The organism is Pseudosulfitobacter koreensis, from assembly GCF_024733015.1.
GTDB lineage: Bacteria > Pseudomonadota > Alphaproteobacteria > Rhodobacterales > Rhodobacteraceae > Pseudosulfitobacter > Pseudosulfitobacter koreensis.
This window is the reverse complement of sequence record NZ_JANKJG010000007.1, coordinates 1-56,392: the sequence shown is the minus strand read 5'-3', so window position 1 is coordinate 56,392 and position 56,392 is coordinate 1. Positions and strand designations below refer to the sequence as shown.

Annotated in this window: 55 protein-coding genes and 1 pseudogene (1 of these 56 cut by a window edge); 33 read left to right on the top strand and 23 right to left on the bottom strand. The window is 61.5% G+C overall.

Annotated features, from left to right (window positions below; all coding sequences use genetic code 11):
- A protein-coding gene (locus NTA49_RS10715) for a phosphogluconate dehydrogenase C-terminal domain-containing protein (RefSeq protein WP_258294755.1) crosses the window boundary here: on the bottom strand, positions 1-727 show its 5' portion. The gene continues 104 nt to the left of window position 1, outside the view; only the first 727 of its 831 coding nucleotides appear in the window; its start codon is at positions 725-727; the stop codon falls past the left edge of the window.
- 77 nt (positions 728-804) lie between these two features.
- Complete coding sequence (locus NTA49_RS10710) at positions 805-1,233, bottom strand: YqaA family protein (protein WP_258294754.1); 429 nt, start codon at positions 1,231-1,233, stop codon at positions 805-807.
- Positions 1,234-1,476: 243 nt separating this feature from the next.
- On the opposite strand from NTA49_RS10710, the gene NTA49_RS10705 reads away from it, so the two are divergent.
- The 9 genes from NTA49_RS10705 to NTA49_RS10665 all read left to right on the top strand — a co-directional run bounded on the left by NTA49_RS10705 (position 1,477) and on the right by NTA49_RS10665 (position 9,987).
- A complete protein-coding gene (locus NTA49_RS10705) occupies positions 1,477-2,496 on the top strand; it encodes an ABC transporter substrate-binding protein (protein ID WP_261368268.1) in 1,020 nt (339 codons plus the stop codon).
- A 55-nt stretch (positions 2,497-2,551) separates the two neighbouring features.
- Positions 2,552-3,319 (top strand): ABC transporter ATP-binding protein, encoded by a 768-nt coding sequence (locus NTA49_RS10700; protein WP_258294752.1) that lies wholly within the window; start codon positions 2,552-2,554, stop codon positions 3,317-3,319.
- A complete protein-coding gene (locus NTA49_RS10695; protein ID WP_258294751.1) occupies positions 3,312-4,136 on the top strand; it encodes an ABC transporter permease in 825 nt (274 codons plus the stop codon). Before NTA49_RS10700 ends, NTA49_RS10695 begins: the two co-directional genes overlap by 8 nt.
- Before the next feature lie 221 nt (positions 4,137-4,357).
- Positions 4,358-5,083: an O-methyltransferase gene (locus NTA49_RS10690; RefSeq protein ID WP_258294749.1), complete on the top strand. Its 726-nt coding sequence runs from the start codon at positions 4,358-4,360 to the stop codon at positions 5,081-5,083.
- Between the two features lie 258 nt (positions 5,084-5,341).
- The gene (phnC, locus tag NTA49_RS10685; RefSeq protein ID WP_258294748.1) at positions 5,342-6,136 is read left to right on the top strand and encodes a phosphonate ABC transporter ATP-binding protein; all 795 of its coding nucleotides are present in this window, start codon (positions 5,342-5,344) and stop codon (positions 6,134-6,136) included.
- 68 nt (positions 6,137-6,204) lie between these two features.
- Positions 6,205-7,116 (top strand): phosphonate ABC transporter substrate-binding protein, encoded by a 912-nt coding sequence (phnD, locus tag NTA49_RS10680; RefSeq protein ID WP_258294746.1) that lies wholly within the window; start codon positions 6,205-6,207, stop codon positions 7,114-7,116.
- Between the two features lie 71 nt (positions 7,117-7,187).
- A complete protein-coding gene (phnE, locus tag NTA49_RS10675; protein WP_258294745.1) occupies positions 7,188-8,078 on the top strand; it encodes a phosphonate ABC transporter, permease protein PhnE in 891 nt (296 codons plus the stop codon).
- Positions 8,075-9,367: a phosphonate ABC transporter, permease protein PhnE gene (gene phnE / locus NTA49_RS10670; protein ID WP_258294744.1), complete on the top strand. Its 1,293-nt coding sequence runs from the start codon at positions 8,075-8,077 to the stop codon at positions 9,365-9,367. Before phnE (NTA49_RS10675) ends, phnE (NTA49_RS10670) begins: the two co-directional genes overlap by 4 nt.
- Positions 9,367-9,987, top strand: coding sequence for an LbetaH domain-containing protein (locus tag NTA49_RS10665; protein WP_258294743.1), 621 nt, complete (start codon positions 9,367-9,369; stop codon positions 9,985-9,987). Before phnE (NTA49_RS10670) ends, NTA49_RS10665 begins: the two co-directional genes overlap by 1 nt.
- A 9-nt stretch (positions 9,988-9,996) precedes the next feature.
- Here NTA49_RS10665 and NTA49_RS10660 read toward each other — a convergent pair whose 3' ends face one another.
- From NTA49_RS10660 to phnF, 3 genes are all read right to left on the bottom strand, one after another.
- Positions 9,997-10,599, bottom strand: a complete 603-nt coding sequence (locus NTA49_RS10660) for a ferric reductase-like transmembrane domain-containing protein (RefSeq protein WP_258294742.1) — start codon at positions 10,597-10,599, stop codon at positions 9,997-9,999.
- A gap of 14 nt (positions 10,600-10,613) precedes the next feature.
- Positions 10,614-11,114 (bottom strand): peptidase associated/transthyretin-like domain-containing protein, encoded by a 501-nt coding sequence (locus NTA49_RS10655; RefSeq protein ID WP_258294740.1) that lies wholly within the window; start codon positions 11,112-11,114, stop codon positions 10,614-10,616.
- Positions 11,115-11,274: 160 nt separating this feature from the next.
- A complete protein-coding gene (gene phnF / locus NTA49_RS10650; RefSeq protein WP_258294739.1) occupies positions 11,275-11,985 on the bottom strand; it encodes a phosphonate metabolism transcriptional regulator PhnF in 711 nt (236 codons plus the stop codon).
- A gap of 107 nt (positions 11,986-12,092) precedes the next feature.
- Here phnF and phnG point away from each other — a divergent pair, with 107 nt between their 5' ends.
- From phnG to NTA49_RS10610, 8 genes are read left to right on the top strand one after another with little or no spacing between them, the layout of a single operon-like run.
- Positions 12,093-12,548 carry a phosphonate C-P lyase system protein PhnG gene (gene phnG / locus NTA49_RS10645; RefSeq protein ID WP_258294738.1) on the top strand — a complete coding sequence of 152 codons (456 nt, stop codon included), beginning with the start codon at positions 12,093-12,095 and terminating at the stop codon, positions 12,546-12,548.
- Positions 12,548-13,108: a phosphonate C-P lyase system protein PhnH gene (phnH, locus tag NTA49_RS10640; protein ID WP_258294737.1), complete on the top strand. Its 561-nt coding sequence runs from the start codon at positions 12,548-12,550 to the stop codon at positions 13,106-13,108. Before phnG ends, phnH begins: the two co-directional genes overlap by 1 nt.
- Positions 13,108-14,250, top strand: coding sequence for a carbon-phosphorus lyase complex subunit PhnI (locus NTA49_RS10635; RefSeq protein ID WP_258294736.1), 1,143 nt, complete (start codon positions 13,108-13,110; stop codon positions 14,248-14,250). The genes phnH and NTA49_RS10635 overlap by 1 nt, the downstream gene beginning before the upstream one ends.
- Positions 14,247-15,116: an alpha-D-ribose 1-methylphosphonate 5-phosphate C-P-lyase PhnJ gene (locus NTA49_RS10630; RefSeq protein ID WP_258294735.1), complete on the top strand. Its 870-nt coding sequence runs from the start codon at positions 14,247-14,249 to the stop codon at positions 15,114-15,116. The genes NTA49_RS10635 and NTA49_RS10630 overlap by 4 nt, the downstream gene beginning before the upstream one ends.
- A complete protein-coding gene (phnK, locus tag NTA49_RS10625) occupies positions 15,113-15,883 on the top strand; it encodes a phosphonate C-P lyase system protein PhnK (protein WP_258294734.1) in 771 nt (256 codons plus the stop codon). Before NTA49_RS10630 ends, phnK begins: the two co-directional genes overlap by 4 nt.
- A gap of 47 nt (positions 15,884-15,930) precedes the next feature.
- Entirely contained in the window at positions 15,931-16,614 is a 684-nt protein-coding gene (gene phnL, locus NTA49_RS10620; protein ID WP_258294733.1) for a phosphonate C-P lyase system protein PhnL, read from the top strand.
- Positions 16,611-17,165 (top strand): phosphonate metabolism protein/1,5-bisphosphokinase (PRPP-forming) PhnN, encoded by a 555-nt coding sequence (gene phnN / locus NTA49_RS10615; RefSeq protein ID WP_258294732.1) that lies wholly within the window; start codon positions 16,611-16,613, stop codon positions 17,163-17,165. The genes phnL and phnN overlap by 4 nt, the downstream gene beginning before the upstream one ends.
- Positions 17,162-18,307, top strand: a complete 1,146-nt coding sequence (locus tag NTA49_RS10610) for an alpha-D-ribose 1-methylphosphonate 5-triphosphate diphosphatase (RefSeq protein ID WP_258294730.1) — start codon at positions 17,162-17,164, stop codon at positions 18,305-18,307. Before phnN ends, NTA49_RS10610 begins: the two co-directional genes overlap by 4 nt.
- Before the next feature lie 139 nt (positions 18,308-18,446).
- On the opposite strand, the gene NTA49_RS10605 is transcribed toward NTA49_RS10610, so the two are convergent.
- From NTA49_RS10605 to NTA49_RS10595, 3 genes are all read right to left on the bottom strand, one after another.
- Positions 18,447-19,175: a CDP-alcohol phosphatidyltransferase family protein gene (locus NTA49_RS10605; protein ID WP_258294729.1), complete on the bottom strand. Its 729-nt coding sequence runs from the start codon at positions 19,173-19,175 to the stop codon at positions 18,447-18,449.
- Positions 19,172-19,864 (bottom strand): phosphatidylserine decarboxylase, encoded by a 693-nt coding sequence (locus tag NTA49_RS10600; protein WP_261368259.1) that lies wholly within the window; start codon positions 19,862-19,864, stop codon positions 19,172-19,174. The genes NTA49_RS10605 and NTA49_RS10600 overlap by 4 nt, the downstream gene beginning before the upstream one ends.
- A gap of 262 nt (positions 19,865-20,126) precedes the next feature.
- A complete protein-coding gene (locus NTA49_RS10595; RefSeq protein ID WP_258294727.1) occupies positions 20,127-20,948 on the bottom strand; it encodes an NAD-dependent epimerase/dehydratase family protein in 822 nt (273 codons plus the stop codon).
- 243 nt (positions 20,949-21,191) lie between these two features.
- Here NTA49_RS10595 and NTA49_RS10590 point away from each other — a divergent pair, with 243 nt between their 5' ends.
- The 5 genes from NTA49_RS10590 to NTA49_RS10570 all read left to right on the top strand — a co-directional run bounded on the left by NTA49_RS10590 (position 21,192) and on the right by NTA49_RS10570 (position 27,437).
- Positions 21,192-21,968, top strand: coding sequence for a transglutaminase-like domain-containing protein (locus tag NTA49_RS10590; RefSeq protein ID WP_258294726.1), 777 nt, complete (start codon positions 21,192-21,194; stop codon positions 21,966-21,968).
- A gap of 215 nt (positions 21,969-22,183) precedes the next feature.
- On the top strand, positions 22,184-25,315 hold the full coding sequence (locus tag NTA49_RS10585) for a PAS domain S-box protein (RefSeq protein ID WP_258294725.1): 3,132 nt from the start codon (positions 22,184-22,186) through the stop codon (positions 25,313-25,315).
- A gap of 55 nt (positions 25,316-25,370) precedes the next feature.
- On the top strand, positions 25,371-26,588 hold the full coding sequence (locus NTA49_RS10580) for a TetR/AcrR family transcriptional regulator (RefSeq protein ID WP_258294724.1): 1,218 nt from the start codon (positions 25,371-25,373) through the stop codon (positions 26,586-26,588).
- A 287-nt stretch (positions 26,589-26,875) separates the two neighbouring features.
- Positions 26,876-27,010 carry a hypothetical protein gene (locus NTA49_RS10575; protein WP_258294723.1) on the top strand — a complete coding sequence of 45 codons (135 nt, stop codon included), beginning with the start codon at positions 26,876-26,878 and terminating at the stop codon, positions 27,008-27,010.
- A 148-nt stretch (positions 27,011-27,158) separates the two neighbouring features.
- Positions 27,159-27,437 (top strand): hypothetical protein, encoded by a 279-nt coding sequence (locus NTA49_RS10570; RefSeq protein ID WP_258294722.1) that lies wholly within the window; start codon positions 27,159-27,161, stop codon positions 27,435-27,437.
- A 3-nt stretch (positions 27,438-27,440) separates the two neighbouring features.
- On the opposite strand, the gene NTA49_RS10565 is transcribed toward NTA49_RS10570, so the two are convergent.
- From NTA49_RS10565 to NTA49_RS10525, 9 genes are all read right to left on the bottom strand, one after another.
- Positions 27,441-29,699, bottom strand: a complete 2,259-nt coding sequence (locus NTA49_RS10565) for a xanthine dehydrogenase family protein molybdopterin-binding subunit (RefSeq protein WP_258294721.1) — start codon at positions 29,697-29,699, stop codon at positions 27,441-27,443.
- Positions 29,699-30,700 (bottom strand): FAD binding domain-containing protein, encoded by a 1,002-nt coding sequence (locus NTA49_RS10560; protein WP_258294720.1) that lies wholly within the window; start codon positions 30,698-30,700, stop codon positions 29,699-29,701. The genes NTA49_RS10565 and NTA49_RS10560 overlap by 1 nt, the downstream gene beginning before the upstream one ends.
- Positions 30,701-30,703: 3 nt before the next feature.
- Positions 30,704-31,315, bottom strand: coding sequence for a (2Fe-2S)-binding protein (locus NTA49_RS10555; protein ID WP_258294719.1), 612 nt, complete (start codon positions 31,313-31,315; stop codon positions 30,704-30,706).
- A gap of 316 nt (positions 31,316-31,631) precedes the next feature.
- Positions 31,632-32,096: a phosphatase domain-containing protein gene (locus NTA49_RS10550; protein ID WP_258294718.1), complete on the bottom strand. Its 465-nt coding sequence runs from the start codon at positions 32,094-32,096 to the stop codon at positions 31,632-31,634.
- The gene (locus tag NTA49_RS10545; protein WP_258294717.1) at positions 32,093-32,638 is read right to left on the bottom strand and encodes a histidine phosphatase family protein; all 546 of its coding nucleotides are present in this window, start codon (positions 32,636-32,638) and stop codon (positions 32,093-32,095) included. The genes NTA49_RS10550 and NTA49_RS10545 overlap by 4 nt, the downstream gene beginning before the upstream one ends.
- The gene (locus tag NTA49_RS10540) at positions 32,635-33,702 is read right to left on the bottom strand and encodes an MBL fold metallo-hydrolase (RefSeq protein WP_258294716.1); all 1,068 of its coding nucleotides are present in this window, start codon (positions 33,700-33,702) and stop codon (positions 32,635-32,637) included. Before NTA49_RS10540 ends, NTA49_RS10545 begins: the two co-directional genes overlap by 4 nt.
- The gene (locus NTA49_RS10535; RefSeq protein WP_258294715.1) at positions 33,703-34,752 is read right to left on the bottom strand and encodes an ABC transporter ATP-binding protein; all 1,050 of its coding nucleotides are present in this window, start codon (positions 34,750-34,752) and stop codon (positions 33,703-33,705) included.
- Entirely contained in the window at positions 34,740-36,431 is a 1,692-nt protein-coding gene (locus tag NTA49_RS10530; protein WP_258294714.1) for an ABC transporter permease, read from the bottom strand. The genes NTA49_RS10535 and NTA49_RS10530 overlap by 13 nt, the downstream gene beginning before the upstream one ends.
- Positions 36,432-36,442: 11 nt before the next feature.
- Positions 36,443-37,411 (bottom strand): ABC transporter substrate-binding protein, encoded by a 969-nt coding sequence (locus NTA49_RS10525; protein ID WP_258294713.1) that lies wholly within the window; start codon positions 37,409-37,411, stop codon positions 36,443-36,445.
- Between the two features lie 169 nt (positions 37,412-37,580).
- Here NTA49_RS10525 and NTA49_RS10520 point away from each other — a divergent pair, with 169 nt between their 5' ends.
- The 5 genes from NTA49_RS10520 (at position 37,581) to NTA49_RS10500 (ending at position 41,587) form a co-directional block, all read left to right on the top strand.
- Positions 37,581-38,348, top strand: a complete 768-nt coding sequence (locus tag NTA49_RS10520) for a DeoR/GlpR family DNA-binding transcription regulator (RefSeq protein WP_258294712.1) — start codon at positions 37,581-37,583, stop codon at positions 38,346-38,348.
- A 333-nt stretch (positions 38,349-38,681) separates the two neighbouring features.
- Complete coding sequence (locus tag NTA49_RS10515; RefSeq protein ID WP_258294711.1) at positions 38,682-38,828, top strand: hypothetical protein; 147 nt, start codon at positions 38,682-38,684, stop codon at positions 38,826-38,828.
- 716 nt (positions 38,829-39,544) lie between these two features.
- Positions 39,545-40,162, top strand: a complete 618-nt coding sequence (locus tag NTA49_RS10510) for a hypothetical protein (protein WP_258294710.1) — start codon at positions 39,545-39,547, stop codon at positions 40,160-40,162.
- Positions 40,155-41,054, top strand: a complete 900-nt coding sequence (locus NTA49_RS10505) for a hypothetical protein (RefSeq protein ID WP_258294709.1) — start codon at positions 40,155-40,157, stop codon at positions 41,052-41,054. The genes NTA49_RS10510 and NTA49_RS10505 overlap by 8 nt, the downstream gene beginning before the upstream one ends.
- Positions 41,051-41,587 carry a hypothetical protein gene (locus tag NTA49_RS10500; RefSeq protein ID WP_258294708.1) on the top strand — a complete coding sequence of 179 codons (537 nt, stop codon included), beginning with the start codon at positions 41,051-41,053 and terminating at the stop codon, positions 41,585-41,587. Before NTA49_RS10505 ends, NTA49_RS10500 begins: the two co-directional genes overlap by 4 nt.
- A gap of 98 nt (positions 41,588-41,685) precedes the next feature.
- Here NTA49_RS10500 and NTA49_RS10495 read toward each other — a convergent pair whose 3' ends face one another.
- On the bottom strand, positions 41,686-41,973 hold the full coding sequence (locus NTA49_RS10495) for a hypothetical protein (protein ID WP_258294707.1): 288 nt from the start codon (positions 41,971-41,973) through the stop codon (positions 41,686-41,688).
- A gap of 72 nt (positions 41,974-42,045) precedes the next feature.
- On the opposite strand from NTA49_RS10495, the gene NTA49_RS10490 reads away from it, so the two are divergent.
- A complete protein-coding gene (locus NTA49_RS10490; RefSeq protein ID WP_258294706.1) occupies positions 42,046-44,625 on the top strand; it encodes a hypothetical protein in 2,580 nt (859 codons plus the stop codon).
- Entirely contained in the window at positions 44,622-45,566 is a 945-nt protein-coding gene (locus NTA49_RS10485) for a zinc-dependent metalloprotease family protein (protein WP_258294705.1), read from the top strand. The genes NTA49_RS10490 and NTA49_RS10485 overlap by 4 nt, the downstream gene beginning before the upstream one ends.
- Here NTA49_RS10485 and NTA49_RS10480 read toward each other — a convergent pair.
- From NTA49_RS10480 to NTA49_RS10470, 3 genes are read right to left on the bottom strand one after another with little or no spacing between them, the layout of a single operon-like run.
- Positions 45,538-45,900 carry a hypothetical protein gene (locus NTA49_RS10480; RefSeq protein ID WP_258294704.1) on the bottom strand — a complete coding sequence of 121 codons (363 nt, stop codon included), beginning with the start codon at positions 45,898-45,900 and terminating at the stop codon, positions 45,538-45,540. The two genes, NTA49_RS10485 and NTA49_RS10480, sit on opposite strands and share 29 nt — an antisense overlap.
- Positions 45,901-45,939: 39 nt before the next feature.
- On the bottom strand, positions 45,940-46,500 hold the full coding sequence (locus tag NTA49_RS10475) for a hypothetical protein (protein ID WP_258294703.1): 561 nt from the start codon (positions 46,498-46,500) through the stop codon (positions 45,940-45,942).
- Complete coding sequence (locus NTA49_RS10470) at positions 46,497-46,853, bottom strand: hypothetical protein (RefSeq protein ID WP_258294702.1); 357 nt, start codon at positions 46,851-46,853, stop codon at positions 46,497-46,499. Before NTA49_RS10470 ends, NTA49_RS10475 begins: the two co-directional genes overlap by 4 nt.
- Positions 46,854-47,632: 779 nt before the next feature.
- On the opposite strand from NTA49_RS10470, the gene NTA49_RS10465 reads away from it, so the two are divergent.
- The 4 genes and pseudogenes from NTA49_RS10465 to NTA49_RS10455 all read left to right on the top strand — a co-directional run.
- A complete protein-coding gene (locus NTA49_RS10465; protein WP_258294701.1) occupies positions 47,633-51,121 on the top strand; it encodes an NACHT domain-containing protein in 3,489 nt (1,162 codons plus the stop codon).
- Positions 51,122-51,402: 281 nt separating this feature from the next.
- Positions 51,403-51,738, top strand: coding sequence for a helix-turn-helix domain-containing protein (locus tag NTA49_RS17295; RefSeq protein ID WP_408637139.1), 336 nt, complete (start codon positions 51,403-51,405; stop codon positions 51,736-51,738).
- The gene (locus tag NTA49_RS10460) at positions 51,735-53,063 is read left to right on the top strand and encodes a type II toxin-antitoxin system HipA family toxin (protein ID WP_258294700.1); all 1,329 of its coding nucleotides are present in this window, start codon (positions 51,735-51,737) and stop codon (positions 53,061-53,063) included. The genes NTA49_RS17295 and NTA49_RS10460 overlap by 4 nt, the downstream gene beginning before the upstream one ends.
- A gap of 150 nt (positions 53,064-53,213) precedes the next feature.
- Positions 53,214-54,109: pseudogene (locus tag NTA49_RS10455) on the top strand (IS3 family transposase); the annotation flags it as partial.
- 7 nt (positions 54,110-54,116) lie between these two features.
- Here NTA49_RS10455 and NTA49_RS10450 read toward each other — a convergent pair.
- Both NTA49_RS10450 and NTA49_RS10445 read right to left on the bottom strand, forming a co-directional pair.
- Positions 54,117-55,313, bottom strand: a complete 1,197-nt coding sequence (locus tag NTA49_RS10450; protein ID WP_258294699.1) for a phospholipase D family protein — start codon at positions 55,311-55,313, stop codon at positions 54,117-54,119.
- A 282-nt stretch (positions 55,314-55,595) separates the two neighbouring features.
- A complete protein-coding gene (locus tag NTA49_RS10445; protein WP_258294896.1) occupies positions 55,596-56,327 on the bottom strand; it encodes a PD-(D/E)XK motif protein in 732 nt (243 codons plus the stop codon).
- Positions 56,328-56,392: the final 65 nt, after the last annotated feature.

The following is a 56,392-nucleotide window of genomic DNA, read 5'->3' as shown; positions in this document are numbered from 1 at the left end:
AGGCGTCCGAGAACACGCCGTCGACCTCCTCGAAGATCACGGCACCCAGGATGTTCATGTGTCCCAGCAGGAAATCCCGCGCCGCTTCCTTTGGCACGCCGCGCCGCACCACTTCGTCCATCGCCTCGCGCATCACGTCCAGAAGCGACGCGCAGACCGTCTCGGACAACCCCGGCTCCAGCAGCGCCATCTGGTCCACCGTCACGCGGTGACTGCGCGCGACCGGCGCATAGATCGCGCGGCCCACCTTTTCGCCCAAGGCATAATGCTCTTCGGGCCCCTGCATCAGCGCGTTGACGATGCCCTGTTGCGCGGCGATCCCGCCAAAGTAGTCCTTGCGGCCTGCTTCGGTCTGCTCGTCGTTGTAGATCGGCGGATGGCAGGGGTGCGTGACGAAATATGTGACGTCTTCACGCTCGGGCAGATGCCCCGCAAACGGTCCCGCCGCATCCAGACAGATCACCATCGCGCCCGCAGGCACCATGTCGATGATCGACGCCGCCACCGCGCGGATCGCCGTATCGGGCACCGCCAGCAGCACCACATCAGCCCCTTTCAGCGCCTCCTCGACGGGCACGCAATCGACGCCGATGGCCTCTTTCAGCCGCGCGCGGCCTGCCTCCGATATCTCGACATGGGCCACCTCGAAATCCGATTGCAGCAGGTTCGTCGCACTGCGCACGCCCATCTTGCCGCCCGCACCCATCAACGCCAGTTTCTGTGCCATTTGCCGCGCTCCCCCGTTCAAATCCTCAACTGGTATGATGAGATGATCTATTCATCAGTGGGAGTCAAGCCTGCCTTCTAGATCCACGCCAACGTCAGCGCCGCCAGTGCCAGATAGCGCCCCGCCTTGGCGACAGTGACCAAGGCGAAAAACGTCCAGAACGGCTCGCGCATCACCCCCGCGACAACGGTCAGCGGATCACCGACCAGCGGCAGCCAACTGCCCAGCAGAGACCAACGGCCATAACGGTGATACCAGCCCTGCGCGCGCTCAAGCTGCCTGTCCGAGGCCGGAAACCAACGCCTGTCGCGGAACCGCAGCAGATAGCGCCCCAGAACCCAGTTGATCACGGAACCCAGCACATTGCCCACCGTCGCCACGAGGATGAGCGAAGCGACAGGATGGTCACCCGCCACCAGCAGCCCCACAAGAACCGCCTCGGATTGCATCGGCAGGATGGTCGCCGCCACCAGCGCCGACGCGAAAAGAAGAAGATACGCGGTCATATCGGGGGCAGCCTTTCATAGGGAACGTCGCCACCTGATAGCCCGGCACAGACATCGCGCGCCAGCGTAACAAAGGGCAGCGCCCGACCGCGGGGGGCGCTCATGAGCGGCACTTGTGACAGGCTGCAAACCTCCGCCATGTCCCAATGCCAGCCGCTTTTCCAGCCGACACCCTTGAAAAATCCGCCCCGTTGCCGCACTGAAATGCCAAACCAACGGATCATGCACATCAGGGAGGATACGATGATCAACTTCAACCGCCGCCAGACAATGGGTCTGATCGGGGCCGCAGCCGCCACCGGACTTGCCGCACCGGCCATCGCGCAGAACCAGAAAATCGTCGTGGGCGCTTTGCGCTTCACCTCGCATGCGGCCAGCTTCATCGCGGTCGAGCGTGGCTATTTCGAAGAGGCGGGCCTCGACGTCGAACTGCGGTTCTTCCAGGCGGCGCAGCCGATGGCCGTGGCCATCGCCTCGGGCGATGTCGATTACGCGGTGACAGCCGTTTCCGGCGGCCTGATCTCGCTGGCCGACAAGGGCGCGGTCAAGGTGATCGGCGGCGGTCTGAGCGAAGAGCCGGGAATCGACGGGCAGAAGATCCTCGCCTCCGACGCCGCCTTTCAGGCCGGTCTGACCTCGCCTGCGGGCCTCGCGGGCAAGAAATTCGGCATTTCGACCGCCGGGTCGTCGTTTCACTACATGGGCTCCAAGGTCGCGCAGGCCGAAGGCATCGAGATGTCCTTCACGCCACTGCAAAAGGTCGGCGCGATCATCGGCGCGCTGAAATCCGGCCAGATCGACGCGTGGTCCATCGTGCCCCACATCGCGAAACCGCTGGCGGGGTCCGGTGCGGTGCACGTGATCGGAGACATTTCCGACTATCTGCCGAACTACCAGGTCACCACGGTCTTCACCTCGACCGACAATGCCGACAACCAGCGCGACCAGACGCAGGCGTTCCTGAATGGCTTCTCCAAGGGCGTGGCCGATTACAACGCCGCGATGATCGCGCGCGATGGCGGCGACGCGGGCGAGCAGGAGATGGTCGAGCTGATCCACAAATATGTCTACACCGACCAGCCCATCGAAAAGGCGTCGGCGTCGATCATCAACGGCACCATGCGCCTGAACGAAGGGGCCAAGATGAACGTGGCCTCGCTGCGCGACCAGCTTGAGTGGTTCCAGTCCGAGGGGCTGGTCGATGCCGGCATCACGCTCGACACCTTCGTCGACACCTCCTACGTCGACACCTACGAGGCCTGACCCGCCACTGGCGGCGGGCCTCATCGCCCGTCGCCGACACCGAAGGACACCCCACATGGACATCCGCCTCGACGCGATCAGCCACAGCTATGGCGACACCGAAGTGTTGCGCGACATCTCTCTGGACATTCCGGCAGGCCGCATCGTCTGTCTGGTCGGCCCGTCGGGCTGCGGCAAGTCCACGCTGCTGCGCCTGACCGGCGGGCTGGAACGCCCCGATGCGGGCCGCGTGCTGCAACTGGGCACGCCGCCCGCCAACAGCCTGAACCCGCTGACCTTCGTGTTTCAGGACTTTGCCCTGCTGCCCTGGCGTTCGGTGCGCGGCAACATTTCCCTCGTGCTGGAAGACCACGGCATTCGCGGGCGCGACGCCGACGCGATCATCAGCGACGTGCTGGCCCGCACCAAACTCAGCGACTTCGCGGACGCCCTGCCCCGGCAACTGTCGGGCGGCATGAAACAGCGCGTCGCCATCGCCCGCGCGCTGGCCGTGAACCCCGCCGTGATGCTGATGGATGAGCCGCTGTCCGCGCTGGACAGCCAGACCCGCGAATTGCTGATGGACGATCTGGTCGCCTTATGGACGCGCCAGCCGTTCACCTCGGTCTACGTCACGCACAACCTTGCCGAAGCGGTGCGGCTGGGCCACAAGATCGTGGTGCTGTCGCGCCGTCCGGGCCAGATATGCGAAGTGGTCGACATCGACAAGCCGCTGGACCAGCGCGGCTATGCCGACCCCGATCTGGAAACCGTCCAGAAACACCTGTGGACCCTGATGCGCGACGAAGCCCGCGCCGCCGATGCGGAGCTTTTGAATGTCTGACACCCTGTCCCACACATCCCACACACCCGATCAAGCCACAGAAGTCCGCTTTCGCGGCGGCGGCTTTGCCCCTTCGGCACGACGCGGCGTCGGCGTCATGGTCTTTGTCGTTCTGGTGCTGGTGATGGAATGGGGCACGCGTGCGGGCTGGATCTCGGCGCTGACCCTGCCCCGCCCCTCGGACGTGGCCGCGACATTTGTCGAACTTTGGCAAAGCGGTCTGCTGTTCAAACACCTGCTGCCCTCGCTCAGCCGTCTGGCCGTCGGCGCGGCCCTCGGCGCCAGCCTTGGCATCGGCGTCGGCATCCTGATCGGCCTGTTTTCATACGTGCGCGCCGGATTGGTGCCGCTGGTCGCGGCCCTGTTCCCGATCCCCAAGATCGCGCTGCTGCCGCTCTTCGTGATCTGGTTCGGCATCGACGAGACCTCGAAATATGCGCTGATCGCCTTCGGAACCTTCACCCCCACGGTCGTCGCCACCTATGGCGCGGTCGACAACGTGGACCGCACGCTGATCCGCATGGGCCAAAGCTTCGGGCTGTCGTGGCTCTCCATCGTGCGCAAGATCGTGCTGCCGGGGGCCATGCCGGGCATCCTGTCGGGTCTGCGCATTTCGCTCGCCATCGCGATCATCCTGCTGGTCGCCGCCGAGATGCTGGGCGCGGAATACGGCATCGGCGCCTATATCCTCGAAGCGGGGTCGCTTTACGATCTGGAACGATTGTTCGCAGGTGTGCTGATCCTGTCGGTGCTGGGCGTGATCCTCAGCACCGCGATCGGGCTGATCGAAAAGCGTCTTCTGTCGTGGCGTGGGTAGGACGAATGCGGATTGCATCAGAGTAGCAAAGTCTCTCTGGCAATGAAGCCGACCTTCGCCGCTTGCAGGATTAAGGTCGGCTGTGCGGGACTTAGCAGTCCTTGCCCGACTTTGACCCAAAGTCTGCTTTCGGATTGAACCGTTCAACAGACGGTCGTTTTTGACATCGACTTCCGCCTACAGGTCTATTTAGTATTACAGTCGCCATATGGAGTAATGCCTTGAGACTAAACCTGAAAAATGTGCGCGGTGACCATGGTATCAATAACGATCTGATATTAAGCTACAACAAGCATCAAGCGGAGTTTGCAGCGAGCGAGAAAGCGACGTTCTTGAAAATCGAAGATGCGATTTCAAGAACGGATAAGAAAGGTAAAATGCCTCTCTGGCATGGTTACGATCAGATACCAGACTATGCTCAGAGCACTGGCCCAGCGTCGAAACGTAACATATCTCAAGTCAGAACAGGCCGCGGAATTTGCCAGTTTTACGCTTGGCTGGCAGCACAGAAGAGACCGGAGACCATATTAGAGTTTGGTGCAGCTTTCGGTGCGAGCGGTATGTATTGGCTGGCAGGTCTCGCCATTGCGGGAGACGGTCGTTTGGTCAGTTTTGAGCCTAATGAACTATGGTGCTCTATCGCGCGCGAGAACTTTGAGACAGTCAGTGATCAATTCATACTGACAGCAGGGAAATTTGAGGACAACTTGTCGTTGGTTGCCCCAAAAGCAACGATCACTCTAATCGATGCTATCCATACGAAGTCTGTAGTGTTAGCTCAATTTGAGCTTGTGAAGCAGATAAGCCAATCAGGCGCGTTAGTTATTTTTGACGATGTGGGATTTTCAGATGACATGTGGGAGTGCTGGCAAGAAGTCTGCGTTTCATCAGACATTTCATCTGCATGGCAAATTGGAAAACGTGTGGGCATTGTCGAACTGTTATGACGACATAGACATATGATCTCCATTCCACACGGTCTGAAACCAACCCGATAAAAGCTGCAAAGCCCGAACTCAATACATGCGACCGCCGGGCAGCGCCTGCCGGCCCGTTTTGCAGAAGGCGTGCTTTTTGCACGGCGATCAGGCGCCGTCCTTTGTGTCGCTGTCACTCTGCCCCCTGTCACAGAAGTTTCGCAAAAGTGAAACATAACTGAATCCTGCACACCGTAGGTCGGCCCTCAACAAGCCTTGGGGGCATAGATGCTGGAAATTACGAACCTGACCAAAACCTTCGGCGCGAATACCGCCGTGGACAATGTCACGCTGTCGGTCACGCGCTCTTGCATGATCGGGATCATCGGACGGTCGGGGGCCGGCAAATCGACCCTGCTGCGGATGCTGAACCGGCTGACCGACAGCTCCTCGGGCAGCTTCACCGTCGAGGGTCACGACATGACCCACCTGCGCGGGGCCGCCCGCCGCCGCTGGCAGTCGCAATGCGCGATGATCTTTCAGCAGTTCAACCTGGTGCCGCGCATGGACGTGGTGTCGAACGTGCTGCACGGCACGCTCAACCGCCGCTCGACCATGGCGACCATGTTCAACCTCTATCCCACATCGGACGTACACCGCGCCATCGACATCCTTGACCGTCTGGGCATCGTAGAGCACGCCCAGAAACGCGCCGAGGCGCTGTCGGGTGGCCAGCAACAGCGCGTGGCCATCGCCCGAGCCCTGATGCAGGACCCCAAGATCATTCTCGCGGACGAGCCGATTGCCTCGCTCGACCCGATGAACGCCCAGGTCGTGATGGAGGCCCTGCGCCGCATCCACGAAGAAGACGGCCGCATGGTCGTCTGCAACCTGCACACGCTGGACACCGCGCGCCGCTATTGCGACCGGGTGATCGGCATGCGCGACGGACGCGTCGTATTCGACGGCACGCCCGAGCAACTGACCGTCGGAGCCGCCCGCGACATCTACGGGGCCGACGCGTCCTTCTCCGAAGCGGCAACCTCGACGCAGATCGAATCCCTGCAACAGGTTCCCGCCTGACAGATCACCGCCCCGGCCGCCTCAAACGGTCGGGGCTTTTCGTTTCACACCAAGAAAGAAGACATTTTATGAAACGCATCCTCGCGGCCGCACTGGCCACAACTGCCCTCGTCACACCCGTACTGGCCGACGAAACCCCCATCACCGAATTCCGCATCGGCATCCTGGGTGGCGAAAACGCCCAGGACCGCATGAACAGCTACCAATGTCTGGCCGACTACACGACCGAAGAGCTGGGCGTTCCCACCAAGCTCTTCGCCCCCGCCGACTATAACGGCGTGATCCAGGGCCTGCTGGGCGGCACGCTCGACATGGCATGGCTGGGCGCATCGGCTTACGCGGCCGTCTACCTGCAGGACGCCGACGTGGTCGAGCCCGTGCTGGTCAAGATCAACCTCGACGGCTCCTACGGCTACCACTCGATCGGTTTCGCCCGCGCCGACAGCGGCGTCACCTCGCTGCAGGACCTGCAAGGCAAGGTCTTCGGTTTCGGCGATCCGAACTCGACCTCCGGCTACCTGATCCCCTCGATCGAGATCCCCCAGGCCGGTGAAGAGATCACCATGGAAAGCGGCAAGTACTTCGGTGAAGTCAAGTTCACCGGTGGCCACGAGCAGACCATCGTTGCGGTGAACGCAGGCGACATCGACGCCGGCGTGACCTGGGCCGACGGCCAGGGCAACTGGGAAGACGGCTATAACTCGGGCGCACTGCGCAAGGCCGTGGATGCCGGTCTGGTCGACATGAACGATCTGGTCGAAATCTGGCGCTCGAAGCCGATCCCAGAAGGTCCCGTCGTTCTGCGCTCGGCTCTGCCTGCGGACGTGAAAGCCAAGATGACCGCACTGGTCGACGGCCTGCACGAAGCTGACGCCGACTGCGCCTACGGCGTGGCAGCGGGCGAAAGCCTGGGCTTCGACCCGATCACGCACGAAGCCTATGTGTCGATCGTCGAAGCGCGCAAAGCGAAATCGAATTGAACCCCAATTGATTGCCAATCTCTCGCAGGCTCCGGTTTCCACCGGGGCCTGCTATTCATGAAGGACAGGCCATGACATCCGCAGCAGACGCCCCGCAGACCACCACCGATATCCGCACCGACTATCTTGCCCAGATGCGTCACAAACGGATGCTGAACCTGATCCTGCTGTTGGTCTTCGCCGCACTGATGGTATCGGGGTTCTACACCGCAGATGCCCGCAACGCCGGCGGGTTCTGGAACGGCTGGCGGCAGATGCTGGATTTCCCCGCCGATGTGGTCGGCGAAGCCATCGAGCGCGCCCACCTGCTGCCCGGCTACCTGTTGAAATACCTGCCCTCGCTGCTTGAAACCATCAACATCGCCGGTGCCGCCACGCTGATCGGCGCGCTGATCGCCCTCTTTGCCTCGATGCTGGCCACGCGCGGTCTTGCGCCTGCGGGCTGGCTGATCGGCCCCGTCCGCCGCCTGCTCGACGTGCTGCGCGCCGTGCCCGAAATCGTCGTGGCGCTGGTGCTGATCTTCCTGCTGGGCGGTGGCCCGGTGCCTGCGATGATCGCCATCGCGCTGCACACCGTCGGCGCATTGGGCAAGCTCTTCTCCGAGGTCAATGAAAACGCATCGCTGAAACCCGTCGAAGGCCTCGCCTCGACCGGCGGGTCGTGGATGCAGCAGATGATGCTGGGCGTGGTCCCGCAAGTGGCACCCAACTATCTCAGCTATGCCTTGCTGCGGTTCGAAATCAACATCCGCGCCTCGGCCATCCTCGGCTTCGTCGGCGCAGGCGGCATCGGCTATGACCTGCGCAACACCATGTCCTGGGGCCAGGGCAAGTTCGACGAGGCCGCCGCCATCTTCCTGCTGCTGTTCGGCACGATCATCATCGTCGACCAGATTTCCAGCCATTTCCGCAACCGCCTGACCCATGGCAAGGCGTATAAAGACAAAGGGGCCGTGCTGTGACCGACGCTGCCATCTACGCCACCGCCGACCGTTCCCTGGCGCGCAAGCGCCTGACCACCTTCGCCGCGCCTGCGGTGATCATGGCCTACCTCACCTATGTGTTCTTCGCCTTCGACGTGGCCGGCCTGTCCGAGCGGGTCAGCGTCGACAACATGCAAACGCTGGTCTCCGACACCTACAGCTACAAGGTCCACGTGGCCCGCGACAACCGCAGCGGCGACACCGAAGTGTCGATCGAGGGCGAGCGCAAGGGTGAATACCCCGAAGGCACCAGCCTCGATTGGGTCGATCTGGGCGACACCACCCGCGTCGATCTGGCCGACGGGTCGTATGTCCTGATGGGTGAAACCGTAACCTACGACATCCCCGGCTATGGCACCGTCACCGCCACCCCCGGCAGCAGCGGCGTCAACGCGACCTTTCCGGCGGGCGACATCCCCGAATGGATCAACGCCTCGAAGAACCGCGTGGCCATCACCACCGACGCAGGCCGCCTGACCGTCACCCGCAACCGCACCGAGGTCTTCCGCTATTTCTACGGCTGGGAGCTGTTCTTCTTCACCCTCGACAGCCCGTTCCACGGCAAGAGCTTTGCCGAACTGGCAACCGGCGGCCAATACGGCGCGATCTGGAACGACTTCTGGTCCAACAAGATGTGGCGCCATTCCGATGTGGCATGGGCGCTGGCGGAAACCATCCTGATGGCCTTTCTCGGCACCTTCGGCGGTGCGATGATCGCCCTGCCGCTGGGCTTCATCGCCGCCAAGAACTTTACCCCGCTGGGCAGCCTGCGCTTTGCCGCGCGGCGCATGTTCGACTTTCTGCGCGGGGTCGACGGGCTGATCTGGACCATCGTGCTCAGCCGCGCCTTCGGGCCCGGCCCCCTGACCGGGTCGCTGGCGATCATGCTGACCGACATCGGCACCTTCGGCAAGATCTTCTCGGAGGCGCTGGAAAACGTCGACGACAAGCAGATCGAAGGCATCGCCTCGACCGGTGCCAAACCGATGCAACGCTACCGATTTGGCGTCATCCCGCAAATCACGCCGGTGCTGCTTAGCCAGGTGCTCTACTATCTGGAAAGCAACACCCGCAGCGCCACCATCATCGGCGCGATCACCGGGGGCGGCATCGGCCTGCTGCTGACCCAGGCGATCATCACCCAGAAGGACTGGGAAGAGGTGACTTATTACATCATCCTGATCATCGCGATGGTGATGGCGATGGACAGCTTCTCGGGCTGGCTGCGCCGCCGCCTGATCCAGGGCAACGGCGAGGGCGGCCACTGATGGCCCGCCTGACCGCCGATGCGCCATGTGTGCACCCCGACTGCGAGATCACCGACAGCACCTTTGGCCGATACGTCGAAATCGGCCGCGCCAGCCGCGTGGCACACAGTGCGATCGGTGACTATTCCTATTGCGACCGGATGGCGGACATCGCCAATGCCGAGGTGGGCAAGTTCTCCAACATCGCCAGTTGCGTGCGCATCGGGGCCACCGATCACCCGATGGACAAGGCCAGCCTGCACCACTTTCACTACCGCTCTGCCGACTATTTCGACGACGCGGAACATGACACCGCATGGTTCGATCACCGCCGCACCCGCCGCGCGACCATCGGCCACGACACATGGTTGGGCCATGGCGCACAGGTGCGCCCGCAGGTCACCATCGGCCACGGCGCCGTGGTGGCAGGCGGCGCCATCGTCACCCGCGACGTGCCGCCCTACATGATCGTCGCAGGCATCCCCGCCGTGCCCCTGCGCGCGCGGTACACAAAGGGTGTGGCCGACCGGATGATGGCGCTGGCATGGTGGGACTGGTCGCATGACCGCCTGCGCGAAACGCTGGACGATTTCCGTGCGCTACAGGCCGAAGCGTTTCTGGAGAAGTACGAGCAGGCGTAAGGCCAAAGCTCAGGACCGCCGCCGCTTGATCGCGGCCCAGGCGCGCAGGTCGATGACAACCTTGAGCGTGGCCGCAACCAGCGCAAGACACAGCATCGTCTTCGTCGCCGTGCCCATGGTGCCCACGATCAGCATCGCGTGCACCACGCTGCCGACCACAACCACCAGCACAAGGCCCGTGTGCGCCAGCCGCCAGACCTGGGGCCGGATGCGCCACCTCCGCCGCAGCGCGACCAGCAGTGCCGCACCGAACAGCGCCCACATCGCAACGACGCCCCAAGCGGAAAACGGCGTCGGCGAGGTGAAGAGCAGCGCGTCGACAACGTCCGGTGGGCTGGTCAGCCACAGCCCTCCCACGTGGAGGATGACGGCGAGGACCAGCGCGATACCCGTCCAGCGGTGCACCCGCCTGCCGCGCACTGCGGGCAGACCGGGCAGAACCCCTCCCGCCAGCAGCGGTTGCAGCAGCATTATGGCCAGCGCCGCCGCACCGGCGAACCCGGCTGCGATATAAACGGGGTCCCGCCAGGCCAGCAGCGGGCTCGTCGCCGCCACCGCAAGCGGCACCGCGATCACGACCGCCAGACAGCACCAGATCAGGACTGCACGCATGGGCCGCGCAGCGATCAGACCGGTTCCAGCACGAAATCGGCGCGCAGGCTGGTATCGCCCGCATTCGGCATGATCGGGCGCAGAAACACCGTTTTGAAATCAGCGCTGTCATAGGCCAGATGCCCATGCGGCTGGCCAAAGGCGGGCACGATCTGCGGCATCTCCAGGCGGAATTCGCCATTCGCGTCGGTCAGCGTTGCGCCGTGGCTCTGCGGGTCACGCTCGTGCCCTTCGGTCGTGTGCGCCCAGACCTGTATCCGCTGTCCTGCAAGGGGCGCGCCATCACCCGCGCGGCGCACAGTGCCGACCATCCAGAACCCGCCGTTGCCGATACGCTCGACGATCGGTGCTCCGGGACGATAGTTGTTCGCACCGCCGCGCATCGTTGGCGTGGGGGCCACGCCCTGCGCGCGGGCGGGAACCAGCAGGCCCGAGGCCCCTGTCGCCACGGCTGCACCGATCACGGCACCACCGGACATGAGGAATTTGCGGCGATCAGGTTTTGGGTGTGTCATATCAGTCTCCGTTGGAACGTCATGGCTTGGGCAAATAGTCTATGTTTCCATAAAACATGGGGCAATGGGCATGGGTGGAAAGGCTCCCCCACTGTTTCGTGAAGGCGGTTTTGCCAGTCTCCAGCCAGTCTCCAGCCATTCTCCGCCCAGAGCAGATCCCTCACTCCCCCTCAAGCGTCAGCGTGATGCGATCCCCCGCGAACCACGTGTTGCCGAACTCCACCGGCACACCCTCCGCGTCCACGTTGATCCCCGCCGTGTGCAGCACCGGAGCGCCCTCCGAGATGCGCAGGTGCAGCGCCTGCGTCGCCGTGGCAAGCTTCGCTTTCAGCCGGGTGGACGCGCGGGTGTAATCCGCCACGCCGCCGCGCAGCAATGCAGCCGTGACCGACCGTGTCTCCTGCAGATCGCCCGGCAGCCCCGGAAACCGCGCCGCCGGAAACACGCTGCGAAACAGGGCGACGGGCTGGTCGTCGGCCAGTGACAGCCCTTCGTAGTCGTGGACCAGATCGCCTTCCTCCAGCGCAAGGGTCTTGCGTTCGACCGCCGTGGCGCTGCGGGTTTCCAGCGACAGAATTTCCTTGGCTGGCACCCGCCCCGCCAGCGTCAGGTTCTGGTGAAACCGCACCCGCTTGCCGATGGGGTAATCCGTCGGCACCTGGGTTACGAACACACCGGCCCCGCGCCGCGCATAAACCACGCCATCGTCCGCCAGTGCGCCCAGCGCATGACGCACGGTGTGGCGGTTGACGCCGAAACGCGCGGACAGCGCCGCCTCGGTCGGCAGCTTGTCGCCCTGGGCGAACTGCCCTGCGGCGATTTCATCGCGCAGATGGGTGGCGATCGACTGCCAGATCGGGGTGCGGGCCATGGGGTGTCACCAAATCTTCACAAAGCTGGGGATTGCGGAACGGGGCAGAATCACGGATATATTTGTCTAGTTGTATAGTAAACTAGACAAATCGGCAAGGTGTCTACATGAACGAAAAAACCGACCCCAACGCCGCCCGCAAGGCCTGGCTCAGCCTTCTGGCCCGCTGCAGCGCTGCGGATCTGGACGCGCTCTGGACCGATGCCGCACTCGACCCCGACCACACCGTGCTGCGCACCCCCGAAGTGGGCAGCGTCATGGTGCGCGGCCGCGCAGGCGCCGTCGGCAGCGCCTTCAACCTTGGCGAAATGACCGTCACCCGCACCTCGGTGCGGCTGGCCTCGGGCGAGGACGGCCACGGCTATGTGCAGGGCCGCGACAAGGTCAAGGCGACGCGCGCGGCGCTGATAGACGCCCTGATGCAGACCGCCGAGGCCGATGCCATCCGCGCCGCCGTTCTGACCCCCCTGCAGGCCGGGATGGAGCAGACCCGCGCCACCCGCAGCGCCAAGGCTACCGCGACCAAGGTCGATTTCTTTACCATGGTCAGAGGAGAAGACTGATGCAGACCGACGCACTGACCGGCGGCTTTGCCGATGCCCCCATCGACGCCGCCCACGCCTTTCGCCGCATCATGCAGGTGATGGCACAGCCGGGCCGGATCGAGACCGTGACCGGCGGCACGCCCCCCGCACCGCTGTCACAGGCGGGGGGCATCGTGCTGCTGACGCTCTGCGACCCCGAAACGCCGGTGTTTCTGGCCCCCTCGCGCGACACCAAAGCGGTGCGCGACTGGATCACCTTCCACACCGGCGCGCCGTTCTGCGGGCCTGAAGAGGCCAGTTTTGCCGTGGGCACATGGGAAGAACTGAACGGCCTGCCCTTTCCCATCGGCACCGCGGAATATCCCGACCGTTCAACCACGCTGATCGTGGAATGCGACCGGCTGAGCCAGGATGGCGCGACCCTGCGCGGCCCCGGCATCAAGGACACCGCAACCCTGTCGCTGCCCGAACGCGCAGCCTTTCAGGCCAATGCCAAACTCTTCCCCCTTGGCCTCGACCATATCTTTACCGCAGGCGACCAAGTGGCCGCCCTGCCCCGAACCACGAAGGTAAGCTGATGTATGTAGCCGTAAAAGGGGGAGAGCGGGCAATTGACGCGGCCCACGCGTGGCTCGCCGAAGAGCGGCGCGGCGATGCGTCCGTCGCGGAACTGTCGGTGCCGCAGATCCGCGAACAGCTGAAGCTGGCCGTGAACCGCGTGATGGCCGAGGGCTCGCTTTATGATCCCGATCTGGCGGCGCTGGCGATCAAGCAGTCGCGCGGCGATCTGATCGAGGCGATCTTCCTGATCCGTGCCTATCGCACCACCCTGCCGCGCTTTGGCGGGTCGGTGCCCATCGACACCGGCGCGATGACCTGCGACCGCCGCGTGTCGGCGACGTTCAAGGACGCGCCCGGCGGGCAGATGCTGGGTCCGACCTTTGACTACACACACCGGCTGCTGGATTTCAAACTGGCCGCCGAAGGTGAAGTGCCCGCCGCCGCCGAGGTCGAAGCCGGCACCGCGCAGACGCCGCATATCATGAGCTTTCTCGACCGCGAGGGGCTGATCCAGCCCGAGACCGACAGCGATACCACCCCGCCTGACCTGACGCGCACGCCGCTGGAACTGCCCGCGACGCGCGATCTGCGCCTGCAGGCGCTGGCGCGGGGCGACGAGGGGTTCATCCTTGGCATGGCCTATTCGACGCAGCGTGGCTACGCGCGCAACCACGCCTTCGTGGCCGAATTGCGCATCGGCACTGTGGCGGTCGAGATGGACATCCCCGAACTGGGCTTTGCCATCGAGATCGGCGAGATCGACGTGACCGAATGCGAGACCGTGAACCAGTTCCAGGGCTCGAAGACCCAGCCGCCGCAGTTCACGCGCGGCTATGGGCTGGTGTTCGGCATGTCCGAACGCAAGGCGATTTCGATGGCCCTGGTGGACCGCGCGCTGCGCTGGAAGGAGCTGGGCGAAGACAACCTCGGCGCGCCTGCGCAGGACGAGGAATTCGTGTTGTATCATGCCGACAACATCCAGGCGACGGGGTTTCTGGAGCATATCAAGCTGCCCCATTACGTCGATTTCCAGTCGGAACTGGAGTTGATCCGCAAGCTGCGGCGTGAGGCCGAGGCCAATAACGCTGCGCCGTCCGAGAGTGCGGGAGCCTCCGGCGGGAATTTATCCGGCAAGATGAAAGAAGGGGCAGCAGAATGAGCGATTATAACTTTGCCTATCTGGACGAGCAGACCAAGCGGATGATCCGGCGTGCGATCCTCAAGGGGCTGGCGATACCGGGGTATCAGGTGCCCTTTGCCAGCCGCGAGATGCCGATGCCTTACGGCTGGGGCACGGGCGGGGTGCAGGTGTCGGCGGCGGTACTGACGCCCGATGATACGTTCAAGGTGATTGATCAGGGCGCCGACGACACCACCAATGCCGTGTCGATCCGGCGGTTTTTCGAGAAGACCGCCGGGGTGGCGGTGACCGAGGCCACGGCCGAGGCCAGCGTGATCCAGACCCGGCACCGCATTCCCGAAGAAGTGCTGCGCGCGGATCAGATCCTGGTCTATCAGGTGCCGATCCCCGAACCGCTGCGGTTTCTGGAGCCCTCCGAGGTCGAGACGCGCAAGATGCACAGTCTGGAAGAATACGGGCTGATGCACGTGAAACTTTATGAGGACATCAGCCAGCACGGCGCGATTGCCACGTCCTATGCCTATCCGGTGAAGGTCGAGGGGCGCTATGTGATGGACCCCTCGCCCATTCCCAAATTTGACAACCCCAAGCTGGAGATGGCGGCAATCCAGCTTTTCGGAGCGGGGCGCGAACAGCGGATCTATGCGGTGCCGCCCTATGCCAAGGTGGTCAGTCTGGATTTCGAGGATTTCCCCTTCGAGGCGAGCAAGGCGGACCATGCCTGCGACCTGTGCGGGGCCGAGGACAGCTATCTGGACGAGTTGATCGTCGACGACGCAGGCGGGCGTTTGTTCATGTGTTCGGACACCGATTATTGCAGCACCCGCCGCAAGGCAGGGCATGTGGGCGCACAAGGCGTACCGCTTGGGGAGGACGCGGCATGACACCGCTTTTGCAGGTTGAGAACATCGCCAAATTCTATGGCGCGCGGGTGGGATGCAAGGACGTGTCCTTTGACCTGTTCCCCGGCGAGGTCATGGGGATCGTGGGCGAAAGCGGGTCGGGCAAGTCGACGCTGCTGAACTGTCTGGCAGGGCATCTGACCCCCGACGCCGGTGCCGTACGCTTTGACACCAAGACCGACGGCCTGCGCGACACCGTCACCATGCGCGAGCCCGAGCGGCGGATGCTGGGGCGCACCGACTGGGCCTTCGTTCACCAGCATGCCCGCGACGGGCTGCGGATGAACGTGAGTGCAGGCGGCAACGTGGGCGAGCGGCTGATGGCCGTGGGTGCGCGCCATTACGGGCAGATCCGCGACACTGCGACCGACTGGCTGGGCCGCGTCGAGATTGCCGCCGACCGGATCGACGACCGCCCCACCGCCTTTTCGGGGGGTATGCAGCAGCGGTTGCAGATCGCGCGCAATCTGGTCACCGGGCCGCGTCTGGTGTTCATGGACGAGCCGACGGGGGGCCTTGATGTCAGCGTGCAGGCGCGTCTGCTGGATCTTTTGCGCGGGCTGGTGCGCGAGATGGGGTTGAGCGCCATCATCGTCACGCATGATCTGGCCGTCGTGCGGCTGCTGGCCGACCGGCTGATGGTGATGAAGGACGGGCACGTGGTCGAGACCGGGCTGACCGATCAGGTACTGGACGATCCGCAGCATGCCTATACGCAGCTGCTGGTGTCTTCGGTGTTGCAGGTGTGAGGTTTCGTGGCGAAACCTTTTCTATTTATTAACATTAGGTTAACAAAATGATCCAAGTCGAGAACCTGTCCAAGTCCTTTACCCTGCACAATCAGGGCGGCACCGTCATTCCAGTGATGGAGGGGGCTGCGTTCGATGTGGCGCGCGGCGAATGTGTCGGGCTGATCGGGGCGTCGGGGGCGGGGAAATCCACGCTGATGCGGATGCTTTACGGCAATTACCTTGCCGCGTCGGGACATATCCGCATCGGTGGCGTGGATGTGGCCACGGCCCAGCCGCGCGAGATACTGGCGCTGCGGCGCGAGACGCTGGGCTATGTCAGCCAGTTCCTGCGGGTGGTGCCGCGTGTGTCGACGCTGGACGTGGTGGCCGAGCCGCTGTTGCGGACCGGGCACGACCGCGCGACGGCAGAGGCGCGGGCACGCGAGCTGCTGGCGCGTCTGAACATCCCCGAGCGACTGTGGGGTCTGAGCCCCACCACGTTTTCGGGCGGCGAGCAGCAGCGGGTGAACATCGCGCGCGGCTTTTCCTATGATTATCCCGCGCTGCTTCTGGACGAGCCGACCGCCAGTCTGGACGTGACCAACCGCGAGGTGGTGCTGTCGCTGATCGAAGAGGCCAAGGCGCGCGGGGCGGCGATCGTGGGTATCTTCCATGACGAGGCGGCGCGGGACCGTGTCTGTGACCGGGTAATTGATGCGGCGGCGTTTACGCCGAAGGCTGACACATGACGGGACGGATGATCGCCGTCGTGGGTCCATCGGGCGTGGGCAAGGACACCGTGATGCAGGCGCTGGTCGATGCGGCACCTGAGCTGTCGCTGGTGCGCAGGGTCATCACCCGCGACGCGGATGCGGGCGGCGAAGATTACGACGCGGTCAGCGTGCCGATGTTTCTGGGGATGCAGTCGGCAGGCGCATTCGCGCTGAGCTGGCAGGCGCACGGGCTGCGCTATGGCATTCCCGCCGAGGTGGACGCAGAGCTGGCACAGGGGCGCGACCTGCTGGTGAACCTGTCGCGCGACGTGCTGGGCGCGGCGCGGGCGCGCTTTGGGCCGATGCCGGTGCTGCTGCTGACCGCCAGCCCCGCAGTGCTGCGCGCGCGGCTGATGGCGCGCGGGCGCGAGGACGGCAGCGAGATCGACGCGCGGCTGGCGCGGGCGGGCTTTGCCCTGCCAGGCGGCATCGACGCGATACATATCGACAATTCGGGCCCGCTGGCCGAGACCGTAAAGCGGGCGCTTGCCGCCCTGTATCCACAGAAAGACGTGACACTGACATGACCCAGGAAACCGTATTGACCAATGCCCGCGTGGTGCTGCCCGCCGATGTGATCACCGGAACCGTGGTGTTGCGCGCAGGCAAGATCGTGGATGTGGCCGCAGGGGGCACGGCGGTGCCCGGCGCGCTGGACTGCGGCGGCGATTTCGTGGCGCCGGGGCTGATCGAGCTGCACACCGACAATCTGGAACGGCATATGGTGCCCCGCCCCAAGGTCGACTGGCCGCACCGTGCCGCCATCATCGCCCATGACCGCGAACTGGCGGGCACCGGCATCACCACGGTGTTCGATGCCATTCGCGTGGGGTCGATCCTGTCGGGGGATCAGAAGCGCTATGGCAAATATGCGCGCCAGATGGCCGACGAGATATTGGACATGCGCAATCGGGGGGCGCTGAAGATCAGCCACCACATCCACCTGCGCGCCGAGATCTGTTCGGAGACGCTGGCCGAGGAGCTGGACGAGTTCGGGGCCGACGACAAGGTGGGGATCGTGTCGCTGATGGACCACACGCCGGGGCAGCGGCAGTTTCGCGACGTGTCGAAGTTCGAGACCTACGTGCGCGGCAAGCACAACATGGAGGCCGAGGGGTTCGCGGAATACGTGGCGTTTCTCTACGGGTTGCAGGCCGAGCTGGGGGCCAAGCACGAGGCGGCGGCGGTTGCGGCGGCCACGCGCTATGGCGCGACGCTGGCGAGCCACGACGACACCACCGCCGATCAGGTGGCCGCAAGCCATGCGCACGGCGTGGCGATTGCGGAGTTTCCCACGACGGTCGAGGCGGCTGAGGCGTGTCGTGCGTCGGGGATTGCCACCATCATGGGCGCGCCCAATCTGGTGCGCGGCGGGTCGCATTCGGGGAACGTGGCGGCGCAGGAATTGGCCGAGGCCGGATTGCTGGACATCGTGTCGTCGGACTATGTGCCTGCGGCGCTGTTGCAGGCGGCGGTGCAGCTGGCGGATATGTGGGGCGACATGGCGCGTGCGATTGCGACTGTGACCGCGACGCCTGCGCGGTCGGTCGGGTTGATGGATCGGGGCGAGATCGCAGTGGGCAAGCGGGCGGATCTGATCCGCTTTGGCGTGCTGGAAGGCGCGCCGCTGGTGCAGGCGGTATGGTCCGAGGGGCAGCGGGTGGCTTGAGGGGGCTTAGCAGCCAACCTCCAAGCCTGGAATCAAGGCACGCAGTGCCGCCGGCCAAAGGCGTGCTTTCAGCACGACGGGCGGGCGCCGCCCTATGTTGCGCGGCGTCTCACCGTTGTCAGTGGAGCCACTTTACCCCCTAAGACTTCTCCTGCTTCCAGTACGAATACGGCAGTGACGCCAGATAGAGGCAGTTTGCCACGATCAGTGTCGGCCAGGGATAGACCATCAGGCAGACCATCAGGGCGACCACGCCCACCAGTGCAAACGACAGGTGCGCGCGTTTGATGCTGGCGTGCTTGATCGAGATCGTGGGGATCGTGCTGATCGCCAGCAGACCGACGCCGATGATATAGGCGGCGCGCAGGAACGGGAAATCGGTTTCGGGCCAGCCCCAAAGCTCGATGAAGACCGGCATCAGCGCGAGGCAGGCCAGTGCGGGGGCCGGAACACCGACAAAATGGTCATCTTTCTTCATCGAGACATCGGTGACCTTGACCGACAGGTTAAAGCGCGCCAGCCGCAGCGCGCAGCAGACCGCCAGCACCAGACAGGCAAGAAAGCCCACGCTGGCATGTTCGGTCCCAAGATAGAGCGTGTTGTAGAGCAGGATGCCCGGCACGATCCCGAAGTTGAAGAAATCAGCCAGCGTGTCGAGTTCGGCGCCGAAGGGGCTGGCGCTGTCGAGAAAGCGCGCGAGCTTGCCGTCGGCGGCGTCGAGGAACACCGCGATCAGGACGAAATAGAGCGACATCTCGATGCGGCCATCGAGGCTCATCCGAAGCGAGGTCATGCCTGCACAGATCGCGAAGACGGTGACCATGCTGGGCACGATGTGGCGCAGTTTGAGGCGGGGTGTGTCGGTCATACGGCGATGCCTTCGCGTGTGCGGGTGGGGTCGGTCAGATCGGCGATGATGGTTTCACCGGCCACGGCCGTCTGTCCGACGCAGACCTGCGGCAAGACGCCCTTGGGCAGGTAGATGTCCAACCGGCTGCCGAAACGGATCAGGCCAAAGACGTGGCCGACTTCGGTGCTGTCACCTTCCTTGGCAAAGCAGACGATGCGGCGCGCGACCAGTCCCGCGATCTGCACCACGCCGATGCGCGTGCCGTCGGGGGCCTCGATCGAGAGGCTGTTGCGTTCGTTGTGGATGCTCGCCTTGTCCAGCGAGGCATTCACGAACTTGCCGTGACGATAGACGATATGGGTGATCTTGCCCGCCATCGGGGCGCGGTTCACGTGGCAGTTGAACACGTTCATGAAAACCGACACCCGCGTCAGCGGCTCGGAGCCGAGGCCCAGCGCCTCTTCGGGGACGGCGTCCTGAACCAGCGAGACGATGCCGTCGGCGGGCGACACGATCAGTCCCGGCTGTTGCGGGATCATTCGCACCGGGTTGCGAAAAAAGTAATAGCACCAGACGGTCAGGCCCGCGCCGATCCAGAACAGGGGCTGCCAGAGCAATCCCAGGATCACGGACAGGGCGGCGAAGATGGCCACGAATTTGCGGCCTTCCTTGTGCATCGGCACCGCAACGATCTTTAGCATATTCATCGGTTAACTTTCAGGTCAGAGCATGGGAACGCAGGATCATCCGCCGCCTCGACGGTGGCGCGGCACGCGAACACTGTGAACAGGATACGGTTATCCCTCAATCGAGCGCCCGCCGCACAGCGGACGGCCTGCAAACGGGCAGAGCGGACACAATATGCCGAAACGCGGCCCTCTGCCACTCTCTTCGCAGGGCTGCGACGCAATAGCCCGTGGCAGCGCGCACATGTGTCACACCCGACGCTGGTGCGTTCGGGAGCAGACGTCATGCTTCGGTTCTGACCCCAACGACCACCGGCGGGTCGGTCAGGTTGTCAGGATACGCGCCAAAGTTCAAAAGATCGCGGCGTCCGTAGGTGTCGGCGATGCTTTCGGCCAATGCCCGGATGGTCACGCCCCGGCCGCTGCAGATGTTGGTGGCACCCACCCTGCCTGCGGTGATGTCGCGCACCAGCATGTCCGCCGCCTGCCCGACTTCGGTATAGTCGCGCAGCGCGGTGCCGGCGGTCAGGTCCACCGGCACACCGCGCCCCAGCTTGTCGTGCAGCTGCGGGACCAGACGCCGCGCGTCCTCGCGCGGGCCGTGCAGATAGAAAAGCCGCGCCCAGAGGAAGGCGATGCCCGCCGTTTCGCACCACGCGGTCAGCATGGTGAAGGTCGCGACCTTGGCGGCGGCATAGGGGGTTTGCGGTGCGAGGGGCGTGTCAACGGACAGGGTTCCCACGCTGAGATCGTATTCGAAACAGGTGCCCGCCCCGACAAACCGGCGCAGGCCTGCGGCCCCTCTGGCCATGGCCAGCGTGCCTGCCACGCAATCCAGGTTCCGCCCGGATGTCAGGTATTTGCCCGGCTCGGCGTACCATGCCAGATGCACCAGCGTGTCGATGCCTTGCAAGGTTTCGGCCCACCACGCAGGGCTTTGCGCAAAGACGTCCTCGCAGGGGACGATGCGCACATCCGCCCCCTCAAGCCTGTCTGCCGATCCTTCGCGGATCACGCAGGTGACGTCATGGCCTGCGGCGACCAGCTTTTGCACCACGGGCAGTCCGACAAACCCGGTGCCGCCGGTGACAAGGATGCGCGTCATCGCAGCGCGGCCCGGCCGGGGCAGACCGGGGCCTGCGGGTGCGTCGTCAGATCGCAATTCATTGCCTGGGCGTCTCCTTGTGGTGCGGGATCACTATCGGGCGCCTCGTCCGTAATGCAACACCCTGACACGGCAGGTTGCGCAGTCTTGCCTGTTTGCTCGCATTCCGCGCGCCGCAGTTTATGTTGGGATCCAGCGCCGTCTGCACGGCCAAGCTGCACTCATGGCCAGAGGGACAACCGGATGCGCATTCAGATCGACGTTGCGATGCAATACCGTTTCACGCGGCCCAACACGATTTTCCTGACCATCGAAGCCGCGAAATGCGCAGGCCAGACGGTCACCTATGAAAACCTTTATGTCGGGGATATTCCGATCAACCGCATTGCGGGCGATTCCGGCGTGGGTCAGCGGGTCTGGGCGCAGGTGCCGTGGAACGAGCTGAGCATGAGCTACAAAGCACAGGTGGACGTGACCCGCCAGCCCGTCGCATTGGAGCGGTTGAGCGCGGTTCCCGTGCATCTGATCCCTGCCGAGGTGGCACCGTACCTGCGGCCCTCGCGCTATTGCCAGTCCGACAAGTTCGGGGCGTTCGTCGAGAAACGCTTTGGCAATCTGCAGGGCGGTCAGAAGGTCGCCGCGATGCGCAGCTGGATCGAGGCCAACCTGACCTATGTGCCCGGCAGTTCGGATGCGGACACCAACGTGCTGGAAACCTTTGCGGGGCGTCAGGGCGTGTGCCGCGACTATGCCCACCTGATGTGCACGATGGTGCGGGCCGCACAGATCCCGGCGCGGATGGTCGCGGCCTATAGCCCCGACATCATGCCGCCCGACTTCCATGCCATCGCCGAGGTCTGGCTGGACGGAGACTGGCACATGGTAGACGCCACGGGGATGTGCAGCGCCGATTCCACCGCGATCATCGCCGTGGGGCGCGATGCCTATGACATTGCATTCCTTGATTCCCAGGTTCCGGCAGAAATGCTGTACCAGAGCGTTTTCGTGACGCGTATTTAATCCGTTTTAATCAACCCTGCGCTGTCTTGCTTTAAGCAACAGTTGCCGCTATCCCAAGGAAATGTTTCCACTTATCCGAGCAGGTTCTGTCAACAGCCGACCATGCCGCCGCGTTGGCACATTCAGAATCCGCACGATTTGAACGACCCTTGGCGCTTTCCAGCCGACAGAATTGATGAAGAATAATAAATGAGACTTTTGAGGCCGAGTTCCAGATGAGCCCAATCAATTCGCCGAGCGCCATGCAGACCGTGGCCGCGACCGTTGTGCTGATGATTGCCGCGATTGTCGGCAATTACACCGATTTGCAGATTTCGTTCTCGGTGGCCTTTATCTTTGGCTCTGTGGCAACCCTGCTGGCCCTGCGCTTTCTGGGTTTGGTGCCCGCGCTGGCGGTGGCCTTTGCTGGCGGAGCCTTTACCTGGCTGAACTGGGGCCACCCCTATGTGCTGGCGGTGATGCTGTGCGAGGTGATCTTTGTCAGCCTTGCGACCCGCCGTTTGAGAAATATGGCGCTGTCGGATGCGGCGTTTTGGGTGCTGGTCGGCGGCCCGCTGGTGCTTTTGGTGTATCGCTTCGTGCTGGATCTGCCGTTTGATACGGCGTTCATGATCGCGTTGAAGCAATCCGCCAATGGCGTGATGAATGCGACCATCGCCACCTTCATCGTGGTCGGCATCACGCTCAGCCCGCTCAGCCATTGGTTCAGACCGACGCGCGTGTCCTATACCGGCATCGTGTTCGCGGTTCTGATGTTTCTGGTCACGGTGATCGGCGTGGCGCTGATCGTGCCGGGCAGCCGCAATCTGTATGCCTCGGAAGAGGCGAAGATTTCCGAAAGCCTGCAGTTGATGCTGGCGCTGACCCGCGAGGAGCTGGAGGAAGCGTCGGAGGGTGCGGCCACGCCCGAAGCCACCCAGATCGCGCTGCGCGCAGCGTCGGTCAGGGTCAATGCGCTGGTGGAATTGCAGGGCGATGTGGTGTTCGGCCTGCTGGACGCGGGGGGCAATCTGATCGCATCGACCGGCGCGCTTTACAGCATTGGCGATGTGCCGCCCGACCCGCGCGCGCAGATGCAGACGTGGGAGCCGCAGGGCGATATGGCCGTGATGAAGCGCACGCAAGACAGCCGGTACGTCACCTTCCTGCCGGTGACGTTGGCTGGAACGGCGGCGGGGGCGCAGCATATCATCGCAGCGGAATATCCGGTTGCGCCGCTGATCGCGAGGCTAACGCACTACAGCAAGACCGCGATGATGGTGCTGGCGGCGATCATGCTGCTGTCGACCGTTCTGGCGCAGTTGCTCAGCCAACTGACCACCCGGTCGCTGCGCAATCTGGCGCAACTGGGCAATTCGGTGACGCAGGCGGTCGCCTCGGGCGATCCAAGACCGCCGCAGTTTCCCAAGAGCAATATCATCGAGTACGATATGCTATCGAATGCGCTGCAGGAAATGAGCACCCATATCGTAAAGGACTTTGCCGCGCTTTCGCATCTCAAGGACACGCTGGAAGACCGCGTGCGGGTGCGCGCCGGTGAACTGACGCGGCTTTCGCAGGTGGCAAGCCAGACGACCAATGGCATCATGATCACCGATATCGACGGACAGATCGACTGGGTCAACGACGGCTTTACGCGCATTTCGGGCTATGCGCCCGAAGAGGTAAAGGGCAAGATCCCCGGCGATCTGTTCTTTGGCGCCAAATCCAGCCCGGTCACCGTCGCGCAGATCCGCAAGGCGTTCAACAACCGCGAGAAGTTCGAAGCCGAATTCCTGACCTATACGCGCGCGGGCGACGAGATCTGGGTTTCGGTGACCTGCAGCCCGCTGAATGACAATGGTGCCTTTACCGGGTTCATGGCGATCGTGTCGGACATCACCGACCGCAAGACCAGTTCGGACGTTCTGGAACGCACGCTGGAACGGCTGGGGCTGGCGCTGGAAACCGGGCACATCGGCGTCTGGGAATGGAACATCAAGAGCGACGAGACGACCTGGGATGACACGGTCTATGACATCTACGGCGTCCCGCGCGGCACCGAGATCAACGCCGCACGGTGGAAAAGTTGTCTGCACCCCGACGACGTGCCGCGCAACGACCAGTTGTTCGAAGCGGCGCGCGACCCGGCAAAGGGCATATTGGCCGACGAATACCGGGTGAACCACAGCACGCGCGGCGAGCGGATCGTCAAGAGCGTCTCGAAGATCATCTACGACAAGGAAGGCGCGCCCGCGCGGATCACCGGCGTGAACTTTGACGTGACAGAGGATCGCCGCAAGGAGCAGGAGGTCAGGGAGCTGGCCCAGCACGCCGAGACGGTCCTGAACCACATCGTCGACGGGATCATCACCGTGGACATGAAGGGGCGCATACGGTCCTTCAACGCGGCGGCGCAGAACATGTTCGGCCACTCGGAGGCCGAGGTGATGGGCAAACATTTCGGGGTTCTGTTCCACGAGGACCAGAAGGATGTGCTCAAGCAGCTTTACCTTGAGTTCTCGCACCAGACCGAGGCGCAGCGGCGCGAGGCGCATGAAATTCAGGGACGGCGCAAGTCGGGCGTGGATTTCCCCCTCGAATTCGCCTTTGCCGAGGTGCAGCGCAACAACGAGCGGCTGTTCGTGGCCATCGCGCGCGATATCACCGAACGCAAACGTGTCGAGCGGATGACCAAGGAGTTCATCTCGACCATCAACCACGAATTGCGCACGCCGCTGACGTCGATCCAGGGCTCGCTGAAGCTGATCGAAAGCGGGTTGATCGGCCCCCTGCCCGAAAAGGTGGAAAAGATGGTCGCGGTGTCCTTGCGCAACAGCGACAGGCTGCGCACGCTGATCGACGATCTGCTGGACATCGACCGCACCATTTCCGGCAACATGCGGTTCAACATCACCCGCAACGCGTTGAAACCACTGCTGGAACAGGTGATTTCCGACAATCAGGGCTTTGCCGAGACGCACCGGATCGCGCTGACGCTGACGCCTGACGTGCCGGAGGTGGATGTGGATATCGACCGGGACCGCTTCATTCAGATCATGTCGAATTTCATCTCGAACGCGATCAAGTTCTCGGATGCGGACGGCAAGGTTCTGGTCGATGTCAAAGGCACCGAGACGGACGTGACCATTCACATCATCGACGAAGGCTGCGGTATCCCCCCCGCGCTGCACGAGCAGATCTTCGAAAAGTTCTTTCGGGTGGATTCGTCGGATTCCAGTTCGATCGGGGGCACCGGGCTGGGCCTGTCCATCGCCAAGGCGATGGCCGAGCAGATGAACGCCACGGTCGGTCTGCATTCGGCGGTCGGCGAAGGCAGCGATTTCTGGATCAGGATACCGCTGTGAGCGCGCTTGTGTCTTTCGCCGCCTGTGCCTGCCCCTCGTGACGGATGGCCCCGCCATGTCCGACGCAGCCACGCTGCGCTATCACAAGCGGCGCGAGACGATCCTGGATGCGGCATCTGATCAGATCAACAGCCACGGGTTGAAGGGGCTGAGGCTGGTCAGTGTCGCCGAAGCCGTGGGCCTGAACACCACGTCGATCACCCATTATTTCAAACGCCGCGACCTGCTGGCCGCAGCCACCCTGGAACGCGCGATCCGACGGCTGGACGACATGGCGGCAGAGGCGGCCACCGAACCCGATCCGCGTGCGCGTGTCGCCAGACTGTTCGCGCTGCACTTCGCGCTTGTCGCCCGCATCCGCCGCGCCGAGGCGCATCCCGAAACCCGCCTGTCGGACCTGCGTGCGCTGGACGACCCCGCGCGCGGCGCGCTGATTGTGCGCTACAGGGCGGTGCTGGACAGGGTCGCAGGCTTTTTCGGCGCCTCGGTGGACCCCGATCAGCAGGCCCGCAATACGGCCCGCGCGCAGGTGCTGATGGACATCCTGCACTGGTCGCGGATCTGGACGCCGCACTATTCCGTTTCGGATTTCACGCGGGTGCAGGCGCAGCTGATGGCGCTGATGGACTACGGGCTGGCCCCGGCGGGTGTCGCCTGGGCCCCGCAGGTGCTGCCGCTGGACACAGGGCCGGATGACACCGGCGAGATCGGGCGCGAAGCCTATCTGCGGGCGGGGACGCATCTGCTGAACGAACGCGGCTATCGCGGTGCGTCGGTCGAGGGGATCGCGGCACGTCTCAACGTGTCGAAGGGCAGTTTCTACCATCATCTCGCCGGCAAGGACGAGCTGGTACTGGCCTGCTTCACCCGCAGCTATCAACGCACAACGCGCGCACAGACGATGGCGATGGAGAGCCCCGGCACCTGGTGGGACCGCATCGCGTCGTGCATGGCCACGCTGCTGCATATCCAGTTCGACGCGCGCTTTCCGTTGCTGCGCACCATCGCCATGCAGGCCCTGCCCCCCGAGCGGCGGCCCGACGTACTGCAGCTGTCCGAGCGGATGGCGCAGCGGTTTGCGGGCATGATGTTCGACGGCATGGCCGAAGGGTCAGTGCGTCACGTCGATCCGTTCATCGCCAGCCAGTGCCTTCTGGCGGTCCTGAACGGTGCCATCGACCAGCACCAGTGGGCCGCGGCGCGCCCGACCCGGCAAGACGCGGTGGCGATCTATGCAGCGCCCTTCGTGCACGGGATTTTCGACCCCGACTGAGCCGTCGGCAATCTGTTGCGCATTGGGCGGGGGGCCTGATTGGCCGATCCTGAAATACCTCTTGAAGAGACGGGGATTTGGCGCATTATCACAGTGTAGTACATCTGCCCCAGTGGCGGTGAAACCGGGCGCTGCCAAAGGCGTCCCGCGCCAGACCACCAGCAGCGGCACGACACTTTTTTCAGACCGAAAGACCACCGCACGACCCCCTGATTGGTGCGGTGCACGACCGCAGCCATGCCCCTGCCATCCCGGCACCGGATCGCTGCACTTTGGAAGGACATTCCATGTCTAAAGGCAACAACAAGCGCGGCAACAAGGAAACCAAGAAGCCCAAACAGGAAAAGCCGAAGGTATTGGCGACGGCAAATTCCCTGGCGGGCAAGAACGATCTGTCGATTGGCGGCAAGAAAGCCAAATAGTACCGCCGCTGGCCCCGGCCCCTTCGACCCACAAGACCGAAGGGGCCGCATGCAGCCCACCTGCCCCCCACTCGCGCCGGTAGACAAAGCCCCGCAACCCTGCCAAGCATCCCCCGGCATGTTGCAAGAACAAATCAGGACCACACGAATGACCGACGACAGTGAAACCGCGCCCAAGGTCCGTTACATCTGCCAGACCTATGTGGAAAAATCATCCGGTCGGGGTCAGCCCAGCCTGCAGATCGACAAGCAGTTTCAATACACCTCGGCCGAACAGGCCCGCGAACGGGCCGAGCGCGAGTGCCGCTCGGATGCCTGTGCCGGGGCCGATGCCTATTCGGTGATCGAGGACCCCGCCTCGGGCGAGGTGGGCGAGCCTGCGTTTATCGTTCGCTTGGGCAACGTGCCTGAATTCGACACGTTCTGAGCCTCAGACCAGATCGGACATCCGGATCGGCAGCTTGCGCAGGCGTTTGCCGGTGGCGTGGTGGACCGCATTGGCAATCGCGGCGGCGGTGCCGACGATGCCAAGCTCTCCGATGCCCTTGACGCCCAGCGGGTTCACATAATCGTCCTGCTCGTCCAGCATCTCGACACGGACCTCGCGCACGTCGGCGTTCACCGGGATCAGGTATTCGGCGATGTTCGCGTTCAGGAAACGGGCGCGCGGCTTGTCGACCTCGGTGATCTCGTGGAGCGCCGAGCCGATGCCCCAGACCATGCCGCCCATCAGTTGCGAATGGGCCGTCTTGCGGTTTAGGATCGTACCGGCGGCGAAAGAGCCGTGCAGGCGCGGCACCCGGATTTCATGGGTCCAGCGGTGCACGTGGACCTCTGCCATTTCCGCGCCGAAGGCGAACATCGCGAATTCCGGCGTGACCGGCCCGGCGGTGCCGTAACCGCCCGCGAAAGTGGCGCGGATAAGCTGGTCGGTCAGGGCCGGGTGGCGAAATTCACCGACCGCCTCGACCTCGCCCGCAGCCGTGGCGGCAAGCGCTTCGACCAGAGGCTGGCTTTGACCGCCCGGTCCGCGCAGCACGCCGTCGTCCAGGGTAACCTGCGCGGGGTCGAGACCGGCAAGCGGCCCTTCGGACCGGGCGGTGACTTCGGTGGCGACCATGCGCGCGATGCGCAAACAGGCGTCGTGCACGGCGGAGCCCGCCGAGGCGGCGGTGGTCGAGCCGCCCGAGAGCGGCGCCACGGGCAGGTCCGCCTCGCCCATGACCACGTCGCAGGCGCCCACCGGCAGGCCGAGGCGTGCCGCGGCGATCTGGGCGAAGATGGTGTAGCTGCCGGTGCCCACATCGTGCGCGGCCAGTTCTATATAGGCGTTGCCGGTGCCCTGCATCCGGACCCGCGCATTCGAGGCCAGGATGTTCGTCGGATAGGTCGCGGTCGCACAGCCGTAGCCGACAAGCCAGTCGCCGTCAGTCATGCTGCCCGGCTCGGGCGTGCGGTTCTGCCAGCCGAAACCTTCCGAGACGGAATCGTAACATTCCATCAGCGAGCGCGACGAGAACGGCACGTCTTCGACCGGATGGCGGTCGGTGTCGTTGACGCGGCGCATCTCGACGGGATCGACGCCGACCTTGTGCGCCAGTTCGTCCATCGCCTGTTCGAGGCCGAAGAACGTCTGCATCTCGTTCGGGGCGCGCATGAAGCCGCCGGTGTTGGTGTCGGAGCGTGCAAGGCGCTGTTCAGTATGGATATTCGGGCTGGCATACATCGCGCGGGTGATGTGCGTGCCGGGATTGACCACCGCATCGAACTGCGAGGTCTGGGCGATCTCGATATGCTCGAAGGCGGTCAGCTTGCCGTTGGCATCCGCACCCAGACGAAACTTTTGCACGGATTCGGGGCGGAAGGTGGCCACGGTGTACATCTGCGGACGCGTCACGATGAGGCGCACCGGGGCGCCGACGGCCTTGGCCGCCGCAATCGTCAACATCGTGTAGGGGGTGATCCCCGCCTTGGAGCCGAACGCGCCGCCGACAAATGGCGATATCACCCGCACCGAGGTTTCGGGAAGATCGTAGGCGGCGGCGATCCCGCCGCGCAGGGTGCGCACAGATTGCGAGGGCATCCAGACCGTCAGCCTGTCGCCGCGCCACTCCGCCGTGGCCGAGAACATCTCCATCGGGTTGTGGTGCTGGAAGGGCGTGGTGTATTCGACGTCCACGGTCTGGGCCGCTTCGGCGAGACCGGCGTCTATGTCGCCCTTGGTCGTCACCATGCCCTTGTTGTCGCCTTGCGCGCCGATGACAAAACTGTCGGCGGGGTCCATGTGGATGTTCGGCGTGCCGACTTCGTACTCGGCCGAAATCAGCTGCGCCCCGCGCCGCGCCGCAGCGGCGGTCTGGGCCACGACATATGCGATAGGCTGGCCTGCGTATTTGATCTCGGGGCCTTCCATCGGCCAGAAGCTGGCAGAGCCGGGACCGCCCGCGTAGAATCCCTTGACCGTCTTGTAGTCGGGCAGGGTCTCGTGGGTCAGCACCGCGACGACGCCGGGTTCGGCCTCGGCGGCGCTGGTATCGAGGCTGGTCAGCGTTCCCACGGCAATCGAGGATGTGGCAAGCGCGCCGTGCAACATGCCCGCGGGCAGGACGTCGGCGGCGTAGGTCGCGGTGCCGGTGACCTTGCGGGGGGCATCGGTGCGGGTGACTGCGGTGTTGATTGTCTGGGCCATCATTCGCCTCCTGTCGCGCGTGCGTGCGCGGTCATCAGGGCACCGGCAACGACGTCGGCACCCAGTTTGATCTTGTACTCAGAACCTTCGAGCGGGACCGCATCGGCGAATGCGATGCGTCCGGCCTCGCGGGCGGTCTCTTCGGTCAGGGGGCCGCCTTTCAGGCTGTCCTCGGCTGCGCGGGCGCGCCATGGCACCGCGGCAACCCCGCCGATTGCGATGCGGGCGTCACGCACCGTGTCGCCGTCCATGTCGAGGCCGACGGCGGCAGAGGCGCTGGCGAAGGCATAGCTTTCGCGGTCCCGCGCCTTGAGGTAGTGGCTGGCTTTCAACGCCCCTGTCACGGGCACGGTGATGCCGGTGACGATCTCGCCCCGGTTCAGGATCGTTTCAATGTGCGGCGTGTCGCCGGGCAGGACGTGCAGGTCGGCGAAGGGGATGGTGCGCGCGCCGCCCGGCCCCTTGGTGGTGACTTCGGCATCGAAGGCCACGAGAGCCTGGGCAAAATCGCCGGGATACATCGCCACGCAGGCGTCGGAGCCGCCCAGGATGGCGTGCAGGTTCGTCTCGCCCCCGTCGAGCGCGGCACAGCCCGAGCCGGGGTTGCGCTTGTTGCACTGGGCGTAAGCGGTGTCGCGAAAATACGGGCAGCGGGTCTGTTGCAGGATGTTGCCACCCAGTCGTGCGGCGTGGCGCAGTTGCGGGCTGGCTGCTTTCCACAGGGATTCCGTCAACACGGGTGCCGCGGTTTTCAGCGCGTCGTCGTCGCCAACCTCGGCCATGCGGGCAAGTGCTCCGAAGGTGATGCGGTCGGAACCCACGTCATAGCCTTCGAGTTCGCTGAGCGAGGTGATGTCGACAAGCGCCTGCGGCTCCCACACCCCGATCTTCATCAGATCGACCATGGTGGTGCCCCCGGCAAGGATTTCGGCGCCATCCGCGCGGGCGGCTTCGATGGCGGCGGCGATGTCGGTCGGGCGGTGATAGTCAAAATTGCGCATCGCTCAACCCTCCTGCCCGTCGCGGACGGCTTCGACCGCGGCGACAATGTTGGGATAGGCACCGCAGCGGCAAAGATTGCCGCTCATGTATTCGCGGATTTCGGCGGCGTCACCGGCGTGGCCCTCGTCGATACAGGCAATGGCCGACAGGATCTGGCCGGGGGTGCAGTAGCCGCATTGGAACGCGTCGTTTTCGGCAAAGGCCTGTTGCATCGGGTGCAGATTGCCCGTCGGATCGGCCAGCCCCTCGACGGTGACCACATCGGCGCCGTCCGCCGTCACGGCAAGCGTGAGACACGAGTTGATACGGCGGCCATCCAGCAGCACGGTACAGGCGCCGCATTGGCCTTGGTTGCAGCCGATTTTCGTGCCGGTCAGGCCGAGCACATCGCGCAGGGCCTCGACCAGCGTCGTGCGCGGCTCGACCCCCAAGGTGCGCCGCTGGCCGTTGACGGTCAGGCTGATGTGGCGCTGCTCCTGGGCGGCCAGTTCGGGCGCATCCTGCGCCTGAGCCTTCGAGCCGGCGAGGCCCATGGCGGCCCCGACCGCACCGGACGATCCCAGAAAACTGCGGCGCGAAAGGCCCGGTTTTGGTGGCTTGGACGATTTTGTCATTTAGCTTCCCCCTGCAACTTCAGCGCCTGAAAATATCTGGGCACGCAACCGTCCCCGGAAGGGAAACCAGCGCCAGGCGGTCAGGGTTCCACGTTTTATGGCCGGGCGGGCGGTGACAGGTCCGGTGTCAGACCTGTGACGCAAGAAGCAGGGCCGCGGTCACAGCTCAGGCAGGCCACGTTCAAAGTGTCGTTCAGAACCTTGATCCCGGGGCGCAATACCGCGTTGGGGGGCTGCGTTCAGGCGGCCCTGATCGGTGGCAAATACTGCGTGGAAAATCGGGGTTTGTACCTTGAGAAAAAAATCGTCGGCCCCCTCAGAAATCCCCCGGCGCGCATTGCAGGCAGACAAGCCCTTCGGCGCGCCAGGCCTCCACGACCGAACTGCGATCGTCGATGACCAGCCATGGCGCGAGGCCATCCGCCTTCATTTCCGCCAAGGCGCGGCGTTTGACGTCCGGGTCACTGGCCTCGTCCTGATCCTCGCTGCGCAGATAGACGCCGTCGAAGGCAAGATCGTGTTTGCGCAGCCATGCAATCGTGTGTTCGGCCCAGCCCTTGGGCCTGCCCGAGCAGATCACGACCGTCTCGCCGCTTTGCTTCAGCCGCTGCATCAGTCTGGCGACGGGCACGATCAGCGGGGCGTCGGCCATCGCGAGGTGAAACTCCTCCCACCGCTTTTCGACGCCGTGGACCAGATGGCCCAACCGGGCCGCATCGAATTCGGCCAGAGTGCCGTCGATGTCGAACACCACGCAGGGGGTGAATTCGCGGTTTGTCATAGCGTGCTTTCCTTGAAGGTTGCGCCGATGCGCTCGAAGAGGATCGGCACGGCATTGGCGGGGCGCGCCCCGACGGTGCCGGACGTCCAGAGCACGCGGGCGGCGCGGATGATTCCGGAATGGCAGACAAGCACCGGCAGGGCCGCGCCGCTGCCCGCGCAGATCCGGGTGATGGTTAGGCTCACCCGTGCCAGCATTTCCGCCCAGCCCTCGCCGCCCTCGGGGGTGGCGTCGCGCGCGGGCGGTGCGTCCAGGCTGCGGCCCTCGAATATGCCCCAGTCGCGTTCGCGCAAACCTTCGTGCAGGGTCACGTCGCGCCCCGGAAAGGCCAGCGCGCAGGTGTCGCGCGCGCGTGACATGGGGCTGGAAAACAGCGCAATCGGATCGGGCCAGATGCGGTGCGCCAGTGCTGCGGCCTGCGCCCTGCCCTGCGCGGTCAGTGCCACGTCGGTCCGTCCGGCGATGATATGGTCCGCGTTGGCGGTGGTTTCGCCGTGGCGGATCAGGCAGAAGCTGCGGGCAGGCAGGTCCTGCAAGGTCACAGGCGCACCGGATCGTGCAGGAATATCTCGGCGCCGATGTCCTCGACCAGATAGTCCTCGGGCCGGGTGCAGAAGGCCGGCGCCACCCGCCTGGCCCCGAGGCGGTCGAGCATCGCGACCTGATCGCGCAGCGGCGGATGCACGTTCCAGCGCCGGAAATGGCCGCCCGGCACGGTGCAGATGCCACGGGCATGCGCGGTCATATGCCCGGTGAACACGACACTTGCGTCGCGCCCCAGCCGCTCGCTTTCGATCCAGGCGCGCACATAGCCCCAGGCGGCACCGCCGTCGGCATTGGGCGTATCGCAGATCAGGAACCGCGCGCGGTCCATCGGGCCACGGTTCAGCAGCGGCGCGATCTCCTGCACCTGGGGCGACAGCATCGTGCTGGCCAGGGCGGCGCGCAGCGTGGCTTGGCATTCCGGGTCGAGCATCACGCTTTGCGCGCCGTAGCGGCGGATCAGATGCAGCGCCAGTTCGCCCGCGCGTCCCGACGGGGGCACCGGCAACAGCACCTGCCCCTCGAGCCCGTCGAGCAGATCGTCCAGCGCGGCCAGCCTGTCGGACTGCGGCACATCGTCGAGGTGATAGGAACAATCGAGAATGGCGGTGGCGGCGGGCGGCGGCACGTCGAAGGGAAACCAGTTTGACTCCTCGGACCAGTCGCCCGAATAGAACAGCCCGTCACCCAAGGCGAAGTGCATCCAGACGCCGCCCATCGCATGGCCGTTGCGCCCGGTGGTCAGACGCACGCCGTGGATCATCGTCTCGCCCTGTTCGGGCAACAGATGGACACGCGCCGCAGGTGGCAGTGCCTTGGCGGTCTGCGCGGTGGCATAGATCGGCAAGCCCGCCTCGACCGCGTGGGACGCACCGCCGATATGGTCGATGTGGTCATGAGTGATGAACACGGCCTCGGCACCCTCAAGCCAGCGGGGATCGAACTGCGCGTGCGCTTCTGGGCCAAAGCCGCAATCGAGCAGCCAGCGACGGCCGCCGTGGTTGAGTTGCACGCAAGCGGGGCCCTTGTCCCCGATGCCCGAGAGTAGTCTTACGGTGTCCATTCAGTCCTCTGCAAATGCCCAAGGGGTGTCGATGGTCAGGCCCAGCTGGCTGCCGACCTCGAATTTCGCGCGGGTTTCGGCCAGCAGGCAGGTGCCGCAGGCAGCCACGGTTTCCAGCAGGTAGCGCCCGCCCAGATAGGTGACGCGCGCGACCTTGGCGCGCAGGTCGCCGACCTCGGAGATGGTCAGGTTCTCGGGACGCAGGCAGACGTGGCTGACGGTGGCGGTATCGGGGCTGCTTTGCACCGCGATCCGTGCACCCAGCGCGCGGGCTTGCAGCCCCGCGCCGGACATTTGCACGTCGCGCAGCGGCACGACGGTGCCGCGCCCGACGAATTCTGCCACGAACTTGCTGCGGGGGCGCTCGTAGAGGGTCCGGGGCGTGTCGAACTGGCGGATCTGGCCGTGATCCATCACCGCGATCCGGTCGGCCATCGCCATTGCTTCGGCCTGATCGTGGGTGACGTAGACCATCGTGGCCCCGGTGCGTTTGTGAAAATCCGTGAACACGCCCTGCATGGACGCACGCAGCGCCACGTCGAGGTTCGCCAGCGGCTCGTCCAGCAGCACCGCGTCCGGGTCCGACACCAGGCACCGCGCCAGCGCCACGCGCTGACGTTGCCCGCCTGACAGGTCAGACGGCATCCGGTCGGCATAAGGCTCCAGCCCCGTGGCCTCGAGGGCGGCAAGGGTACGGGCCGCGATATCCGCCTTGGGCAGCCTGCGGATTTCCAGCGGATAGGACACGTTGCGGCGTACGTTCATGTGCGGCCAGAGCGCGTAGGATTGGAACACGAAGCCGATGTTGCGGTTCTCGGGCGGGACCATTCGGCCTGCGGCGGCATCGGCCATGTCAGAATCCCCGATGCGGATGGTTCCGGTGCTGGGCATCTCGAAGCCCGCAAGCAGGCGCAGCAGCGTGGTCTTGCCGCAGCCCGAGGGCCCCAGCAGGGCGACGAATTCGCCATCGCGGAAGTGGGTGGTGATGTCGTGCAGGGCGGGGGCGCCTGCGAATGACTTGCCGACGGAAGACAGGCTTATGTCTGCCATGGGACGACTCCTTTCGGGAAGCGGTGCGACAGCAGCTGGATCGCGATCATCAGCCCCATGACCACGGCGACGATGGTCATGGCGAGCGCACTGGCCATCGCGGTTTCGCCGCTGTCGTCGAGGTTGAAGATTACCACGCCCAGCGTCTCGGTGCCGGAGGACCACAAGAGCGCGGAGACCGTCAGCTCGTTGAAGGCGGTCAGGAAGACCAGGATCGCGCCCGCGGCCGCCGCGGGTGCCGACAGCGGAAGGATCACGTCGCGCAGGCGCTGGAAAAGCGATGCCCCGACCGATTGCGCCGCCTCGCCCATCGCCGGGTCAAGCTGTTGCAGGCTGGCTTGCACAGGGCGGAACATCACCGCGAAAAAACGGGCGAGATAGGCGAAGAAGATGATCCAGATCGTGCCGTAGAGCGTGGCTTCGGTGAACGGCAGATTGATCAGCAGCAGGATCATCGCGATCGACAGCACCACCCCCGGCAGCGCATAGGGCAGATCCAGCAGCGTATCGAACAGACTTGCCAGCCGGGTCGGATTGCGCGCCATCAGCCAGGCAAGCGGCAGGCAGATCGTCATCAGAACGGCCGCGGCCCCCAGGGCGAGGCCGAAGGAATTTACAAAGGCGCGCATCGTCACGGGCTGGCGAAAGAGCACCTCGGTCCACGAGGCCAGCGTGATGGTATCAAGCCGCAGGGGCACGCCGTAGGCAGGCACCAGCGAAGTGGCAAGCAGCCCCAGAACCGGCAGAACCAGGATCACGAAGACCACGGCCCAGAGCAATATCTCGACCGGCAGGCGCGCACGGCCCAGCGGGATCGCAAGCGGACGCGAGGTGGAGCCGACCAGATAGACCCTCTGGCGTTTCTGGAAATAGCGCTGCGTCAGGATGCCGACCACGGCCACGGCACCGATCAGCATCGCCAGGACCGAAACCTCGGCCAGAACGCTGGTGCCCATGCCCGCAAGCTTTTGATACACAAGCGTCGGCAGCGTTGCATAGCCTGCCGGAATGCCCAGCATCGCGGGGATGCCGAAATTGCCCAGAGCGGTGACGAAGGTGATCGCGGTGCCTGCGGCAAGGCTGGGCAGTGTCAACGGCATCACCACCTGCCACCAGGTGCGCAGCCCGCGCGCGCCGCTGATGCGGGCGGCCTCGACCACCTCTTGCGGGATCGCGCGCAGCCCTGCGCGCAGCGTCAGAAAGATGATCGACATATGCTGGATGCCCAAAAGCAGGATGATGCCTTCGGCGGAATAGAGCGGCTGCGGCGCGCCAAGCGGCGGCGCAAGGCCGATGGTCTTGAGCAGCACCGAGGACGGGCCCATGATTTGCGTCCACGAAAGAGCGGTGATCTGCGGCGGGATCATCATCGGGATCATCAGGCAAAAGACCAGCGCCGCCTTGGCGCGCAGGTCGGTCAGCGCCACCAGAAAGGCAAAGGCCGAGCCGATCAGCACCGACAGAAGGGTGCCGAAACCTGCCGTCACCAGCGAATGCCTAAGCGCGCTTAACGTGGAGGGCTGCGCCAGAACATCAGCCGCAAGTGACAGGCTGGGGCTGCCCTGATGCGTGATCCCCTCGACAAACAGCCGCAGCACGGGGGCCAGCGTCAGACAGATCGCAACGATCAGGATGGCGGAGAGCAGCCGACCCTCAGACCGGCTGCCCCCTTTTTGCATGGCATTTGCCATTACTCGGCGCCGAAGAGGTCAGCGAACTTGGCCTTGTTGGCCTCGGCCTCTTCCAGGGCGACCGCCGGGTTGAAGTCCATCAGCTTGATGTCTTCACGCGCCGGGAACCCCTCGGGCACGCCCATGCCGTCACGGGCGGGGATATAGCCCATGTCCAGCACCAGTTCCTGACCCTCTAGGCTCAGCAGGAAATCGACAAAGCTCTGCGCGCCCTCGACATTCTTGGCCGACGACATGATCGCAACAGGCTCGGTCACATAGGACACGCCCTCTTCGGGGAAGACGAACTCGATCGGGGAGCCGTCCGCCTTGTTGCGGATGGCAAGGAAGTCGACGACCATGCCATAGGGTTTTTCGCCCGAGGCGACCGCCTTGAAGGTGCCGCCGTTGCCACCCTGGGCGCGGACGTCGTTTTCGGCCAGCGCTTCGTAATAGTCCCAGCCGAGGCTGTCGTCGCCCGTGAGGGTGGCGAGATGAATCAGCGCTGCACCGGAATAGAGCGGCGAAGGCATAACGATCTGGCCCTTGATGGCGGGATCGGCAAGGTCGGTCCAGGAGGTCGGTGCGGTCTCGACGCCGGTGTTGTAGACGATGCCGGTCGTGATCAGTTTGGTCGAGTGATAGAAGCCGTCGGCGGAGTAGAGCGCGGCATCGTAATCGGCCGCTTCGGGCGACTGGTACGCGGTCAGCAGACCCTCTTGCGCCATGCCTTCAAGCGTGACCGTGTCCGCGATCAGCAGAACGTCGGGCTGCGGGTTGCCGGCTTCGATCTCGGCGCGCAGACGCGCCATCAGCTGCGTGGTCCCGTCGCGGACCCAATCGACTTCGGTGCCCGGATTGGCGGCGATGAACGCATCCACGGTCTGCTGCGCGTCGGCATTGGGCTGCGAGGTGTAAAGCGTGATCTTGTCGGCCATGGCCGTGCCTGCAACAAGGGCAAGAACGCTGGTGGTGAGAAAGGTCTTCATCGGACTCTCCTGAGATGTGACTTTCGTTCGAAAGCAATTCGCAGGGCCCTTATTTCGGCAAATCGTAACAGTTTTACGTCATTCATGTTACGTTTTTATGGGTATTGCGCCTATTATCCGCGCGGCCTAACCTTGCCTCATATTTCAGTTTTTATTTCGAAGGAAAGTCATGGCACGGTTGGACATGGAAGAGCGACGCGACCGAATCGTCGCCCTTCTGTCGGAACATGGCAGGCTGTCCGCAGCGGCACTGTCGGAAGGTCTGGCCGTTTCGGTCCAGACGATCCGGGCGGACCTGCGCGATCTCGACCACGCGGGGCTGGTGCAAAGACGCAGCGGCACGGCACAGCTGCGCCAGCAACATGAAAACATCGGCTACCTGCCCCGCGAAAGCATCGCCCGACAAGAAAAACAGCGTATCGCGCTGGCGGTCAAGGCCCTGATCCCGAACGGCGCGCGCGTGGCGCTTGGCACCGGCACCACGGTCGAGCAGTGCGCGCGTCTGCTGGCAGCGCGCGAGGATCTGTTTGTTGCAACCAACAGCATTCACGCGGTCTGCGCCTTGCAAACGGCCGTGGGAGCCACCGTCGAACTGGCGGGGGGATCGGTGCGCATGCGCGACCTGGACATGATCGGGGTCGCAGCGCTGGAATTCTTTGCCAGGTACCGGGTGGATTACGCCGTGTTCAGCTGTGGGGGATTGTCGACTTGTGGAGACGTGATGGATTACAACACCGACGAAGTGTCGGCGCGCAAGGCCATCGCCGCCTGCGCCAACCAGACGATTCTGGTGGTGGATTCTCAAAAGGCCGCCCTGGACCTGCCCTGTCGACACGCCGCACTCTGGGACTATGACCTGATCGTGACCGGAGCGACGCTGCCCGATGACCTGCGGCGGGCCTGCGCGCGTGCGGCCTGTCGGATCGTTCAGGTCTAGCCGTGGAGACCTCGGTCGTTTTGGCAGAGAAAGGGTGCGGGGTTCGAGCGGCGGTTCGTATCGGCCTGCGTTCTGGGAGGTGCGTCGGGGGTTGCCCGGGGGCTTACGGAGCGTATGTTGCTCGAACGCAAGACGCCCCGCGTGTGCGGGATGTAAGGTCTTGATCGTATTTAGGAAAGGGTTGGTTGCGGGAGTGCGCAACCGCCGTTGCCTACCGCTTCTTCGATGTGTGGTTTGACAGGGTGTTGTTGCAAAGATTGAAACGCCCCTAGATCTGTAGATGCCCAGCGAGGTAATTTTGGAAACACGGAGGACGATATATCCGGAACGAAGTTGACAGACGAGTTCAAGCGCGATGCGGTCGCTAGTGTCGAGGATCGGGGCTATCCAATGCACGCGGTGGCCGAGCGGTTGAAGATCAGCACGAAGTCGACCTACACTCGCCAAAGGCTGTTTTCGCGGCCTGTGAAGGTGGTCTAGGTGGCCGACGATCAGGCCGATGAAACCCCTCGGGTCAGGACCTGTTTTGACGTGACCTGCGCAGAGTCTCCCGCGCAAAACCGCTCCGTAGATGCGCTTCAGAACCAGTTGATCTGGCCTAGCAGCCACTGTTGGATCGGCGCCTGATCGCTGGAGTTGGCTTGATTTCTGGCGCAGGGAACCCATCTTAAAGGGATAGGATGCGGTATCTGCAGTCATGATCGGTTAACCAGACATGACCATAAACTACGCTGATCTTGCTGCAGCAGCGACGAATGCCTTGATAAATCAAGGCGAATGCTGATAGTGGTATGACTCCATACGGAATCGTCGCGTCACGTCAAGTGGCGCGACTATCATTTACGAAGGTAGGCTATCGAGTATCGCAACATTTCGTGGTGGTGACGAACTCAGACACAGGAAGTGGTTGGCGATGCAGCATGCTGTGTGTAAGGTGGAAAAAAAATTGGCGGACGGGCAAACGATGGCAAAGCAAACAACCAAGAAAACTGTATCGGAAAACCTTTACATCAAGCACCTTCGGCGCCTAAAGAAAGCGCCCGTAAGTGTTGGTGAGCCTCCAAATGGCGGCCCTCGTTTGTCGCAATTTTTTGAAGCTGTTGACGGCATGGGTGAGCGGGCGATGGCAAACGGTACAATTGCGCGATCGGTGAGAGAGCGGAAGCGGGCATAGATCGCGGTGCCCGTGTGACGCCGTGAGCTCGGACGTTCCAGAAAAACAGGTGGCGTTCCTTTCGGCGGAATTTGAACTTGTATGCTACGCCATACTGAAAGATCTCGGCGTCAAAGCAAAAGTTGACGGTAAAATCGTTAGTCAACTGACCGCATTTTTTCTACGCGACATCTACCGCATCGATCAGCAGCAACGCGGTTCAGTGTCGCTCGCAAAGCACGCAGGATACTGGGCGTTCTGGGTTCGCAAACTTAAGCCAATTTCAGATGCAAAACTCGAGGGTCCAGATTACCTTTCCGAAGACGAGTTAGAGTTCGTGAACGAGATCGTCGCGATCTACTTTGCCATCCATCTGGTTCTGGAAAACCGCTCACGCGAGCCAGATATCACCCACGTTCGGGGCCAGCAGAGCGATATGGTCAGATCGCGGTGTTCGAAGTTGAGGCCGCAGCGTTGCAAAGGCTCTACTTGCTTTGCAACTTATGTTAAAGGTTATCTCAACTTCAACGAAGGGTTCTTCCTGAAATACATCACCTATTCCATGCGCAATCGTACATTCGGCCCGCACCATTTTGCGCTTCTGATTGAGGGGCTGATCTACTCATCCTGCCCGATCGTCAACGGGATCAATGATGCGTAAGGAGATCACCAAGATCATTTCCGGATGGTTTGCCGACCATGATCTCGAAACGTTCTTTGACCGGGTCTATCTATTCGGTAGCCTGGTCAACAACGATGGAGAATTCTTTTGGCCATCAGGTGTCAAGAACAGTGATATCGATGTGCTCGTTCGTATCAATCCGACGCTCGCTGGAGCAGTAGATCGGACACTGGCACTGGTTGAACTACAGTCTCGCCTTCCCGAGGTCGAACAGAGACTCGCTGAGAAACTTGGGCGGCCGCCCGAGATTAAGGGCTCAGTGATAAGCGTTCTACCTGTGACATGGTACGAGATTTATCACTGCATCCATAAAGGGTTCGACCCCAAGATATTCACGCTAAACATCTTCTATGACGTGATCAACAAAAGGGCACGCAAGGACGGCCTTTCTGACTTCATCGACAAGTCATATCAGTACGACAACACCGAAACCTTCGCCGTTATGCGCCTTTGCCAGAAACTGCGCAATGATCTTCTCAAGACCTCCGAGGACGGCAGCCCGGCACTGAATCCATTTGCGGGCGCTGGCGCGATCCCAAAGGAACTTATGCGAGCCGCAGCACTTCTGAAGTTCGCAGTGAACGGTGCGGATCAGCCGGAAGCCAGAACGAACCTTGGAGAAGGCGAGGACTATGTCGTCGACTACCTCAAGGACCTGAAGGGCAAACATAAACTAATTGACGCGCTTGAAATGAAAGTTAAGAAACGACGATCAACAGCTGCCTTCAAGAAGCCACCTTTGGAGCCCGCTGACCTGATCCTGCTCTCAGAACTCCTCTTTGACCGTGCGCGGGGATTGTCGCTACCATCAGTGCGCGAAACAATCGATAGGAGTCGTCGAGCCAAACAAGGAAAACCGGTGTATCTATGATTGACGACAACGGCCCTCTCCACAATAATCGAGACTTCTTTGCACTCAAGCATGCAATTGTCATGGAAGAGTGGAAGGTCGCAAACACCAACATTGGGCGGCTCGATAGCGTGGTCTTCACCATCAGGGGATGGGCCATAACGACGACGACCGCTGCCGTAGCATATGCCTATACAAAGCCGGATCCTCGCGTATGCATGCTGATCCTTATCCCACTCCTTTTTCTTTGGCTAATAGACGCGTTGTTCAAAACGTTCCAGCGCGTCTTCATAGACCGTTCCAAGGAGATCGAAGTCTATCTCGCTTCCGACAGTTTCGAGCAAGACTTCCAAGATGAACGTATGTCCCGATTTGTTTCTCCGGAGCTTTCGATACGATTTGGTCAGAATAGCTCGGGAGAGCGCCTCCGCAAGGTCATAGAGCAGGCATTTTTGCGCAATGTTGTTTTCACCTATGTGCCGCTGATCATCTTTGCAATGATAGCGTACGGGGCCGTGAAGATCTCGCAGCCGCTGCGCGGTTCAGGATTATAGCCAGTTGTTCATTCGGAACTTTTAACGTTTAGCGGCGAAGTAGGAGTGCATCCGAGAAGACGGTGTTTGCTCATGCTTTGTCGGCAATCTTCCCATTTCTAAAGCGTCCCGCCTTTAAGTGTCTTGGCGACCCCGCTAAGGCCGCGCATCCTTTCCGCAGCGCATTCACAGTCGTTGAGCGATGTCCGTAGCGACTCGATCTGCGCATTTTCCTCGGCGATCCGCTTCACCAGCGCCATGGACTTGCTGGCCGTCTCGGTATCGATATTGATGAGGCCTTGCAGCCGAGTGACCTCGGCTTCTAGCTTTGCCAACGGTGCCTTTTCTGGGTCGGCTCCGGCGCCGAGGTAGGACTGCGTTCGATCGACCAAGGGTTCCGGCGCCACGCCACGCCATGAGGCCGCTCCTTTACCTGCTAAAGGTCGGCATGCAGTCGATGATGTGCCCCCGGGGTCGGCGTGGCTCAAGCCAAGGAAGTGGCTACCACCTTTTTGGCTGGGATTCTTACTATCGCAAAAGTGGAAATTGCGGTATTGTTTGGGATGATCAACATCTGGTTCCGCATGCGTATTCCACCTATTCAGCTTATTTTTGTATTTCTTTTTGCGGCTCTCTGCGAGGCGACGCCGGTCGGTGCTCAGCAATCCAATATGTCGCGCGAGGATGTTCCAGCACTAGCTCCGGACGCCGTCGTGCTAGCCCAGCCAAAATGGCTATACGAGAATGGGTTCCTCCTTGGCCCACAAAAAATCATTTCTGAGGACGCGCCAGTGAAGGCAACAGGTAACCAAACTTGGGTTATTCCGTTGGCCGAAAATGGGCTTGGCTCCGCAGGGATCGATTACGACGGCTTGACCGGTGCGATGGTGGGCAGTTTGGACGCCTTTGGAGAGAGAAATACGCGACCGACATGGCAGAAAAGCCTCGCGTGGGATATGTTTCAGACAGACGACATCATCCGCGTGCAAGGTTTTCTCGATAATTATGAATTCGTCCAACCTCAGTTTCAGCGCGACAGCGATATAGTATTGTCGCCACCAGCGTCCTTTACACAGGGGGTCGAGAACCCCTATTTGCAATATCTCTCCACGAGCGACCGTCCGGAAACGTGGATATCCGACGACAATCGCGAGATCGCTAACGAGCTTGTCCGGTCACTCTATGCTGAAACACCCGCGGCAGCCCCTGGCAGCTACGAAGTCCGCCCGGTCATTGAGCGCCTAGAAGATGACGCCACATTGCGCGCGACCTTCGCACCCGTCCTCCCCACGGCAACGGATTTTACCTCTCTCTCAGAGCGTGTCTTTCTATCCGATACCGGAACCGGAGCAGTCCAAATTACAAATCGTGGTGGCCGAGCTGAGTTTATTGACCGCAACCTTCCCGAAATGTTCGAGAACAACAGAGAAGCGATCCTAGAACTTGGCATTGAGCTGAAAACGAACCAATCTGCGCTCGGCGTGGAAGTAGCCAGCCTCGACCTTAGCGGGACAGAAACGTTCCTGAATTCTGCGCCCGCGGCAATGCCAATTGAAATTCCTGACGAGCTACTTGCTATGAACAACGATTTCATGGCTGGCGTCCGAGAGGTTTACTGTCAGTTCACGCGACTGGCGTCTTTAGGGGGAGAAACCCTTCCCGACGATGTTGGAGGTTGCAGAGAAATCGAAGCCGGCGGCCAATGCGAATTTCGTGGCGTCGTCCGAGAGAGCGCACGCAACCTTCAGAATACAGCGCTTAAGATCATCAGGTCACGCCTGGCAATCCTCGACGAGAATAACAATCTTGGACCACTTACGTTGTCCAAGGAGTATTTCGATATTTGCGTTCATGTTCTGTCTGAATATGCCAATCTTGCCAACGGAGCACGAAATTGGTTCGAGTTTGAGCGAGATGTGCCCGGCGCGTGCAATGCTGAATACGGGTTGAGGGCCGATGAGAAGGGTGCCTACAGAAGCCCCATCCCACGCGAATTCTTCGCACATCATTACAAGCGTCAGATTGAGCTGGTAAATTCTACCGTCCAATTCGAGTCGCAGCTCGCCGAGCGACGTGAATGTTCCGCCGGCTATCTAGGCGGTGGTCTTTTCATGACCGCAGCACATTGTATGCCGGCAGGCGTCACCGAAGAGCGGTTCACGATCTCGGCCGATCTAGTAGAGATTAAGGAAGCAAAGCTGCGCATCTGCGGTGCTTCAGGAGACCCGGACTGTACAGCAATCGGCGCGGCTTTCGATACGTTCATTGAAACGTATTCGCACGCTGAAATCCTGATCAAGGGTATCCGCGAACCTGAAACCAGGGAGTTTGCTGATTTTGCAATCTTCCGCATTGCGGGCGAGTCATCATCAGAAACGGAGGCCTTGGGCAGCGCTGCTGATGAGATCTTTGAGGCCTTGGATATCCAGCGTGGCGATCAAGTTGACCCGACGCGCGTGAGTTTTGTCTTCTCTACTTTGATTTCGACTTTGGGACAAAGAAAGCTCCATGCCCCGCATATCAAAGAAGGTGTACCATTTGTCTACGATGGTGGGATGATCCGCTACCACTCCGAAATTTCGCTCGAAGCGCTACCGGAGCGCGTCCTCGATGTCTGCGTCGATGCCCGTCTAGAAGACAAAGTCGGCAGGACTCACATCGAAAATCGAATGGCCGCGCTCGCCAACGCTTACCGTCCCGTGAACAGCGGGGGTCCGAGAACATTTCGATTCAGCGCAGAATGCTCGGATCTTGGGCGGCGCGTCGGTCTCTGCGAACACGGCGATTTTATGAAAGCATTAGGTGGTGAGCTTGATGTACCGCGTGGCGCATCTGGCGCTCCCGTTTTCATGCGACCTGACGTGGCATTGGGTCAAGGCTCCGAGATTATCGTTGTTGGTATTGTGTCGAAAGGCGAGACCGGGCGCAACATCTCTCCCGCCATTGGGCGTCACGAGGTATTTGTACCGGTCTCAAGCGTCGTGTCCTATTTGCGGAATCACCGAGATTCCGACCCCAACGCAGCAGCAATCCTTGCAGTCATCGAGAGGCAACAATGAACCGTTTTCATCTACGCATCATCGCCGCTGCGCTCCTCATACTCCCGGCACCTGTGTTGGCATGCAGCTTCACGCAGGTTATCGCGGGCGTCTGCCAGACAGGCGAAACCCGCAGAGCTGCATCGGCAACCGGGGCAGACGACAAGGGTGTCCTCCGTCGGACAGAGCTTTGGACGTTCTTCAAGGAGTTCAGGGAAGAATCCGATGTTAGGCTGCGTGTCTGTGGTTTTGTGGCCCCGCCTGCGGACTCAAATATCGATACGATCGATTTCCGCGCTGCACCGGCCCAATTCAGAGACAACATGGCAATTATTGAGAATGCGGCACAGGAATGGGTAGTGAACTCGCCAGAAAACAATACCCAAAGCCGCCTGGTATTTCAACTTCGTGACGGCGCGGGTGCGTTCCACGAATGCACATCGAACGCGCGCGACTACCACATTAAGATTACGTTCAATTCTAAAGGAACGAACAACTCCTATATCGGGTCGAATAGCGCGACGAAAAACCCTTCGATGAATCTCAGTGTGGGTACGAACCGTCGAGTTCAGCGTAGCACTGTCCTTCATGAATTTGGTCACGCACTCGGGCTCGGGCACGAAATGATGCATCGGCATCGTGAAGCCTGTATGCAACAGTTCGATGCCGAGCTTTGGTTGGAAGATTTTTTGTCGAAAAGCGGCGGCCGCATGCCGTTCGGCAACGATATTCCTCGCGACGAGCAAATCAGGATTGCGAGAAAGAATATCCAGGTTGTTGTAATTAATCTCGGTGGCATAGAGCTCACGACGTTCAAAGACGATGCGTCAATTATGAGCTATCCTATCTCGGCAGAGTCGTTTTCCTCCAATGGTAAGAACTGTGAGATGAGGAACAACAGCCGACTATCAGCGGCGGATCGTGGATTATCGCTCACAAATTACGGAAAGTTTGCGCCATGAGGGTAAGAAAATCATTCTGCTTACTGGTGGTTTTGTTGTCCGCTTGCAGCGATCCGCCTCTGGAGAATTTCGAGCCGAATTGTCCGGCAGCAGCCACCGGTGCGGAGATCCGCGCGGTTCCTGGCTCGGCGATAGCGCTCGACACCTGCCTCAAGTCGAACCCCCAATTGTTATCGTGGACTTTTTCCAGTTCGTTAGGGCAAATGCCCAACCCCACTTTCCGGGTGCAAAACACGCGTCGGTGGGGCGTGTCGGCAGGAGCTTGCATAGCGACAGCAAAAAACGCCGATACGATGGTTTCGCTTTTCGGCTCGGGCAGCGACCGATCCAACATCAATGCAGCCGTCTCACAATGCCTTGCCCAATTGTCCGGTTAAGAAGGGATGTAGAGCAACTCTCCGGCAAACGTCGTCTCCCGCCGTAATTCGATCAGTGCCATCGTGATCTCGCGGTAGAGGTCGTTGGCGAGGACGAGATTGCCCGTCCTTGTAGCTTCGATGTGCTGGCTGGTCGAGCGCGCAAGGGAGTCGAGTCGTGCGTCGTCCACGCCCAAGGACTCAAGTTCTCGCAGCAGCACAGCCCGGCGGTTTTCTAAGACGGCAATGTATTCGAATAGCCGAGTTTCCTGACGAATACAGCCGATATAACTCTCAAAAGCTTGGGCAGTCGCAGCATCACTGAGGTCAGCGCCGCCAAACATCGTGCCACGGATCTCGCTCCGCGCAGCAGCGGAAAGTGATCCGCTCAGTGCGAATTCCGAAAGTTCAGCCTGCAAGTCCGCAGAAAGCTCGAGACCGATACCGGCACTGCAAACAGCGATCCGGTTGCGTGTGTCCGCATCTACAAGATCGACCGGCGCGGACATATCGCAGCCGCCGATCACTAAGATTACAGCGCCTGTCCTTAGAAACGCGAATGTAAGGTAATCGGTCATCCTTGGTCAGGCAGATAGGTGGCGAGATTGTCTGTCACGCACTTTGTGTAAATCTCGAACGATTTTTGCCCCTCTGTGTCGCTTAGGACCTCGGGCGTGAATACAAGGCCTCGGATGCTACTTGCGATGGCAGCTTCCGCATCTAGAGATCCGCCGCCTTCCTCGAGGATTGAACGCAGATCGGCGTTCAGTTCTGCCCGAACACTGTCCTCGATTTCTATTCCGCTTGAGCAAAGCGCAATAGAAGTCGCGACGTCGCGCGAAATATCATCGTTGCTAATTCTATCTTCACTACCGTTGCAGGCCGCAACTAGTAAAACAAATGCTGGTATCAGATGTTTCATATTGAGCATATTTCTGTCCCCCGCAATCAATGTGTCACAATTTGTCTAACATTAGCAGCGGTGCTCTCCTTTGTCACTTCCAACAGCCTGCACGCCTTGGCGAAGCTCACAACCCTTTTTGGCCCACTCCAGTATGCATAAGCGTTCGCGCCACATTTTATGCGCTTTTACGCCTCTTGGGGGTTTAGGAGTAGTAATTGCCATCTGCAGTTGACGGCCCTTTGCGGACGGTCGAGCCTCGCCGTCGCTGCACGGCGGCACTCCCCGAACCGGCCATTGGACAGGGGGTGCAGCATTTCGAGCTACCGAACGGCTGCGATGCGGGCGGAAGTTGATATTCGCGGGTGCTGCGACTACCTGGAGTGATGCATCCATCTGGTTTCCACGCTAAATAGTCAGGGCAGCGGGGGGATGGAGAGATGCAGACTGAAATCGATAGTCAATTCAAAAAGGCCATTGAGGGTTTCGGCTTTCGCTGGTCCGTTTCGACCTCCGAGGCGATAGATGGGGATGGCGTAGATCACCTAGCTACCGGGACTTTCATCAGCTGCCAGGATAGGCTGGTTTGAGGTGAGATCGAATGTTCGAGTTGCAATCGAGAATTGATTATGGGGCCATCAAAGAAATCTGGGACATCCATCCCAGCGAACAAGAGACCAGTACCGAAGGGGAAGAAGCCCGGCGGCGGAACTGCCGCTGCGGGCGGTACTAACTTTCAGGCAGCCATCACAGCAATCGCGGCAGTACACCTCCTGGCGGGCAAGCCGCTCGGTTGGCTGACCGGTTTAGTGGATGATATCCCTGTCGGGATTTGGGCTGAATCTGAAGGTCCCGGTGATGATCTTCGGCTCGAACTTGTGGATGGCCGCGTGGCAGAGGTTCAAGCCAAGAAAGGCCTGCAGAGGGGCGCAGCGCTTTGGGAAGCGCTAGACGCGCTGGCAGCGGCCGTGTCGAGGGGCAGGCTCGATTTCGGGGTTTTGGCCGTGGCGCCTGACAGTAGCGGCACGGTACGCGAGAATCTCGCCAATGATATCGAACGGATCGGTCAGGGTCGCACCGACATGCTATCCGAGATTGGCAAGGACTGGCTCGCACGGCTTGTGAAAGACGCTCTCAACCCTCAGGAGGTTTGCTCAAGCCTGCGGATCCAAGTCGTGCATGCGTTGGCAGCCGATGATGCAGATCGGCGGCTGACCAAGGTCCTGCTCGCGACGATTTGTGACAACGCTGTAGAGGCGGATCACGGCTGGAGTTTGCTTTACGAAGATGCCGTGACAATGATGGAGCAGCGCGGCCGCGCCGACATGCCGCGTCTGATCCGTCTACTGACATCGAATGGCATCGTGCTGAGCGATAATGAATACGGGGCGGGAATTGCCTCGCGCCTCGCACGCTGGGTCGTGGAGACACGCGATGGGTTCACTCTTTCGGCAACGCGCAAGCGGCTGCCACTTTCAGCGCTGCTCGACATGCGGACAGTTAAGATACCGTTCGAGCTGCCGCCCGCCGAAAGTGCCCATAAGGCTTTGGCGCGTTATCACGACGGGTCGCTAGGCAGTTCGCGTTCTGACCTCGAATATGACGCTGAGTGGACTGGACGTTTCTGTCGCCGGGCTGTCATCCAGGCTGGGCCGGGGCTCGGAAAATCGACCCTCGCAACCAAGCTGGCATATGAGTACGCGTCGGACGGCTTTCCCGTCCTATTAGTGTCGCTGAAGCAAGTCGCTGCGGCGATGCTGCGTGGCGAAGGGTTCGAGGCTGCGCTCAAGGCGCACGGCTTGGATGGATCGCCGATCTCGGTCGAAGTATTTGATCGGGCTCGCCTCTCGGACATCGTTGTGATTGCGGATGGTCTCGATGATTGCGGCGTTCGGCACGAAGCAGTAGCGGCTGGGATCCAATCCTATGCGGCTGGCCATCCCCGGGCGCGCATCATCGTCACGACCAGGCCGATCGGATACACATCGACGCAGCTTTCGCAGTGGCAGCATTATCGTCTTATTTCGCCGAGCAGCAGCTCCGGTTCCTACAATCTTGGTAGTTTGCTGGCCGCTTTGTCTGATGATTCGTCTGGTGCGGACGCGTTCGAACTCGCACACAAGGAACTGAGCGGTACATCCAATCCGGATGCAATCGCAGTGAGCCCGCTGACTCTTGGAATGGCGGCATCCCTTCTCCATCGGCAAAACCGTCTCCCGGAAACTCGACCGAAACTTTATGAACAACTGATCGCGCTATTCGACCGCGACGACGGGATCGAACGCCCAGAAGACGTGTCGGCGCAAATCGCAGGCTATATCTTGAATGTGTTGGGCTGGACGGTCGTCGGAGACCCTCTCGTTGCTAGGGCCACCTTGATGGACCGCTGCGCAGAGGCGCTGGCGACAGAAATGGGTAAGACCCGACTCGCCACGACGGGCATTGTCGAGTCTGCACTTCGCTATTGGGAGCGGGCGGGGCTTATTGAGTCCGTTCATCATGACGGCGTCGAGATGTTGACCTTCGTGCATAAGACATTCGCCGAGTTCGCCGCCGCCCGCTATATCGCTGATTTGGATCCGGAAGCGCGCGCAGGCGAGTTGGCGCGTATTATCCAACTGCCAGACTGGACTGAGGTGACAACGTTTGCGAGCGGGCTGGGCTATGGGAACGACATTGCAAGGCAGTTTATGGCGCGCGGCACTGCCGGACATGATGGACAAGTCGAACGGGCACTTGCCGTAGCGATCAATCCGGACGCGCGGACCGACGACACGGTCGCCAGCGAGCTCGCGATCGTCGCGTTTGATGCGATCGCAGTTGGGGCAAAGAAAAAGTTTGCCATTGGCGTTGCTTTGATGAATCTGGCGGAGCGTCGACCCGCCGTGATCTTTCCGCTGGTAGCTAACCGCCTGAACGCAAAGGACTTCCCAACCAGGCTGACCGCCTGGGCCTGTATCACCTCTGCCGACATGGCTGGTTTGGACGCGGATCGTCTGGAGGCTGCTCTTGCGGAGCTGCTCTCCAATACAGAGTCGCATCATACTACGGCAGGCAGGTTCGTCTTCGGCCCTATGGACGATTTCAATTTGCTCAGTTCCGTAGGAATTGCAGCGCTCGAGGTCCAGCCTCCCGCAGCCATGGAAGGCTTTGCCGAGCGGTATCTGCGGCATAGGGCATTTCAGGGAACCAACACCCAGTCGCGCATTGCGCGCATCCTTGGTGCTCAAGGGCTGAGTTTCAGCCTCCTGCGCGCGATGGAGACGAAAGAAAAAAACCTCATGGACCGGTTCCTTAATCCGCCTGAGGACGAGTGCCGAGCGCATAACCAAGCGCTACGCGCCCTGGCCGTCGCCGTGGCCCTTAAAGAAGACGACGCTCAGCCTAAGCCCGACTATCCCTTCGAGCGCTTTCTCCAGTTCGCCGGTTATTACTCATTGTCCGGATTCGACCAGGCCCCACGACGCGACCTAGGACAGTGGTCCACCCCATATGACGAGCCTGCGGTGCAAGGAGCGATGCGCGCCATGGTGGCAATCTCCACCCTTGATGGCGCGATGCTGGCGGCGGAAGCCCGAGAAGTAGTTCGCTTTCTGGATCGCGAGCCGACCGCAAAGCCATACACCCTGCATTTCCCCACAATCGATATGCCAAGCCTTGAGTGGGAGAAAGCCAGCGCGCTGCCCATGGACAAGGGACAACTCGAAACAGCCGTTCGACATGGGTCGGCATGGCTCGCCTATGTCGCGGGCAATCTTTTGGAGTCCGTCGAGATCACACAGGTCGATGCACGCCGGATATTGGCCGGTGCGCGGGGTGCATCGCTGTGGGCCGGAGCGGAGATCGCGCACGCGAAGCTTCCGGCCGAAAGCGCGACCGAAGTGCTTGTCGAACGCCTTTCGCCTCCGCTCCCACGGGGCTCGGAGTATATCTTTGGCGTCCTGGCGCGCCTCACGCCGCCGATGACAAAGGAACTCGGTGCGGCGATCGCACTTGGTCTGGGTGACCGGTACATCTCGACGGTAACCGGTGCTGCGGAGCTCGGATTGGCTATGGTCGAGGCGGGGGAGGTGATCGATGCAGTGCCGGTCGCGCGGTCCTACACCAAGTGGCAGGCCCATGAGGCGAAGCAGAAAGACAAGCACATCCAACGGCCAAGCCCGCTCGAGACCCTGCTGAAGCTACGGATCGCTTTGGGCGAACTAGATGACGACGCGCTAACCGCTGCGCTTGGTGACGCGCGAAGCGATGTACGCAAGATCGCCGAAGATGAGCGAGAAAAGCGCGCGCAACTTTGAGGCCCTAAAACGGTCAGACCGAGTGGTAGGGGCGCCCTCAAAACGCTGCATCCTAGTGCTTTCATACACTTCCGTGAAAGGATCACACCGTCAAGTCGCGAAGCAAACACTTAGCATAATAAGCGCCTGCGAATGACCATTATGTCCTAAAAACGGTACGATAAGTGGTAATCAGATTTTAGTGTACCGCTAATGGATCTTTAAGCTAACTTTACTCAGTGCATCGAAAGTGATACCTTAGTGCATAATATTCATTTAAGGTCTCGATAACGGAGCGCTATATGCTAGGCAGCAAACCAGTTGATATCTTGGCCAAGGACTTGGGCGAGCGCCTTGCCCGCTTCCGTCTGTCTCGAAACCTTCGCCAAGTAGACTTGGCAGAACAGAGTGGTATCTCACGCGGAGCGATTGCCCGGATCGAGGCCGGCGAAGGCGGCACGGTCGACAGTCTACTACGAATTATGCAAGCGCTGGGGCTTGAGGATCGCGTGGAGATGCTTTTGCCGGATGCGAGCCTCAGCCCGCTTGATCCACGCAGTGAAGTTGGGCCACGGCAGCGCGCACGAGCAACCTCTGCCGATCAGCCCTCAGCGAAGCCTTGGAATTGGGGTGAATGATGGCAACACGCGCAGACGTACACCTTTGGGGGCGCAGGATTGGTGCCGTACTTTGGGATGATCGCCGTTCAATCGGCACTTTCGAATATGAAAAGGCCTTCATCTCTTCGAAGATCGAGATCGCACCGCTGACAATTCCCCTGCGCCCAGGTCCGATCGACTTCCCCTCGCTTCCGTCCGGTACATTCCACGGCCTGCCCGGGTTGCTTTCCGACAGCCTTCCAGACCGCTTTGGCAACGCACTGATCAATCGTTGGCTTGCAGAACAGGGCCGACCCGAAGACAATATGGATCCAGTTGAACGCCTGCTCTACACTGGGCGTCGGGGGATGGGCGCGCTGGAGTTCGAGCCCGCAACGGGCTTACGCCGAGAGGATGGCGCGCCGGTAGACATCGCCCCACTGGTCGAACTCGCAAACCGAGTTCTAAACGACCGCAAAGAGCTCGTCGGTGTCATGGCCGGGAAAAACCAACAGGAGGCTCTAGCCGAGATCCTGCGCGTCGGTACCTCGGCAGGCGGCGCGCGGGCCAAAGCGGTCCTCGCCTGGAATGAGGAGACCGGTGAGTTCCACTCGGGCCAGCTCAAGGCGGGGCCCGGCTACACCCAATGGCTCTTCAAGTTCGACGGTGTCTCCAAGAGTGGCGATCATGGGCTGGCCGACCCTCAGGGGTTCGGCCGCCTCGAGTTTGCCTGCTACAGGCTGGCTACTGAAGCAGGGGTCGAAATGATGCGTTCACGACTCCATCACGAAGGTGGGCGCGCGCATTTCATGACCCAAAGGTTTGATCGAGTGGGCGATGTAGAGAACGGGCAAAGCGAGAAGCTCCATATGCTTTCACTCGGCGCGCTGCGCCACTTCGACTTCAACATGCCCCGGGGATACTCCTATGAGCAGGCACTGGAGACAATTCGCAGACTGGGCCTCGGCCGCGCGACACTTGAAGAGATGGTCCGCCGCGCGATCGTCAATGTGGTGATCCGCAACCAGGATGATCACGTCAAGAACATCGCCTTCCTGATGGACAAGGCGGGCACATGGCGGCTGGCGCCGGCCTACGATGTCGTCTGGTCGCACAACCCAGCTGGCTCGTGGACGAACGCCCACCAAATGACCGTCAACGGCAAGGCAGACGGTTTCGCTCTCGAGGATCTGCGCCAACTGGGCAAGATGGCCGACCTGAAGCCTCGACAGACAGACGAAATCCTGCGCGAGGTGGAGGCCGTGGCTGCGCGCTGGGATAACTTTGTCGAGGAGGCCGAGGTCCCGTCTCGCTTGGCAAACGCCGCCCGACCTGGCTTCAGGTTCTTCCTCTCCAACACTTAATGCCGCGAGTCGAACCTATCAGACCAAAAGAAAATTCCACCTCTGATGCGGCCAACACCTGAGATCACTGCCAACAAGCACGACTGCTGACCTGCCACGGGATTTTTCCTCCACCGTTGATTAGAGTCCGACCCAACTTGAGGACGGACAATGAAGCGAACGAGATTCACGGACGAGCAGATCATCGGCATCCTGGGCGAGCATGAGGCTGGCGCGAAGTGCGCGGACCTGTGCCGCAAGCATGGCATGTCGGAAGGCACCTTCTACAACTGGAAGGCCAAGTTCGGCGGCATGACGGTGTCGGAAGCAAAGCGGCTGAAGACGCTCGAGGATGAGAACGCGAGATTGAAGAAGCTGCTGGCCGAGCAGATGCTGGACTTGGCGGCGATGAAGGAACTGGTTTCAAAAAAGTGGTGACGCCTGCCGTGAAGCGCGAGGCGGTCGCGCATCTGAGGTCTCTGCTCGGGCTCTCGGAACGGCGGGCGTGCCGGATTGCCGGGGCGGATCGCAAAATGGTCCGCTACCAGGCGCAGCGTGCTCCGGACACGGAGCTGCGCGGTCGGCTGCGGGACTTGGCGAATGAACGTCGCCGGTTTGGCTATCGGCGGCTCTTCGTCTTGTTGCGCCGCGAGGGCGAGCCGTCCGGGATCAACCGGATCTATCGGCTCTATCGCGAGGAAGGTCTGACGGTGCGCAAACGGAAGGCCCGGCGCAAGGCCGTCGGAACACGGGCGCCGATCCTGGTCGAGGCGCGGCCCAATGCGCGCTGGTCTCTGGATTTCGTCCATGACCAGTTCGCAAACGGGCAGCGCTTCCGTGTCCTCAACGTGGTCGACGACGTCACGCGCGAATGCCTGGCTGCGATCCCGGATACTTCAATCTCGGGACGCCGCGTGGCGCGTGAACTGACGGCCCTGATCGAGCGCCGCGGAAAGCCCGGCATGATTGTCAGCGATAATGGGACGGAACTGACCAGTAACGCGATCCTGCGGTGGTGTTCCGAGCACCGGATCGAATGGTACTACATCGCGCCGGGCAAGCCCATTGCTATCGTTAAGGACTGTAGAAAATTGCATCCAACATGGCTACGCGCGCATCCCAAAGTTCCATGTCAGGACCTGAAGGGCGTTCAGAATTGTACCAAGGTGCCTGTCGGACAGGTTCGATGATCCTGTCCCAATAGTTATCGAGTGATAGTGTCGATGGTGAAAAGTTGAGCGCCTTCGCGAGGCCTTTCTTGTTAGGACCATCTACGCAAACAAACAAATCTGGTCGTTTCATCGCTATTAAGCGCGTCGCGGTGCCAATTGGATCCCCAGCGGCAAGAGCTGCTCGGAAGGTGTCAACATACTTCTCGAATTGATGTCGAGTGATGTCACCTCGTTTTGGAATTTGATCCAAGGCCTTCGCAATTCCCAACTCTTGCCGCTCAATGGCTCTTAAAAACACGGTCGCTCGATTCATGGAGCCAAACCACCCCCAGTCGTAGCCTTCAAGTTTGGCTTCTGTAGCTTCCGGGCCACGTAGAAGACCAGCAACGCCTTTCCGCTCGGCAACCGATAGATCCATGAAGGAGCCACTCTTCGCAAACATCGATTGGATGGCCCGTACCAACTCGATACGCTTTGCGTAGTCATGGTGTTTGTCTTTACGAGCGCGCTCAGAAAAATCGCTCCACGACATAGTTGCGAGCTTCGAATTCAACCGGTTCCATTGATCCCTCTCATTGGGAAAAACTGGGTTTTTCGGTCTCGGTTTTTTACTTGCGGCCTTAGCCTGGAGTCGGTAACTCGCAGCCAATTCTTTCGTGATGCTACTGCGAAGCCGCTTGTATGCGGCAAGCTGGTTTCGGATTTCCTCGAAGACAGTCGAGTCAGTATTTCCGCGAATGTAAATGTTCGCTTCAAAATTTTCACCCAAGCCGCCACGCGTGAAGTTGGCGCTTCCGATAATCGCCTCAGCCAGCTTGCCTGTTTGAAAATAGTATATCTTCGGATGAAAGCATCCAAGTCTGTTTTTCGCGACAAAAGCGTTGGGGACGTCCACCAACAGGTCAATTAAATCAGGGTCGCTAGCAGAAAAATCTAAACCAAAAAGCACGCTTTCAAATTTTGATTTATTTCTCAGTAGTGTTTTCGCAACCGGGGTCAAATGCCCCCAAGCGACGGCTATTGAGATACTTTCGTGCTTATTAATCAATTTCTTAAGGCGCTTAGATAATTGACTTGCGTCTAAAAATTTGGCTTTCATTTGCGGCCCTATCGGTCAATTTTAGATCATTTCAGAGGGCAAGGGATTGGATGAATCGCCCCTGCTTGGAGTATCATCGGCCCTGACCAGACATTCGCCAGATTGGTTATCGCTGCGCCAAAGCATTCCTAAAACTGTCCTTCGTGGCGTCGTGCAGCATCGTTGAGTAAGCTAAGGTCGGCAACGCGTGTATAGCTACCGTTCTGAGGCTCCCCATCGCCGAATTGCTCAAAGTATTCAGCGTTTCCCTAGGGGGCAGTTCCGCGTGGAAATCAACTGTCATTAACTGTCGAGGCTAAGTATCGCCTCCGCGACGCGTCGGGCACCAATAATGGGGTTGTCCAAGCTGATCGTCGCGGGAAGATCCACCCGGAAGGTGACCGACTGCGCATCCACATGTTGATGGGTGAGGACGTCATCGCGCCGCAGAACCTCGACAGCCGAGTCTGCCATGTCGTACCCACGGACGAAGGTCACGCTAAATTTAGTCGTGAACGGAGCTTCGTTAACCATCGTGGCATGCTCGTATCCAATGCCCGACTCCGCGCCGTACAAAGACACGCGCTTTAGGAACTCGTCGACCAAGCCGCTCGCCCCGGCGGCGTTAAGACGCTCAAGTATGCTCTCCACCAAGGAAGGGATCGACAAAGCAGGCGCATTGAGATCTGCATGGCACAGGCCGATGCTTACGAGGAGCAGGCGCGCTTCCCCTGTGTCGTCATCACTGACAGGGGTAGGCTCGATTTGGTGGACGCCATGGATGGCGTGACTTGAGGTGGCGCGAGTGGTGGTTTTTATCTCTACGCCCGTGCCTTCCCATGTGAAGTCCCTTGCCGAGCGGCGCCAGCCATCCCAAGCCTGAACGATTGGTCCGACGTGAGGATCGGCCGCGCGGCGGCAAAGAGCGTCAAGTAGGAGCAGTTCCCCGACGAGACCGAGGATCGCGTTCTCGGAGTGTTGGTTTTCATTGAGAACTGACCCGGTATTTTCACCGAGATTTGACCCACCCTTTATTGTTTATCAGCGGTCATGATTTGGTCAATGGCTGCGTCTCCTTTCGTGTTTTCTTTGCAGCTTCT

Excerpts from the sequence above, each read along its gene's own strand:
- NTA49_RS10700 (WP_258294752.1), top strand. The coding sequence starts at position 2,552 with ATGGACATCCGCCTCGACGCGATCAGCCACAGCTATGGCGACACCGAA.
- NTA49_RS10525 (WP_258294713.1), bottom strand. The coding sequence starts at position 37,411 with ATGAAGACCTTTCTCACCACCAGCGTTCTTGCCCTTGTTGCAGGCACG.
- phnE (WP_258294745.1), top strand. The coding sequence starts at position 7,188 with ATGACATCCGCAGCAGACGCCCCGCAGACCACCACCGATATCCGCACC.
- NTA49_RS10710 (WP_258294754.1), bottom strand. The coding sequence starts at position 1,233 with ATGACCGCGTATCTTCTTCTTTTCGCGTCGGCGCTGGTGGCGGCGACC.
- phnD (WP_258294746.1), top strand. The coding sequence starts at position 6,205 with ATGAAACGCATCCTCGCGGCCGCACTGGCCACAACTGCCCTCGTCACA.
- phnG (WP_258294738.1), top strand. The coding sequence starts at position 12,093 with ATGAACGAAAAAACCGACCCCAACGCCGCCCGCAAGGCCTGGCTCAGC.
- NTA49_RS10635 (WP_258294736.1), top strand. The coding sequence starts at position 13,108 with ATGTATGTAGCCGTAAAAGGGGGAGAGCGGGCAATTGACGCGGCCCAC.
- NTA49_RS10660 (WP_258294742.1), bottom strand. The coding sequence starts at position 10,599 with ATGCGTGCAGTCCTGATCTGGTGCTGTCTGGCGGTCGTGATCGCGGTG.
- NTA49_RS10540 (WP_258294716.1), bottom strand. The coding sequence starts at position 33,702 with ATGGACACCGTAAGACTACTCTCGGGCATCGGGGACAAGGGCCCCGCT.
- NTA49_RS10580 (WP_258294724.1), top strand. The coding sequence starts at position 25,371 with ATGTCCGACGCAGCCACGCTGCGCTATCACAAGCGGCGCGAGACGATC.
- NTA49_RS10600 (WP_261368259.1), bottom strand. The coding sequence starts at position 19,864 with ATGAATATGCTAAAGATCGTTGCGGTGCCGATGCACAAGGAAGGCCGC.
- NTA49_RS10460 (WP_258294700.1), top strand. The coding sequence starts at position 51,735 with ATGATGGCAACACGCGCAGACGTACACCTTTGGGGGCGCAGGATTGGT.
- NTA49_RS10630 (WP_258294735.1), top strand. The coding sequence starts at position 14,247 with ATGAGCGATTATAACTTTGCCTATCTGGACGAGCAGACCAAGCGGATG.
- NTA49_RS10605 (WP_258294729.1), bottom strand. The coding sequence starts at position 19,175 with ATGACCGACACACCCCGCCTCAAACTGCGCCACATCGTGCCCAGCATG.
- NTA49_RS10530 (WP_258294714.1), bottom strand. The coding sequence starts at position 36,431 with ATGCAAAAAGGGGGCAGCCGGTCTGAGGGTCGGCTGCTCTCCGCCATC.
- NTA49_RS10705 (WP_261368268.1), top strand. The coding sequence starts at position 1,477 with ATGATCAACTTCAACCGCCGCCAGACAATGGGTCTGATCGGGGCCGCA.
- phnN (WP_258294732.1), top strand. The coding sequence starts at position 16,611 with ATGACGGGACGGATGATCGCCGTCGTGGGTCCATCGGGCGTGGGCAAG.
- NTA49_RS10590 (WP_258294726.1), top strand. The coding sequence starts at position 21,192 with ATGCGCATTCAGATCGACGTTGCGATGCAATACCGTTTCACGCGGCCC.
- NTA49_RS10475 (WP_258294703.1), bottom strand. The coding sequence starts at position 46,500 with ATGACCGATTACCTTACATTCGCGTTTCTAAGGACAGGCGCTGTAATC.
- NTA49_RS10550 (WP_258294718.1), bottom strand. The coding sequence starts at position 32,096 with ATGACAAACCGCGAATTCACCCCCTGCGTGGTGTTCGACATCGACGGC.
- NTA49_RS10595 (WP_258294727.1), bottom strand. The coding sequence starts at position 20,948 with ATGACGCGCATCCTTGTCACCGGCGGCACCGGGTTTGTCGGACTGCCC.
- NTA49_RS10505 (WP_258294709.1), top strand. The coding sequence starts at position 40,155 with ATGCGTAAGGAGATCACCAAGATCATTTCCGGATGGTTTGCCGACCAT.
- phnH (WP_258294737.1), top strand. The coding sequence starts at position 12,548 with ATGCAGACCGACGCACTGACCGGCGGCTTTGCCGATGCCCCCATCGAC.
- NTA49_RS10450 (WP_258294699.1), bottom strand. The coding sequence starts at position 55,313 with ATGAAAGCCAAATTTTTAGACGCAAGTCAATTATCTAAGCGCCTTAAG.
- NTA49_RS10695 (WP_258294751.1), top strand. The coding sequence starts at position 3,312 with ATGTCTGACACCCTGTCCCACACATCCCACACACCCGATCAAGCCACA.
- NTA49_RS10610 (WP_258294730.1), top strand. The coding sequence starts at position 17,162 with ATGACCCAGGAAACCGTATTGACCAATGCCCGCGTGGTGCTGCCCGCC.
- NTA49_RS10520 (WP_258294712.1), top strand. The coding sequence starts at position 37,581 with ATGGCACGGTTGGACATGGAAGAGCGACGCGACCGAATCGTCGCCCTT.
- phnL (WP_258294733.1), top strand. The coding sequence starts at position 15,931 with ATGATCCAAGTCGAGAACCTGTCCAAGTCCTTTACCCTGCACAATCAG.
- NTA49_RS10655 (WP_258294740.1), bottom strand. The coding sequence starts at position 11,114 with ATGACACACCCAAAACCTGATCGCCGCAAATTCCTCATGTCCGGTGGT.
- NTA49_RS10555 (WP_258294719.1), bottom strand. The coding sequence starts at position 31,315 with ATGACAAAATCGTCCAAGCCACCAAAACCGGGCCTTTCGCGCCGCAGT.
- NTA49_RS10565 (WP_258294721.1), bottom strand. The coding sequence starts at position 29,699 with ATGGCCCAGACAATCAACACCGCAGTCACCCGCACCGATGCCCCCCGC.
- NTA49_RS10560 (WP_258294720.1), bottom strand. The coding sequence starts at position 30,700 with ATGCGCAATTTTGACTATCACCGCCCGACCGACATCGCCGCCGCCATC.
- phnC (WP_258294748.1), top strand. The coding sequence starts at position 5,342 with ATGCTGGAAATTACGAACCTGACCAAAACCTTCGGCGCGAATACCGCC.
- phnF (WP_258294739.1), bottom strand. The coding sequence starts at position 11,985 with ATGGCCCGCACCCCGATCTGGCAGTCGATCGCCACCCATCTGCGCGAT.
- NTA49_RS17295 (WP_408637139.1), top strand. The coding sequence starts at position 51,403 with ATGCTAGGCAGCAAACCAGTTGATATCTTGGCCAAGGACTTGGGCGAG.
- NTA49_RS10575 (WP_258294723.1), top strand. The coding sequence starts at position 26,876 with ATGTCTAAAGGCAACAACAAGCGCGGCAACAAGGAAACCAAGAAGCCC.
- NTA49_RS10480 (WP_258294704.1), bottom strand. The coding sequence starts at position 45,900 with ATGTTGGATCGGTCGCTGCCCGAGCCGAAAAGCGAAACCATCGTATCG.
- NTA49_RS10665 (WP_258294743.1), top strand. The coding sequence starts at position 9,367 with ATGGCCCGCCTGACCGCCGATGCGCCATGTGTGCACCCCGACTGCGAG.
- NTA49_RS10485 (WP_258294705.1), top strand. The coding sequence starts at position 44,622 with ATGAACCGTTTTCATCTACGCATCATCGCCGCTGCGCTCCTCATACTC.
- phnK (WP_258294734.1), top strand. The coding sequence starts at position 15,113 with ATGACACCGCTTTTGCAGGTTGAGAACATCGCCAAATTCTATGGCGCG.
- NTA49_RS10585 (WP_258294725.1), top strand. The coding sequence starts at position 22,184 with ATGAGCCCAATCAATTCGCCGAGCGCCATGCAGACCGTGGCCGCGACC.
- NTA49_RS10470 (WP_258294702.1), bottom strand. The coding sequence starts at position 46,853 with ATGCTCAATATGAAACATCTGATACCAGCATTTGTTTTACTAGTTGCG.
- NTA49_RS10535 (WP_258294715.1), bottom strand. The coding sequence starts at position 34,752 with ATGGCAGACATAAGCCTGTCTTCCGTCGGCAAGTCATTCGCAGGCGCC.
- NTA49_RS10500 (WP_258294708.1), top strand. The coding sequence starts at position 41,051 with ATGATTGACGACAACGGCCCTCTCCACAATAATCGAGACTTCTTTGCA.
- NTA49_RS10570 (WP_258294722.1), top strand. The coding sequence starts at position 27,159 with ATGACCGACGACAGTGAAACCGCGCCCAAGGTCCGTTACATCTGCCAG.